This window comes from Sinimarinibacterium flocculans (genome assembly GCF_003201205.1).
Classification (GTDB): Bacteria; Pseudomonadota; Gammaproteobacteria; order Nevskiales; family Nevskiaceae; genus Solimonas; species Solimonas flocculans.
Genome location: NZ_QICN01000006.1, coordinates 1 through 55,881, shown reverse-complemented (window position 1 = coordinate 55,881; position 55,881 = coordinate 1). Strand labels below are relative to the sequence as shown.

The 55,881-nt window shown below is 67.0% G+C and carries 53 protein-coding genes and 2 tRNA genes (1 of these 55 only partly in view); 28 read left to right on the top strand and 27 right to left on the bottom strand.

Annotated elements, in window-relative coordinates; translation table 11 throughout:
- Positions 1 to 1,405 carry the 3' portion of a flavin-containing monooxygenase gene (locus tag C8D93_RS11800; protein ID WP_110265568.1) on the top strand. It extends 146 nt beyond the left edge of the window, so the window shows 1,405 of its 1,551 coding nt (coding positions 147–1,551); the start codon falls outside the window, past its left edge; its stop codon occupies positions 1,403 to 1,405.
- Between the two features lie 18 nt (positions 1,406 to 1,423).
- On the opposite strand, the gene C8D93_RS11795 is transcribed toward C8D93_RS11800, so the two are convergent.
- From C8D93_RS11795 to C8D93_RS11755, 9 genes are all read right to left on the bottom strand, one after another.
- The gene (locus tag C8D93_RS11795) at positions 1,424 to 2,839 is read right to left on the bottom strand and encodes an FAD-binding oxidoreductase (RefSeq protein WP_110265402.1); all 1,416 of its coding nucleotides are present in this window, start codon (positions 2,837 to 2,839) and stop codon (positions 1,424 to 1,426) included.
- Between the two features lie 118 nt (positions 2,840 to 2,957).
- The gene (locus C8D93_RS11790; RefSeq protein ID WP_110265401.1) at positions 2,958 to 3,857 is read right to left on the bottom strand and encodes an AEC family transporter; all 900 of its coding nucleotides are present in this window, start codon (positions 3,855 to 3,857) and stop codon (positions 2,958 to 2,960) included.
- Between the two features lie 66 nt (positions 3,858 to 3,923).
- Positions 3,924 to 4,175, bottom strand: coding sequence for a hypothetical protein (locus C8D93_RS11785; RefSeq protein WP_110265400.1), 252 nt, complete (start codon positions 4,173 to 4,175; stop codon positions 3,924 to 3,926).
- A gap of 157 nt (positions 4,176 to 4,332) precedes the next feature.
- Positions 4,333 to 4,406, bottom strand: a tRNA-Gln gene (locus C8D93_RS11780).
- Positions 4,407 to 4,489: 83 nt separating this feature from the next.
- A complete protein-coding gene (gene rpsI, locus C8D93_RS11775; protein ID WP_110265399.1) occupies positions 4,490 to 4,888 on the bottom strand; it encodes a 30S ribosomal protein S9 in 399 nt (132 codons plus the stop codon).
- A gap of 18 nt (positions 4,889 to 4,906) precedes the next feature.
- On the bottom strand, positions 4,907 to 5,338 hold the full coding sequence (rplM, locus tag C8D93_RS11770) for a 50S ribosomal protein L13 (protein WP_110265398.1): 432 nt from the start codon (positions 5,336 to 5,338) through the stop codon (positions 4,907 to 4,909).
- 179 nt (positions 5,339 to 5,517) lie between these two features.
- On the bottom strand, positions 5,518 to 6,582 hold the full coding sequence (locus C8D93_RS11765; RefSeq protein WP_110265397.1) for a PilT/PilU family type 4a pilus ATPase: 1,065 nt from the start codon (positions 6,580 to 6,582) through the stop codon (positions 5,518 to 5,520).
- A 12-nt stretch (positions 6,583 to 6,594) separates the two neighbouring features.
- Complete coding sequence (locus C8D93_RS11760) at positions 6,595 to 7,761, bottom strand: PilT/PilU family type 4a pilus ATPase (protein ID WP_110265396.1); 1,167 nt, start codon at positions 7,759 to 7,761, stop codon at positions 6,595 to 6,597.
- 19 nt (positions 7,762 to 7,780) lie between these two features.
- The gene (locus C8D93_RS11755; protein ID WP_110265395.1) at positions 7,781 to 8,821 is read right to left on the bottom strand and encodes a type IV pilus twitching motility protein PilT; all 1,041 of its coding nucleotides are present in this window, start codon (positions 8,819 to 8,821) and stop codon (positions 7,781 to 7,783) included.
- Between the two features lie 78 nt (positions 8,822 to 8,899).
- Between C8D93_RS11755 and C8D93_RS11750 the strand changes: the two genes are divergently transcribed.
- Together C8D93_RS11750 and rpiA are read left to right on the top strand one after the other, a co-directional pair.
- Positions 8,900 to 9,583 carry a YggS family pyridoxal phosphate-dependent enzyme gene (locus tag C8D93_RS11750; RefSeq protein ID WP_110265394.1) on the top strand — a complete coding sequence of 228 codons (684 nt, stop codon included), beginning with the start codon at positions 8,900 to 8,902 and terminating at the stop codon, positions 9,581 to 9,583.
- A 112-nt stretch (positions 9,584 to 9,695) separates the two neighbouring features.
- A complete protein-coding gene (gene rpiA, locus C8D93_RS11745) occupies positions 9,696 to 10,364 on the top strand; it encodes a ribose-5-phosphate isomerase RpiA (protein WP_110265393.1) in 669 nt (222 codons plus the stop codon).
- 72 nt (positions 10,365 to 10,436) lie between these two features.
- On the opposite strand, the gene C8D93_RS11740 is transcribed toward rpiA, so the two are convergent.
- The gene (locus tag C8D93_RS11740; RefSeq protein ID WP_110265392.1) at positions 10,437 to 10,709 is read right to left on the bottom strand and encodes an RNA recognition motif domain-containing protein; all 273 of its coding nucleotides are present in this window, start codon (positions 10,707 to 10,709) and stop codon (positions 10,437 to 10,439) included.
- A 21-nt stretch (positions 10,710 to 10,730) separates the two neighbouring features.
- Positions 10,731 to 12,056 (bottom strand): DEAD/DEAH box helicase, encoded by a 1,326-nt coding sequence (locus tag C8D93_RS11735; RefSeq protein WP_110265567.1) that lies wholly within the window; start codon positions 12,054 to 12,056, stop codon positions 10,731 to 10,733.
- 295 nt (positions 12,057 to 12,351) lie between these two features.
- Here C8D93_RS11735 and C8D93_RS11730 point away from each other — a divergent pair, with 295 nt between their 5' ends.
- The 10 genes from C8D93_RS11730 to mgtE all read left to right on the top strand — a co-directional run bounded on the left by C8D93_RS11730 (position 12,352) and on the right by mgtE (position 21,025).
- Positions 12,352 to 12,831, top strand: coding sequence for a DUF4399 domain-containing protein (locus tag C8D93_RS11730; protein ID WP_110265391.1), 480 nt, complete (start codon positions 12,352 to 12,354; stop codon positions 12,829 to 12,831).
- A 103-nt stretch (positions 12,832 to 12,934) separates the two neighbouring features.
- A complete protein-coding gene (locus C8D93_RS11725) occupies positions 12,935 to 14,386 on the top strand; it encodes an RNA polymerase factor sigma-54 (RefSeq protein WP_110265390.1) in 1,452 nt (483 codons plus the stop codon).
- Positions 14,387 to 14,419: 33 nt separating this feature from the next.
- The gene (gene hpf, locus C8D93_RS11720; RefSeq protein WP_110265389.1) at positions 14,420 to 14,752 is read left to right on the top strand and encodes a ribosome hibernation-promoting factor, HPF/YfiA family; all 333 of its coding nucleotides are present in this window, start codon (positions 14,420 to 14,422) and stop codon (positions 14,750 to 14,752) included.
- A 202-nt stretch (positions 14,753 to 14,954) separates the two neighbouring features.
- The gene (locus tag C8D93_RS11715) at positions 14,955 to 15,416 is read left to right on the top strand and encodes a PTS sugar transporter subunit IIA (protein WP_110265388.1); all 462 of its coding nucleotides are present in this window, start codon (positions 14,955 to 14,957) and stop codon (positions 15,414 to 15,416) included.
- A gap of 6 nt (positions 15,417 to 15,422) precedes the next feature.
- Positions 15,423 to 16,001 (top strand): hypothetical protein, encoded by a 579-nt coding sequence (locus C8D93_RS11710; protein ID WP_110265387.1) that lies wholly within the window; start codon positions 15,423 to 15,425, stop codon positions 15,999 to 16,001.
- A gap of 58 nt (positions 16,002 to 16,059) precedes the next feature.
- Positions 16,060 to 16,953: an RNase adapter RapZ gene (gene rapZ / locus C8D93_RS11705; protein WP_110265386.1), complete on the top strand. Its 894-nt coding sequence runs from the start codon at positions 16,060 to 16,062 to the stop codon at positions 16,951 to 16,953.
- A complete protein-coding gene (locus C8D93_RS11700; protein WP_245903895.1) occupies positions 16,943 to 17,389 on the top strand; it encodes a PTS sugar transporter subunit IIA in 447 nt (148 codons plus the stop codon). Before rapZ ends, C8D93_RS11700 begins: the two co-directional genes overlap by 11 nt.
- A gap of 85 nt (positions 17,390 to 17,474) precedes the next feature.
- Complete coding sequence (locus C8D93_RS11695) at positions 17,475 to 17,741, top strand: HPr family phosphocarrier protein (RefSeq protein WP_110265385.1); 267 nt, start codon at positions 17,475 to 17,477, stop codon at positions 17,739 to 17,741.
- A gap of 109 nt (positions 17,742 to 17,850) precedes the next feature.
- A complete protein-coding gene (ptsP, locus tag C8D93_RS11690; RefSeq protein WP_110265384.1) occupies positions 17,851 to 19,584 on the top strand; it encodes a phosphoenolpyruvate--protein phosphotransferase in 1,734 nt (577 codons plus the stop codon).
- Positions 19,585 to 19,675: 91 nt separating this feature from the next.
- Positions 19,676 to 21,025, top strand: coding sequence for a magnesium transporter (gene mgtE / locus C8D93_RS11685; protein WP_110265383.1), 1,350 nt, complete (start codon positions 19,676 to 19,678; stop codon positions 21,023 to 21,025).
- A gap of 3 nt (positions 21,026 to 21,028) precedes the next feature.
- Here the strand turns inward: mgtE and C8D93_RS11680 are convergent, their stop codons facing one another.
- Together C8D93_RS11680 and C8D93_RS11675 are read right to left on the bottom strand one after the other, a co-directional pair.
- Entirely contained in the window at positions 21,029 to 21,490 is a 462-nt protein-coding gene (locus C8D93_RS11680; protein ID WP_110265382.1) for an OsmC family protein, read from the bottom strand.
- A 41-nt stretch (positions 21,491 to 21,531) separates the two neighbouring features.
- A complete protein-coding gene (locus C8D93_RS11675; protein ID WP_110265381.1) occupies positions 21,532 to 23,850 on the bottom strand; it encodes an NADP-dependent malic enzyme in 2,319 nt (772 codons plus the stop codon).
- 196 nt (positions 23,851 to 24,046) lie between these two features.
- Between C8D93_RS11675 and infC the strand changes: the two genes are divergently transcribed.
- From infC to C8D93_RS11635, 8 genes are all read left to right on the top strand, one after another.
- Positions 24,047 to 24,586 (top strand): translation initiation factor IF-3, encoded by a 540-nt coding sequence (gene infC / locus C8D93_RS11670; RefSeq protein WP_380732431.1) that lies wholly within the window; start codon positions 24,047 to 24,049, stop codon positions 24,584 to 24,586.
- Positions 24,587 to 24,864: 278 nt separating this feature from the next.
- Positions 24,865 to 25,062, top strand: a complete 198-nt coding sequence (rpmI, locus tag C8D93_RS11665) for a 50S ribosomal protein L35 (protein ID WP_110265379.1) — start codon at positions 24,865 to 24,867, stop codon at positions 25,060 to 25,062.
- 15 nt (positions 25,063 to 25,077) lie between these two features.
- Entirely contained in the window at positions 25,078 to 25,440 is a 363-nt protein-coding gene (rplT, locus tag C8D93_RS11660) for a 50S ribosomal protein L20 (RefSeq protein WP_110265378.1), read from the top strand.
- Between the two features lie 98 nt (positions 25,441 to 25,538).
- Positions 25,539 to 26,540, top strand: coding sequence for a phenylalanine--tRNA ligase subunit alpha (gene pheS, locus C8D93_RS11655; protein ID WP_110265377.1), 1,002 nt, complete (start codon positions 25,539 to 25,541; stop codon positions 26,538 to 26,540).
- A gap of 86 nt (positions 26,541 to 26,626) precedes the next feature.
- Positions 26,627 to 28,996, top strand: a complete 2,370-nt coding sequence (gene pheT, locus C8D93_RS11650; protein ID WP_110265376.1) for a phenylalanine--tRNA ligase subunit beta — start codon at positions 26,627 to 26,629, stop codon at positions 28,994 to 28,996.
- A 21-nt stretch (positions 28,997 to 29,017) separates the two neighbouring features.
- Positions 29,018 to 29,314 (top strand): integration host factor subunit alpha, encoded by a 297-nt coding sequence (locus C8D93_RS11645; RefSeq protein ID WP_110265375.1) that lies wholly within the window; start codon positions 29,018 to 29,020, stop codon positions 29,312 to 29,314.
- On the top strand, positions 29,298 to 29,705 hold the full coding sequence (locus C8D93_RS11640; protein WP_110265374.1) for a MerR family transcriptional regulator: 408 nt from the start codon (positions 29,298 to 29,300) through the stop codon (positions 29,703 to 29,705). The genes C8D93_RS11645 and C8D93_RS11640 overlap by 17 nt, the downstream gene beginning before the upstream one ends.
- A gap of 65 nt (positions 29,706 to 29,770) precedes the next feature.
- A tRNA-Pro gene (locus C8D93_RS11635) sits at positions 29,771 to 29,847 on the top strand.
- Between the two features lie 56 nt (positions 29,848 to 29,903).
- Here C8D93_RS11635 and C8D93_RS11630 read toward each other — a convergent pair.
- The 3 genes from C8D93_RS11630 to C8D93_RS11620 all read right to left on the bottom strand — a co-directional run bounded on the left by C8D93_RS11630 (position 29,904) and on the right by C8D93_RS11620 (position 34,527).
- The gene (locus C8D93_RS11630) at positions 29,904 to 31,730 is read right to left on the bottom strand and encodes a monovalent cation:proton antiporter-2 (CPA2) family protein (RefSeq protein WP_110265373.1); all 1,827 of its coding nucleotides are present in this window, start codon (positions 31,728 to 31,730) and stop codon (positions 29,904 to 29,906) included.
- A 104-nt stretch (positions 31,731 to 31,834) separates the two neighbouring features.
- Entirely contained in the window at positions 31,835 to 33,454 is a 1,620-nt protein-coding gene (locus C8D93_RS11625) for a phytoene desaturase family protein (protein WP_110265372.1), read from the bottom strand.
- Positions 33,451 to 34,527 (bottom strand): SMP-30/gluconolactonase/LRE family protein, encoded by a 1,077-nt coding sequence (locus C8D93_RS11620; protein ID WP_110265371.1) that lies wholly within the window; start codon positions 34,525 to 34,527, stop codon positions 33,451 to 33,453. Before C8D93_RS11620 ends, C8D93_RS11625 begins: the two co-directional genes overlap by 4 nt.
- A 234-nt stretch (positions 34,528 to 34,761) precedes the next feature.
- Between C8D93_RS11620 and C8D93_RS11615 the strand changes: the two genes are divergently transcribed.
- From C8D93_RS11615 to C8D93_RS11600, 4 genes are all read left to right on the top strand, one after another.
- The gene (locus C8D93_RS11615) at positions 34,762 to 36,423 is read left to right on the top strand and encodes an AMP-binding protein (protein ID WP_110265370.1); all 1,662 of its coding nucleotides are present in this window, start codon (positions 34,762 to 34,764) and stop codon (positions 36,421 to 36,423) included.
- A 612-nt stretch (positions 36,424 to 37,035) separates the two neighbouring features.
- Positions 37,036 to 37,935, top strand: coding sequence for an IS1595 family transposase (locus C8D93_RS11610; RefSeq protein ID WP_110265369.1), 900 nt, complete (start codon positions 37,036 to 37,038; stop codon positions 37,933 to 37,935).
- 95 nt (positions 37,936 to 38,030) lie between these two features.
- Positions 38,031 to 38,711: a hypothetical protein gene (locus C8D93_RS11605; RefSeq protein WP_110265368.1), complete on the top strand. Its 681-nt coding sequence runs from the start codon at positions 38,031 to 38,033 to the stop codon at positions 38,709 to 38,711.
- Positions 38,712 to 38,713: 2 nt separating this feature from the next.
- Positions 38,714 to 39,244, top strand: a complete 531-nt coding sequence (locus C8D93_RS11600; protein ID WP_110265367.1) for a hypothetical protein — start codon at positions 38,714 to 38,716, stop codon at positions 39,242 to 39,244.
- 261 nt (positions 39,245 to 39,505) lie between these two features.
- On the opposite strand, the gene C8D93_RS20710 is transcribed toward C8D93_RS11600, so the two are convergent.
- The 6 genes from C8D93_RS20710 to C8D93_RS11575 form a co-directional block, all read right to left on the bottom strand.
- Positions 39,506 to 39,679 carry a hypothetical protein gene (locus C8D93_RS20710; RefSeq protein WP_170124005.1) on the bottom strand — a complete coding sequence of 58 codons (174 nt, stop codon included), beginning with the start codon at positions 39,677 to 39,679 and terminating at the stop codon, positions 39,506 to 39,508.
- A gap of 173 nt (positions 39,680 to 39,852) precedes the next feature.
- A complete protein-coding gene (purU, locus tag C8D93_RS11595) occupies positions 39,853 to 40,731 on the bottom strand; it encodes a formyltetrahydrofolate deformylase (protein WP_110265366.1) in 879 nt (292 codons plus the stop codon).
- A 72-nt stretch (positions 40,732 to 40,803) separates the two neighbouring features.
- Complete coding sequence (locus C8D93_RS11590) at positions 40,804 to 42,156, bottom strand: thioredoxin family protein (protein ID WP_110265365.1); 1,353 nt, start codon at positions 42,154 to 42,156, stop codon at positions 40,804 to 40,806.
- Positions 42,156 to 42,974 (bottom strand): hypothetical protein, encoded by an 819-nt coding sequence (locus C8D93_RS11585; RefSeq protein WP_146216581.1) that lies wholly within the window; start codon positions 42,972 to 42,974, stop codon positions 42,156 to 42,158. Before C8D93_RS11585 ends, C8D93_RS11590 begins: the two co-directional genes overlap by 1 nt.
- A 41-nt stretch (positions 42,975 to 43,015) precedes the next feature.
- A complete protein-coding gene (locus C8D93_RS11580) occupies positions 43,016 to 44,083 on the bottom strand; it encodes an SAM-dependent methyltransferase (RefSeq protein ID WP_110265363.1) in 1,068 nt (355 codons plus the stop codon).
- A 61-nt stretch (positions 44,084 to 44,144) separates the two neighbouring features.
- Positions 44,145 to 44,924 (bottom strand): DUF1295 domain-containing protein, encoded by a 780-nt coding sequence (locus C8D93_RS11575; RefSeq protein WP_110265565.1) that lies wholly within the window; start codon positions 44,922 to 44,924, stop codon positions 44,145 to 44,147.
- 145 nt (positions 44,925 to 45,069) lie between these two features.
- Between C8D93_RS11575 and C8D93_RS11570 the strand changes: the two genes are divergently transcribed.
- Positions 45,070 to 45,708: a response regulator gene (locus C8D93_RS11570; protein WP_146216580.1), complete on the top strand. Its 639-nt coding sequence runs from the start codon at positions 45,070 to 45,072 to the stop codon at positions 45,706 to 45,708.
- Between the two features lie 48 nt (positions 45,709 to 45,756).
- On the opposite strand, the gene C8D93_RS11565 is transcribed toward C8D93_RS11570, so the two are convergent.
- The 5 genes from C8D93_RS11565 to C8D93_RS11545 all read right to left on the bottom strand — a co-directional run bounded on the left by C8D93_RS11565 (position 45,757) and on the right by C8D93_RS11545 (position 52,267).
- The gene (locus C8D93_RS11565) at positions 45,757 to 46,083 is read right to left on the bottom strand and encodes a (2Fe-2S) ferredoxin domain-containing protein (RefSeq protein WP_110265361.1); all 327 of its coding nucleotides are present in this window, start codon (positions 46,081 to 46,083) and stop codon (positions 45,757 to 45,759) included.
- Positions 46,080 to 46,784, bottom strand: a complete 705-nt coding sequence (locus C8D93_RS11560; RefSeq protein ID WP_110265564.1) for a DUF481 domain-containing protein — start codon at positions 46,782 to 46,784, stop codon at positions 46,080 to 46,082. The genes C8D93_RS11565 and C8D93_RS11560 overlap by 4 nt, the downstream gene beginning before the upstream one ends.
- A 74-nt stretch (positions 46,785 to 46,858) precedes the next feature.
- Positions 46,859 to 47,416 (bottom strand): LPS-assembly lipoprotein LptE, encoded by a 558-nt coding sequence (locus C8D93_RS11555; RefSeq protein WP_110265360.1) that lies wholly within the window; start codon positions 47,414 to 47,416, stop codon positions 46,859 to 46,861.
- Positions 47,417 to 47,427: 11 nt separating this feature from the next.
- Positions 47,428 to 50,025: a leucine--tRNA ligase gene (leuS, locus tag C8D93_RS11550; RefSeq protein WP_110265359.1), complete on the bottom strand. Its 2,598-nt coding sequence runs from the start codon at positions 50,023 to 50,025 to the stop codon at positions 47,428 to 47,430.
- Positions 50,026 to 50,161: 136 nt separating this feature from the next.
- Positions 50,162 to 52,267 carry a phosphocholine-specific phospholipase C gene (locus C8D93_RS11545; protein ID WP_110265358.1) on the bottom strand — a complete coding sequence of 702 codons (2,106 nt, stop codon included), beginning with the start codon at positions 52,265 to 52,267 and terminating at the stop codon, positions 50,162 to 50,164.
- Between the two features lie 798 nt (positions 52,268 to 53,065).
- On the opposite strand from C8D93_RS11545, the gene C8D93_RS11535 reads away from it, so the two are divergent.
- Positions 53,066 to 54,256 carry a ribonucleotide-diphosphate reductase subunit beta gene (locus tag C8D93_RS11535; RefSeq protein ID WP_110265356.1) on the top strand — a complete coding sequence of 397 codons (1,191 nt, stop codon included), beginning with the start codon at positions 53,066 to 53,068 and terminating at the stop codon, positions 54,254 to 54,256.
- 49 nt (positions 54,257 to 54,305) lie between these two features.
- A complete protein-coding gene (locus C8D93_RS11530; protein ID WP_110265355.1) occupies positions 54,306 to 55,616 on the top strand; it encodes an ATP-binding protein in 1,311 nt (436 codons plus the stop codon).
- Positions 55,617 to 55,881: the final 265 nt, after the last annotated feature.

Sequence of the window (55,881 nt, the reverse complement as noted above, 5' to 3'; positions counted from 1 at the left end):
CGGCACCTGGCGCGTGAACCACTACCCGGGCTGCGCCTGCGACGTGCAATCGCACCTGTACTCGTACTCGTTCGAGCCGAATCCGCGCTGGTCGCGGATGTTCGCGCCGCAACCGGAGATCAAGGCCTATCTGGAACACTGCGCGCAGAAGTACGGCGTGCTGCCGCACCTGCGCTTCGACACCGAGATCCGCAGCGCGCGCTGGAGCGAGGACGAGGGCCTGTGGCACATCACCGATGCCGACGGCGTCGAGCACACCGCGAACGTGCTGGTTTCGGGAATGGGCGGCCTGTCGACCCCGGCGTACCCGAACGTACCGGGCATCGAGCGGTTCAAGGGCAGGACCTTCCACTCGCAGCAGTGGGACCACGATTACGACCTCAAGGGCAAGCGCGTTGCCGTGATCGGCACCGGCGCGTCGGCGATCCAGTTCGTGCCGCAGATCCAGAAATCGGTCGCGCACCTGGATCTGTATCAGCGCACGCCACCCTGGGTCGTACCCAAGCCCGACCGCGCGATCACCGACGCCGAGAAGACGCTCTTCGAGAAGCTGCCCTTCGTGCAGACGGCGATGCGCGGCGCGATCTACGGCATGCTCGAAAGCCGCGCGCTGGCCTTCAGCGTCGAGCCGCGGATCATGAAGCTGGCGCAGAAGATGGCCGAAGCGTACATCCGCCGCCAGGTGAAGGACCCCGCGCTGCGCGCGAAGCTGACACCCGATTACACGATGGGCTGCAAGCGCGTGCTCATCGCCGACGACTACTACCCCGCGGTTTCGCAGCCGAACGTGGAACTGGTCACCACCGGTATCCGCGAAGTGCGCGCGCACGGCGTCGTCGATGCCGACGGCGTCGAACGCGAGGTCGACTCGATCATCTTCGGCACCGGCTTCAAGGCGACCGACCCGGTGCCGCGCGGCGTGGTCTACGGCCGCGACGGCCGCGATCTCGTCGACGCCTGGCCGCAGGGCCCCGAGGCGTACAAGGGCGCCGCGATTTCGGGCTTCCCGAACCTGTTCTTCATCGTCGGGCCGAACACCGGGCTCGGTCACAACTCGATGGTCTATATGATCGAGTCGCAGGTCGCCTATGTGACCGATGCGCTGAAGACCATGGACCGGCGGCGACTACGCTCGGTTGAAGTCCAGCCGGCCGCGCAGCAGCGCTTCAACGAGTCGCTACACGCACGGCTGCGCAAGGCCATCTGGACCGTGGGCGGCTGCATGAGCTGGTACGTGCATCCCGACAGCGGTCGCAACGTCACGCTGTGGCCGGGCTTCACCTGGCAATTCCGCCTGTCCACGCGCCGCTTCGATCCGCTGGCCTACACGCTCAAGCCGGCCGGCAGGCCACGTTCGCTGGGCAATGCGCGCCCCGGCGCCGCGCGGCAGGCGGCCACGACGTAGGCCGGTGCCCGCCGCGCCTTACAACAATGCGCCGGGATTGAGAATGCCGTTCGGATCGAGCGCCTGCTTGATGCGTCGCATGGCCTCGACCGCGACGGCCGGCTTGTAGCGCAGCAGCTCGTTGCGCTTGAGCCGGCCGATGCCGTGCTCGGCGGAGAACGATCCACCGAGTTCGGCGACGATGTCGTGGACGATGCGGTTGCAGCGCTCCCACTCGCCGAGAAAGGTCTCGCGATCCGCGCCTTGCGGCTGCGACACGTTGAAATGGATGTTGCCGTCGCCCAGGTGCCCGAACGGGCAGACGCGGGCACCCGGCAGCGCCGATTCGACCGCCGCGCCGGCACGACGCAGGAACTCCGGCACCGCCGACACCGGCACGGAGACGTCGTGCTTGATGCTGCCGCCTTCGTGCTTCTGCGCCTCCGGGATGCTTTCGCGCAGACGCCAGAACGCCTGCGCCTGCGCCTGCGATTCGGCGAGCGCCGCATCGAGCAGCTCGCCGGCCTCCAGGGCTTCGGCCAGTGTCGCCTCGAACAGCGGCCGCAGCTCGTCGACGACGCGTCCGCCGCTCACCTCGACCAGCAGCATCCACGGCGGCAGCGTCGCGAACGGCGCGCGGCAGCCGGCGACGTGTCGCGTTGCGAAGGCGACGCTGCGATCGGACATCAGCTCGCAGGCATTGACGCGACCGTCGCTCGCCTGCTGCAGGCGGTCGAGCACCGCGAGTGCGTCGTCGATATCGCCGACCGCGAGCAGCGCGGTCTGGACGTCGCCCGGCTGCGGGAACAGGCGCAGCGTCGCGGCGGTGATCACGCCGAGCGTGCCTTCGGAGCCGACGAAAAGATCGCGCAGGTCGTAGCCGGTGTTGTCCTTCTTCAACGTGGACAGTCCGTTCCAGACCGTGCCGTCGGCCAGCACCACCTCCAGGCCCAGTGCGAGGTCGCGCGCGACCCCGTAACGCAGCGCATTGGTGCCGCCGGCATTGGTGGCGAGATTGCCGCCGATCTGGCAACTGCCTTCGGCGGCGAGACTCAGGGGAAAGAGCCGGCCCGCCTCCGCCGCCGCCCGCTGCAGCTCGGCGAGGATGCAGCCGGCCTCGGCGGTGAGCGTGCGGTTGCGCGCATCGAGTGCACGGATACGGTTCATGCGACGCAGGCTGAGGATGACCTGGTCGGCACCCGCCACCGCCCCGCCGCACAGTCCGGTGTTGCCGCCCTGCGGGACGACGCCCAGACGCGCGGCATTGCAGTGCGCGAGCACGCGCGACACCTCGTCGGTGGATGCCGGTGCGATCACTGCGACCGCGGCGCCCCGATAGCGCCCGCGCTGCTCCTCGACGTACGGCGCCATCGCCGCCGGATCGTCGATCCATCCGGCCGGCCCGACGACGGCGCGCAGCTCGGCGAGGACGGACTCGAAGCGCTGGTCATTCATGGCTGACGGCATGATCGCACCAACCGCGTCCGCGCGCCGCGCCCTGGCTCGTTTCGCCATCCCTGCGCAATGCTGGCCCATGCACACGGCCTATCCATGACCGGACGCCCGGGATCGCTCACCCCAGCGCCAGACTCCACAGCGGCACCGTGGCCAGCGACAGCAGGATGCCCGCACCGAGCACGCTGTTGGCGAGGGCCGGCTCCAGGTTGTGCTGATCGGCAAGAATCGCGGCGGAAATCATCGGCGCCATCGCCGCCTGCAGCACGCCTATCGTCAGCGTCAGGCCGCCCACGCCCGCAACGACGCCGAGCAGCAGGACCAGCAGCGGCGCCAGCAGCAGCTTCCAGCCCAGACCGAGCACGAGCGGCAGCGCCTGGCCTTCGCCGAGCTGCAGCCGGAAGCGCAGGCCTACCGAGAACAGCGCCAGCGGCACCAGCGTACTGCCGATCCGCTGCAGCACTTCATCGACGAGCGGCGGCCAGCCGCCGAGCCCACCGGCGAGAACGCCGACCAGCAGCGCGAGGAAGGCCGGGAACAGGAGCACGCGCCTGGCGATCGCGGAGGCGTGCGTCCTTGCACCGGAATAGAGCGCGGAGACCCAGGTACCGCCCGTGGCGAGCACGACGAAGCAGCCGAGCTGATCGGCCACCACGCCCAGCGCGAGGCCGTCGCGACCGTGCAGGGCCTCGATCATCGGATAGCCCATGAACGACGTGTTGCCGAGGCCGCAGACCAGCGTCAGTGCACCGATGCGTGCGCGGCTCCAGCCCAGCCGTCCGCCGAGCAGGCGAAATCCGGCGAACGCGCCTGCGAAGACGAGCCACTGAGACACGACCAGAAACCAGAACTGCCAGTCGAACCGCAGTTGCGGAATCAGATCGAGCACCAGCGCCGGCAGGGCCAGATTGATCACCCACCAGTTCAGGCCCTGGGCGAGCCCCAGCGGCGGCCTGGCCAGGCGCGCAACCAGCGCACCGAGCAGCAGACAGGCAATCAGCAGGGTGAAGGCGGCCATCGGGGCGGCATTGTAAGGGGGCGGCCGCTGGCGGGCCCGCCACGTCGTCGCACCCGGGCCCGCGGATCAGGCGCTTTCGTAGCGGCGCTTGCCCGAGTGATGGACGCGGACGGTGGACTGCGTGCCGACGCGCGGCTTGATGCCGAACTGCGGCGCGCGGAAGGACGGGTTGTCGAGCATCGAGCCCGCCTGCGCAGGCTGCCCGGCGAACGAGTCCTCGGTCTCCTCGGCGGCCGTCTCGGCCTGCGGCGCCGTCTCCGGCTCCGCCGGCTTCGGTCGCTTGCGCAGCATCGAGGCAGTGATTCGTGGCTTGGTCATGGTACGTCGCGGCAAATGAAGCGGCTGGATGATAGCCCGCCGTAGAAGGCAAGCACGAATCGATCCAGACCGACGGTACTACAGAGGTCGACACAACAGAAAAGCCCGCGAATCCGCGGGCTTCTCCGAACTGCCGCACCTTGCGGTGCCGGCGTGTTGGCTGGGGGACTAGGATTCGAACCTAGATAGGCAGAGTCAGAGTCTGCAGTCCTACCATTAGACGATCCCCCAATTGATTCGTTGTCGAGTCCTGGGGCACTCGGGTCGGCGAGTATATCGCGCCGACCCGAGTCTGTTCGACCGCGCAGTGCCGATCAGCGCTTCGAGTACTGCGTGCCGCGACGGGCCTTGTGCAGACCGACCTTCTTGCGCTCGACCTCGCGGGCGTCGCGCGTGACCAGACCGGCGGCGCGCAGTCCGGGACGCAGGCTCTCGTCGTAGTCGATCAGCGCGCGGGTGATGCCGTGACGGATCGCACCGGCCTGGCCGTTGGGGCCACCGCCGGCCACCGTCACCTTGATGTCGAAGCGGCCGACCGACTCGGTCACTTCGAGCGGCTGGCGCACCAGCATGCGCGAGGTCTCGCGGCCGAAGTAATCCTCGACGGTCTTGTCGTTGATCGTGATGTCGCCCTTGCCGGGCTTGAGGAACACGCGCGCCGTCGCAGTCTTGCGGCGGCCGGTGCCGTACTTGTAATCGATGGTCTTGGCCATGGCTCGAAAGTCCCGGTCTTAGAGAGTGAGGGTCTTGGGCTGCTGCGCCGTGTGCGGGTGCTCCGCGCCGGCGTAGACCTTCAGCTTGCGATACTGGGCGTAGCCCAGCGGGCCCTTCGGCAGCATGCCCTTGACCGCCTTCTCGATGGCGCGCTCGGGATGCTTGGCCAGCACCTCTTCGAGCGTCTGCGAGCGGATGCCGCCCGGATACTCGGTGTGCCGGTAGTAGGTCTTGTCCTTGAGCTTGTTGCCCGTGGCCTTCACCTTCTCGGCGTTGACGACGACGATGTAATCGCCGGTGTCGACGTTCGGGGTGTACTCGGGCTTGTGCTTGCCGCGCAGGCGGTTCGCGATCTCGGTTGCCAGCCGGCCGAGCGGCTTGTCCGTCGCGTCAATCACGAACCAGTCGCGCTTGACGGTCTCGGACTTGGCGAAGATGGTGGTCTTCATCAGTCCAGTCCTTCAGGCCCCTTGGGGGCGATTTATAGTTCAGTTGCCCCGGAACGCCGGGCAACCTCGAAAAAGGCCGCGGATTGTAGCGGCGACACCTGCCCCGCGCAAGGCACCTGCCGGGTTGGCATCCCCCGGCCACCGATGGCCGGGATCCCGTCCCGGACGCCCCCCTGCCGTCAACTCCCAAAGTTGATCTTGGCTTCCAGGTTGGTACGCGAGTCGGCGTTGGACAGGGCCTCCTCGAGCGTGATCGCACCCGACTTGTACAGGCCGTACAGCGAGGTGTCGAAGGTCAGCATGCCCTTGTCCGAGGACTGGTTCATGGCCTCGCGCAGCTCGTCGATGCGCTTGCTCAGGATCAGCTCCTGCACGTACGGCGTGTTGAGCATGACTTCCATCGCGGCGACGCGCTTGCCGTCCTTGCGGCGCACGAGACGCTGCGAAATGATCGCGCGCAGCGTCAGCGACAGGTCCATGTAGAGCTGTTCGCGCATGGTTTCCGGATACAGGTTCACGATGCGCTGCATCGCCTGATAGGCGTTGTTGGCGTGCAGCGTCGAGATCGCCAGATGACCGGTGTTGGCGAGCTGGATGCAGGCGTCCATGGTCTCGCGCGTACGCACCTCGCCGACGAGGATGACGTCCGGCGCCTCGCGCAGCGAACTCTTGAGAGCCCGCTCGTAACTCACGGTGTCGGTCCCGACTTCGCGCTGGTTGACGATGCTGCGGCGGTTCGGGTGAACGAACTCGATCGGGTCCTCGATCGTCAGGATGTGCCCGGTCTGCGTCTCGTTGCGGTGATTGATCATCGCCGCGAGCGTCGTCGTCTTGCCGGAGCCGGTGGCGCCGACCATCATCACCAGGCCGCGCTTGTGCTGGATCAGGTCCTTGAGCACCGGCGGCATGCCGCCCAGGTCGTCGAGGCGCGGCACCTGCGCGCGGATGTAACGCAGCACCATGCCCAGTGACCCGCGCTGGTTGAAGATGTTGACGCGGAAGCGGCCGAGCCCCCCGGCCTCCGTCGCCAGGTCGATCTCCATGTTCTGCTGCAGGTACTCCTGCTGCTCCTGCGACAGGATCGACAGCGCCAGCTCCTTGATGAACTCGCGGGTGAGCACGTTCTTGCCGATCGGCATCAGCTCGCCTTCGATCTTCACCTGCGCCGGTGCATTGGCCGTGAAGAACAGGTCGGAGCCGTTCTTCTCCACGCACAGCTTGAGGTAAGGCAGGATCTTGAGCATGGAGTCGTTCGCCTAGCGGCGGATCACGTTGGCGGTCTCGTCTTCCTTCATCTGCATCTTGCGCACCATCTCGTCGTCCATCAGGTTCTGGCGCGCACGCTTGGACTCCAGCTTCACGCGCAGCCGCAGTTCGTTCTGCGAGTCGGCATTGCGGATCGCCTCGTCGTAGCTGATCAGCCCGTCCTCGAACAGCTGGAACAGGAACTGGTCGAAGGTGATCATGCCCTGCTCGTTGGAGCGCGCCATGACCTCCTTGATGCCGGCGACCTCGCCCTTGAAGACCATGTCGGCGATCAGCGGCGAGTTGATCATGATCTCCATCGCCGCGACGCGGCCGCCGCCTTCCTTGCGCACGAGGCGCTGCGAGATGATCGCCTTGAGGTTGAGCGACAGGTCCATCAGCAGCTGTTCGCGCTTCTCCTCGGGGAAGAAGTTGATGATGCGATCGAGCGCCTGGTTGGCGCTGTTGGCGTGCAGCGTCGCCAGCACGAGGTGACCGGTCTCCGCGAAGTTGACCGCGTACTCCATGCCCTCGCGGGTGCGGATTTCGCCGATCAGGATCACGTCCGGCGCCTGGCGCAAGGTGTTCTTGAGCGCGTTTTCCCAGGAGTAGGTATCGGTGCCGACCTCGCGCTGCGTGATCAGGCAGCCAATGTGCGGATGCACGTACTCGATCGGGTCCTCGATGGTGATGATGTGCCCGCGCGAGTTGGTGTTGCGGTAGCCGACCATGGCCGCCAGCGAGGTCGACTTGCCCGAGCCGGTGGCGCCGACCATGAGCACGAGGCCGCGCTTCTCCATGACGATCTTCGCGAGCTGCGGCGGCAGCCCGAGCTGCTCGAAGGTCGGAATCTCGGTGTTGATCGTACGCAGCACGCCGCCGACACGGTTCTGCTGCACGAAGGCGTTGACGCGAAAACGCCCGATCCCCGGCGGCGAGATCGCGAAGTTGCACTCGTTGTTGGCTTCGAAATCCTTGATCTGCCGGTCGTTCATCAGCGAGCGGACGATGATGGCCGCGGCTTCCGCGGGCAGCGGCTTGTCCATCACCGGCGTCATCTGGCCGTCGAGCTTGATCGCCGGCGGAAAACCCGAGGTGATGAACAGGTCCGACGCGCCCTTCTGCTTCATCAGCGTCAGCAGCTGCTGTACCAGCTTGACGGCTTGTTCGCGGTCCATGGCGTTCTCGGCAGGGAGGTCAGACGGTGAAGCTGCGCGGGTCCGCGGCACGCATCCGCGCTTCCTCGAGCGAGGTCATGCCCTTGCGCACGAGGTCCTTGAGGCACTGGTCGAGGGTCTGCATCCCTTCCTTCTGACCTGTCTGGATGGAGCTGTACATCTGCGCCACCTTGTTCTCGCGGATCAGGTTACGGATGGCCGGCGTGCCGATCATGATCTCGTGCGCGGCCACGCGGCCGCCGCCCTTCTTCTTCAGCAGCGTCTGCGAGATCACCGCGCGCAGCGACTCGGACAGCATCGCGCGCACCATGTCCTTCTCCGCCGCCGGGAACACGTCGACGATACGGTCGACGGTCTTGGCCGCCGAGGAGGTATGCAGCGTGCCGAACACGAGGTGACCGGTTTCGGCCGCGGTCAGTGCCAGGCGGATGGTTTCGAGGTCGCGCATTTCGCCGACGAGCACCACGTCCGGGTCCTCGCGCAGGGCCGATCGCAGCGCCTCGTTGAAGCCCAGCGTGTCGCGATGCACCTCGCGCTGGTTGATCAGGCAGCGCTTGGACTGGTGCACGAACTCGATTGGGTCCTCGACGGTGAGGATGTGTCCGTACTCGTTCTCGTTGATGTGGTTGACCATCGCCGCCAGCGTGGTCGACTTGCCGGAGCCGGTCGGCCCGGTCACCAGCACGATGCCGCGCGGGAACTCGGAGATGTCCTTGAAGATCGCCGGGCACTTGAGGTCTTCGAGCGTGAGGATCTTCGACGGAATCGTGCGGAACACCGCGCCCGAGCCGCGCGCCTGCGTGAATGCGTTGACGCGGAAGCGCGCGAGGCCGGGAATCTCGAACGAGAAGTCCGTTTCCAGGAACTCGTCCCAGGCCTTGCGCTGCTTGTCGTTCATGATGTCGTACACCATGTCGTGGACCTGCTTGTGGTCCAGCGGCGGCAGGTTGATGCGCTTGACGTCGCCATCGACACGGATCATCGGCTCGACGCCGGCCGACAGATGCAGGTCCGATGCCCCCTGTTTCACGCTGAATGTCAGCAACTGCGCGATGTCCATGCAATACGTCCCTGAACTTATTGTCTAATTGCCCGTCGAGCCGGTCGCACGTTATCGGCAATTCCGGGGCGAGGCAACATGAACCACATCGGCGAAAACCTGGGCCGGGTGCGCTCGCGCATCGACGGCGCCTGCGCTGCCGCCGGCCGTGCGGCGGACGCCGTCACCCTGCTCGCGGTGAGCAAGACCTTCGACGCCGCCGCCGTGCGTGCCGCGGCCGCCGCCGGGCAGCGTGCCTTCGGCGAGAACTACGTGCAGGAAGCGCTGGCCAAGCAGGCCCAGTTGCAGGACCTGGATCTCGCGTGGCACTTCATCGGCCCGCTGCAGAGCAACAAGACGCGGGCGGTGGCGGAGCATTTCGACTGGGTCCACAGCGTGGACCGCCTGAAGATCGCCGAGCGCCTGTCGCAGCAACGCCCGCAGGCGCTTGCGCCGTTGCAGGTCTGCGTACAGGTGAACATTTCCGGCGAGCACAGCAAATCGGGTTGCGCAACGGACGAAGCCGCGGCGTTGTGCCGGGCCGTGGCGCAGCTGCCGCGCCTGCGCCTGCGCGGCCTGATGGCGATTCCGGCACCGACCGCGCCCGGCAGCGACCCGCGGGCGCCCTACCGGGCCCTGCGCGAACTGTTCGCCGGACTGTCCGGCCTCGGACTCGACACGCTGTCGGCCGGCATGTCCGACGATCTCGAAGCCGCGATCGCCGAGGGCGCGACGATGGTGCGCGTCGGCTCGGCCCTCTTCGGCCGCCGGCAGGTTGTCTGAGTCGGGGCGACGGCACGACGCAGCGCGCATCAGGCGGGACCGCGCCGGCCGACACGACACCGACCGGTCTGGGTACGATAGCGCGCCCCGACTGCCACGCTCCGATTCCGCCATGTCCGCCGATACCGCCAAACGCCAGGCCGCCGAGGCCGCCCTCGCCTACATCGAGCCCGGCGAGGTGCTCGGCGTCGGCACCGGCTCGACCGTCAACCACTTCATCGACCTGATCGCCGAGAAGCGCCTGCAGGCCGACATTCCCGGCGCCGTTTCCTCGTCCGAGGCCACCACGCAGCGGCTGCACAAGATCGGCGTGCGCGTGCTCGACCTCAACGACACCGGCACGCTGTCGATCTACGTCGACGGTGCCGACGAGGCCAATGCGCATCTGCAGCTCATCAAGGGCGGCGGCGCGGCGCTGACGCGCGAGAAGATCGTCGCGGCCGCGAGCCGCAAGTTCGTCTGCATCGTCGACGAGTCCAAGCGGGTCGGCGTGCTCGGCAAGTTCCCGCTGCCGGTCGAGGTGATCCCGATGGCGCGCTCCTACGTCGGCCGCCAGCTGACGGCGCTCGGCGGTCACCCCTATCTGCGCGAAGGGGTGACCACCGACAACGGCAACCTGATTCTCGACGTGCGCGGTCTGGACATCGTCGATCCGGTCGCGCTCGAGAGCCGCATCAACGCGATTGCCGGCGTGGTCACCGTGGGGCTGTTCGCACAGCGACCCGCGGACGTGCTCATCGTCGGATCGCCCGGCGGCACGCAGATCATCGACGGCCGCTAGCCCGGCCGCCGCAAACGCAAAGGCTCCGGCCCGCGCCGGGCGGACCGGAGCCCTTGCCTGCAGGGCCGGCGATCAGCGGCGGCGCGCGCCGCCGCGACGGTTGTCGCGCGGCTTCTCCTCGTTGACCTTGAGCGGCTTGCCGCGCAGTTCCTTGCCGTTGAGTCCGGCAATCGCGGCGCGCGCTTCGTGGCCTTCCATCTCGATGAAGCCGAAGCCCTTGCACTGGCCGCTGAACACGTCCTGCGCCAGCTTGATCGAGAATACCTTGCCGAAACCGGCAAACAGTTCGCTGAGCTCGCGCTCGGTGGTGTCGGCGGGCAGGTTGCCGGCGAATACTCGCTTCATGTCGTTCTCCTTGCGGGTGGATCAGGATGCCTGGCGTCCGCCGCGGCGGCGGCGACGACGCTTCGGAGCCGGGTGCTCCGTGCGCGCTTCGCGCGCGACCGGCGCGGCAGCCGGTGCATTTCGGGATGGGCGGGCGCCGCGACCGCCGCGCTCGCGTTCGGCGGCAGGCCGCTCGCGCCGCTGCGGCTCGGCCGCGGTGTCGCTCGCGGGACGGCGCACATAGCCTTCGACCTCGAAGGCCGGAACCGTGCGGCGCAGCAGACGCTCGATGCCGCGCCACTCGGAATACTCCTCGCGGCAGACCAGCGAGATCGCCTCGCCGACCTGTCCGGCACGGCCGGTGCGGCCGATGCGATGCACGTAGTCCTCCGGCACCGCCGGCAGCTCGAAGTTGATGACGTGCGGCAGCTGGTCGATATCGAGGCCGCGGGCGGCGATGTCGGTCGCAACCAGCGCCCGCACCTGCCCGGTCTTGAACCCCTCGAGCGCCTTCAGGCGCGCGTTCTGGCTCTTGTTGCCATGCAGGGCAGCGGCCGTGATGCCGTCCTTGATCAGGCGCTCGGTCAGCCGATTGGCGCCGTGCTTGGTGCGCGTGAACACCAGCACCTGGCGCCAGTTGAAGCGACTGATCATGTAGCCGAGCAGCCCCGCCTTGTCGATCTTGTCGACGAAGATCGCACGCTGCGTCACCGCTTCGGCGGCACTGTTGCGCGGCGCGATGTCGATCGTCGCCGGGTTGTGCAGCAGGCCTTCGGCGAGTTTGCGGATATCCGGCGAAAACGTCGCCGAGAACAGCAGGTTCTGGCGTCGCGACGGCAGCTTCTCGATCACACGGCGGATGTCGCGGATGAAGCCCATGTCGAGCATGCGGTCGGCCTCGTCGAGCACCAGATAACCAACCCGCGACAGATCGACGGTGCGCTGCTGCACGTGATCGAGCAGGCGCCCCGGCGTGGCGACGACGATATCGACGCCGCGACGCAGCGTCTCGATCTGCGGCTTGATGCTGACGCCGCCGAAGATCAGCGCCGCGCGCAGGGCCGGCAGGCCCTGGCCGTAGGTGCGCACACTGTCCTCAACCTGGACTGCGAGCTCGCGCGTCGGCACCAGTACCAGCACGCGCACGTGCCGGTGCGCCGGATCGACGGCCTCGGCGGACAGGCGGTGCAGCAACGGCAGCGTGAAGGCTGCGGTCTTGCCGGTGCCGGTCTGTGCGGCGGCGAGCAGATCGCGGCCGGCGAGAATCTCCGGCACGGCGCGCTGCTGAATCGGGGTAGGCGTGGTATAGCCCTGTTCGGCCACGGCGCGCAGCAAAGGCGGCGCCAAGCCCAGCGAATCGAACGACATCGACATCTCCTGAACATGCGGGCGGCCAATGGCCGCAAAGCCTGCCGGGCAATCACCAAGAATTGCCGGGGCCGGTTCAGGCGAGTCAATCAACGGTTGCGGGGGACGAATCGCCAGCAGGTTTGCGGCATCGCGGCCCCGGACCGGGGCCGCTTTACGACAGCGCAAACCGACAGTGCGCCTCGCAAACGGCGCGCAGTATAGCGGCGACGGCGAAATTCACCTAATCTGCGGCCGTACGGCACGCAAGATATGTGCCGAAAAAATGACCACCCCAGCCAGAAGGACGCCGATCATGAAGCCCCTCATCCTCGCCGCCACCGCGCTGCTCGCCCTACCCGCCCACGCCGACACTTGGAAGGCCCTGAAGGAAACCGCTAAGCAGCAGGCGTCGCAGAAAGCCGAGGAAGAGCTCGGTCTGCCACAGGCGTCCAAGCCTGGCGCCGAGGTCTACCTCATCGAGCCAGCCAACGGCGCCGAAGTCTCCAGCCCGGTGCGCGTCGTTTTCGGCCTGAAAGCCATGGGCGTTGCCCCCGCCGGCGTCAACCAGACCGGCACCGGACATCATCACCTGCTGATCGACAGCCCGCAGATCGACTACACCCAGCCGCTGCCCGCTTCCGAGCAGGTCGTGCACTTCGGCGGCGGTCAGACCGAGACGACAATCGAACTCGCGCCCGGCACCCACACCCTGCAACTGCTGCTCGGCGACTGGAAGCACCAGCCCCACAATCCGCCGGTGCAGTCGGAGAAGATCACGATCACGGTCAAGTGATCACGGCAGTTTCCGGTTCCCGGTTGCCTGCCGCCGGTCAGGGCGGCAGGCCGGGCCTGGCCCTGAAAGCCGGCAACTTTTCACAGGACACTGCTTCTCCGGCATGAAATCCTCTCTCGGCCTGCGGCTCGGCCAGTCGCTGACGATGACCCCCGCGCTGCAGCAGGCTATCCGCCTGCTGCAGTTGTCGAGCCTCGACCTACAGCAGGAAATCGAGCAGGCGCTGGACGCGAACATCCTTCTGGAACGCGACGAGGCGGCGACGGACGACGAGGCCCCTGCTGCCGAGGCAACGGAGACCACCGAGTCCGGCGAGACCGAAACCCTCGAACTGGGGGACGACGGCGCGATCCCGGACGAGATGCCGGTCGACGCCGACTGGGGCGACGTCTTCGACGATCTGCCGGCACAGCCGCGCAGCAGCGACGACGATGAACTGCGCGAGTTCCTCGAAGCCAACCTGCACAAGTCCCTCGGCCTGCGCGAACACCTGCTGGAGCAGGCACGCGTCGCCCCGTTCGATCCGGAGGAGGCGCCGATCGCCAGCTACCTGATCGACGCGATCGACGAGGACGGCTATCTGCGCGACTGGCCCTCGCTGCTCGAAGAGCTGTCGGTGACGCTCGGCGCTTCCGCCGCCGAGGTCGAGGCAGTGCTGGCGAAGCTGCAGGACTTCGACCCGACCGGCGTGGCGGCGCGCGACCTGAGCGAGTGCCTGCGACTGCAGGTCGAGTCGATGCCGGCGCGCACGCCGGGCGCCCAGGCCGCGCTGCTGCTGATCGAACGGCACCTGCCGCTGCTGGCGCGGCGCGACAACGCCGCCGTGGCGCGGGCCAGCGGCCTGGACGGCGCCGAACTCGACGCCGCGCTGGCCCTGCTGCGTTCGCTGCAGCCGCACCCCGGACAGGCCTTCAAGCCGCACGAATCCGACTACATCGCGCCGGATGTCTTTGTTTTCAAAAAGAATGGCCGCTGGACGGTGAGTCTCAACCCGGAACACACGCCGCGCCTGCGGATCAACGGCCACTATCAAGGCCTGATCCGCCGTGCCGATACCTCCCGGGACCAGCAGATGCTCAAGCAGCACCTGCAGGAGGCGCGCTACTTCCTCAACAGCCTGGAGGCCCGCAATGAAACTTTGCTCCGCGTCGCCCAGTCGATAGTTGAAGAGCAGCGCGCTTTTCTGGAATATGGACCCGAAGCGATGCGTCCCCTCGTGCTGCGCGACATCGCCGAACAGCTGGGCATACATGAATCGACCGTTTCACGCGCCACAGCCAACAAGTACATGCTCACGCCACGTGGGCTCTTCGAACTCAAGTATTTCTTCTCCAGCCACGTCCAGACCACGGGCGGCGGCGTCTGCTCGGCCACGGCGATCCAGGCGATGATCAAGCGCCTGATCGGCACCGAGAACCCCGCGCGCCCGTTGTCCGACGCCACCCTTTCCGAACTCTTGCTCAAGGAGGGCATCCAGGTCGCACGTCGTACCGTTGCCAAATACCGCGAAGGCCTGGGGATTCCCCCCTCGCACGAGCGCAAGCCGCTGGCCTGAGGGCCGGCATCCGTATCGCCTAGGAGGTCCACGATGAATCTCAACATCTCCGGTCACCATGTCGAAGTCACGCCGCCGATGCGCGACTACGTCGTCACCAAGCTCAGGAAGCTCGAACGACACTTCGACCATCTGATCAGCGCGGAGGTGGTGCTTTCCGTCGAGAAACAGCGACAGAAGGCGGAGGCGACGGTGCACGCCAGCGGTGCCAACATGCATGCCGAGGCGGTCGACGGCGATCTGTACGCGGCGATCGACCTGATGTCGGACAAGCTCGACCAGCAGACGCGCAAGCACAAGGAGAAGCTGCGCGACCACCATCAGAAGGAAGCGCACAAGCGCATGGCGCAGCCGGGGGTGTCGTGAAGCCAGGCTTCACACCGGCTGGCGGGCGGCGGTGATGCGCCCCGCTGGCGAAACGTGCAGCCGCCGTCCGGTGCGCGGGCGCACATAGGGTTTGCCCCACACGGACGGCGTGAGTGCTGCTGGTAGAATCCACGCACTCGCGAGGGCCCCGGCAGCCTCGTGCCCGGGCCCTCTTTTTTCGCCAGGAAGAAGACACCACACCATGAAGATCGCAGACATCCTGTCGCAGGACCGCGTCAGCCAGGGCCAGACCTTCACCAGCAAGAAGAAGGCGCTCGAAGAGCTGTCGAACCTGCTGGCCCGGGGTGTGCCCGGCGTGCAGGCTGCGGACATCCTGACCAGCCTCGCCGCGCGCGAGAAGCTCGGCAGCACCGGCCTGGGACACGGCGTGGCGATTCCGCACGGCCGCATGGCCGGCGTCAACGAGAGCGTCGGCGCGTTCATGCGCCTCAAACACCCGCTCGACTACGACGCCCACGACGGCCAGCCGGTCGATCTGGTGTTCGGCCTGCTGGTCCCCCAAGGGGCGACCGAGGCCCACCTGAAGCATCTGGCGGCCATCGCCGAGATGTTCTCCGACGGTGCGTTCTGCCAGCAGGCACGCGAGGCCGCCGACGAGGGTGCGCTGTTCAAGCTGCTGAACGCCTACACGCCCGCGAACTGATCCACCATGCCGCGACACGCGCCGGCTGCGTCGACGACGCTGCACGGTGTGCTGATGCGCGTGCACGGCGTCGGCGTGCTGCTCACCGGCGCCAGCGGTGTCGGAAAGAGCGAACTGGCGCTCGAACTGCTCAGCCGCGGCCATCGGCTCGTCGCCGACGATGCCGCCGAATTCACGATGGCGCGCGGCGTCCTGCGCGGTCGCTGTCCGCCGCTGCTGCAGGGCTTCATCGAGGCGCGCAGCCTCGGCATCCTCAACGTGCGTCGCCTCTATGGTTCCCGCAGCGTGCTCGGCACGACACGTCTGGATCTCATCGTTGCGCTCGACACGCCCGGGGCGCTGCCGGAAACCGGTCTCGAACGCCTGAGCGGGCAGCGTTCGACGCGCAAGGTCCTCGGCATCGACGTGCCGGCGGTCTCGATCCCGGTGCGGCTCGGGCATAATCTCGCAGTACTCGTCGAAGCCGCCTGCCGCGACGACCGTCTGCGCCGCCAAGGCTATCGCGCCGACGCCGACCTGACGCGCCGGCAGATGCTCGAGATCAGGAAGCAGGACCCACGTCCGTCACCGGGGAAGCCCAAGTGAAACACCGCCACGAGCGCCGCAACGAACGCGCGCGGCCCTGTGGGGAGCGCCACGGCGAATGAAGCTGGTGATCGTCAGCGGCCTGTCCGGCGCCGGCAAGACCGTCGCGCTCAAGCAGTACGAGGACCTGGGCTACTACTGCATCGACAACCTGCCGCTGGCGCTGGTCGGCCCGATCTCCCGGCGCACGGCGCGCGGCGGCGACGAGCGCTATGCACGCCTGGCGATCGGCGTCGATGCACGCGAGAGCCCGCGCGAGATCGCGCGCTTTCCACGTTACCTCGAACGACTGCGCGCACGCGGCATCGAGACCCGCGTGCTGTTCCTGCGCGCCGAGGAAAGCGTGCTGCTGCGGCGCTACTCGGAAACGCGGCGGCCGCATCCGCTCGCGCGCGGCGATGTGTCCCTGCACGAGGCGATCCGCGCCGAACAGCAGTTGCTGGAACCGATCGCCAACTGTGCCGACGCCACGATCGACACCACCGGCAAGAACCTTCACGAGCTGCGCGAGGAGATCCAGAGCCAGGTCCCGGGCGGCGGCTCCGGCAAGCTGATCGTGCAGCTCGAATCCTTCGGCTTTCGCAACGGCATCCCGGAGAGCGCGGACTTCGTCTTCGACATCCGCTGCCTGCCGAATCCCCACTGGGAGCCGACGCTGCGCAAGCTCAGCGGCCGCGACGCCGCGGTCGCGGCATGGTTCGAGCGGTACCCTGAAGTGCAACGCATGATCCGCGACCTGCGCGGCTTTCTCGAACGCTGGCTGCCCGAGTTCCGCAAGCAGGACCGCGCCTACCTGTCGGTCGCGGTCGGCTGCACCGGCGGCCAGCATCGCAGCGTCTACGTGGTCGAGCGTCTCGCGGAACTGCTGCGCACGCAGTGCGAGCAGCTGTCCGTGCGGCACCGCGAACTGTGGAACGGCAACGAGCGCCGCAAGCCGGACGGTGCGACGTGACGACGCGATCCGCTCCGATGCCGGCGAGCACGAAGGTGTGCGCATGAACCGCATCGGCCTGCTGCTGGTGATGCATGGCAAGCTCGGACATCACCTGCTCGATACGCTGCGCGAGATGATCGGCGAACTGCCGCTGGGCGCCGACGTGCTCGAGGTGCGCCGCGTCTCCGCGCACGAGGTGCTGATCCGCCAGGGACGCAAGATGCTCGACCGCCTCGACGGCGGCGGCGGCGTGCTGATCCTCACCGACGCCTTCGGCTCGACGCCCAGCAACATCGCCAACAAGCTGCGCGACTCGCATCGCTGCGCCGTCGTCGCCGGCGTCAACCTGCCGATGCTGGTGCGCATCTTCAACTACCCGGATCTGCCGCTGGCCGAGATGGCCAGAAGCGCCGTCGAGGGCGGCAGCCGCGGCATTCTCGAGTGCCCGAAATGAAACCCTTTTCCGTCGGCGCCTTGCGGCACCCTGCCTGGGCGCCGGCGCAGCGCGACCTCGGGATGGAAACTGGAAGCTGAGCCACATGGAACGAACCGTCGAAATCGTCAACAAGCTCGGCCTGCACGCGCGGGCCGCCGCCAAGCTGGTCACGCTGGCCAGCAAGTTCGAGTCGGACGTCCGCGTGCGCAAAGACGGCCGTGAAGTCAGCGGCAAGTCGATCATGGGCGTGCTGATGCTGGCCGCCGCGCGTGGCGCGCAGATCACGCTGGTTGCCGACGGCAGCGATGCCGATCAGGCACTCGACGAACTGGCGCAGCTCGTCGCGGACCGGTTCGGCGAAGACGAGTGATGAAGCAGTTTCCCGTCTCCCGTTTCCGGTTTCCAGATCGAAGAGCGGCCGTTGCTGTTACTGGAAACCGGAAACTCCCGACTGGAAACGGTGTGACCGGAGACCGTGCGTGAGCCTCTGGCTCTCCGGCATCGGCGTTTCCCGCGGCATTGCCATCGCGCGCGTGCAGAAGGCGCACGGCGGCGATCTGGACGTGCCGGAGTATCGCCTCGCCGCCGGCGACGTCGAATCCGAAATCGCGCGCTTCGTCGACGCGCACGCCCATGCGAAGACCCAGCTGCGCGAAGTGCGCGCCCGCATCCCGGAGGGCACGCCGGGCGACATCGCGGCGTTCATCGACACGCACATCCTGATGATGGACGACCGCTCCATCACCGAGTCGACGGCGGCGCACATCCGCGACGGGCGCATCAATGCGGAGACCGCGCTGATCCGCACGCGCGACGCGCTGATCTCGGTCTTCGAGCAGATGGACGATGCCTACCTGCGCACGCGTCGCGACGACGTCGAGCACGTGTGCAGCCGCATCCTGCGCATCCTGCTCAGGTCCGAGCGCCAGATCAGCGCACGCAGCGAGCACGGTGAGCCGGCCGTCGTCGTCGCCGACGACGTGACGCCGGCGGACATCATCCTGCTGGCACAGCAGCAGGTGGCCGCCTTCGTCACCGAGTACGGCGGCCCGTTGTCGCACACCGCGATCCTCGCGCGCAGCCTCGGTATCCCGGCGGTGGTCGGCCTGCGCGACGCGCGCCGCCTGCTGCGCGACAACGAGACCGTCATCGTCGATGGCGAGGCGGGTCACGTCCTCGCCGACCCCGATACCCAGGCGCTCGGCTTCTACCGCGACAAGCAGCGCCAGCACGAACGCCATCGCGCGGGTCTGGTCCGGCTCAAGGGTCGCGACGCCGTCTCGCGCGACGGCGTGCCGATCCGCCTGCTGGCGAACATCGAGCTGCCCGAGGATGCGCGCGTCGCCGAGGAATCCGGCGCCCAGGGTGTGGGCCTGTACCGCACCGAATTCCTCTACATGAACCGCAAGGAGCTGCCGAGCGAGGAGGAGCAGTACGACGCGTACGCCCGCATCGTCTCGGCGGTGTCCGGCACGATCACGATCCGCACGCTGGACCTGGGCGCCGACAAGCAGGTCGACAGCGGTCGCAGCCACGGCCCGCTGCCGACCAATCCGGCGCTGGGCCTGCGCGCGATCCGCCTGTGCCTCAAGGAGCCCGAACTGTTCCGCATCCAGGTGCGCGCCCTGCTGCGCGCCTCGGCACACGGACGCGTGCAGATCATGCTGCCGATGATCTCGAATCTGCAGGAGTTCCGGCAGGCGGCGACGCTGATCGAGACGGCGCGCGCCGAGCTGCGCGCCGAAGGCAGGCCGTTTGCCGAGAACGTGCCGATCGGCGCGATGATCGAGGTGCCGGCGGCGGCGATCGCCGCGCCAATGCTGGCGCGCCATGCGCGCTTCTTCTCGATCGGCACCAACGACCTGATCCAGTACACGCTGGCCATCGACCGCGTCGACGACGAGGTCAACTACCTCTACGACCCGCTGCATCCGGCCGTGCTGCACCTGATCCGCCACACGATCGAATCGGGGCGCGGCGCCGGCATCCCGGTGGCGATGTGCGGCGAGATGGCCGGCGATCCGCGCTTCACCCGGCTGCTGCTCGGACTCGGGCTGACCGACTTCTCGATGCATCCGAACAGCATCCTCGAGATCAAGCAGATCGTCGTCGAATCCGACATCGCGCGACTGCGCGCGGCGATGACCGGCGCGCTCGACAGCGGCGATCCGCAGACCCTGCGCGACCGCATCGCCGAACTGGACGCACCGTAGGCATCGGCATCGTCGCAACACTGCCGCTGACGGCCGAGTCCGGCCGCAGTCGCGATGCTATGCTCGGCCCCGGACACGGGGCCGCAGCAGGATGAGCGAACGGGACAGCAACGAGACGGCGGTGCGCCGACTGCGCGAACGGCTGGGCAGCGGCAACATGCTGCCCGTCCGGCGCGCCCTGCATGCGCTCAACCCGGCCGAGATCGCCAGCCTGCTCGCCTCGCTGCCGCCCACCGAGCGCAACCTGGTCTGGGAGATGGTCAGCCCGGAGGACGACGGCGAGGTGCTGCTGCACCTGCCCGAATCGATCCGCACCGGCCTGATCCGGCAGATGGACACGGCGGAGCTGATCAAGGCCGCCGAGGAACTCGAGATCGACGATCTCGCCGACCTGCTCGAGGGCCTGCCCGAGACCGTCACCCGCGAAGTCCTCAGGGCCCTAGACGCCGACGACCGCGCCCGCCTCGAGCAGGTGCTCGCCTACGAGCCGGACACCGCCGGCGGTCTGATGAACACGGACACCGTCACCGTGCGGCCGGACGTCTCGCTCGACGTCGTGCAGCGCTACCTGCGGCTGCGCGGAGAGGTGCCGACGCACACCGACGCGCTGTATGTCGTCGACCGCTACGGCGCCTATCTCGGCGCGCTGCCGCTGGACAAGATCCTGACGCGTGCCGCCGACGATCTGGTGGCCAACGTGATGGAGCGCGAAACCCCGGCGATCCCGGCCGGCGAGAAGGAACACGACGTCGCCCGGCGCTTCGAGTCCGCCGACCTGGTCTCGGCGCCGGTCGTAGACGGCAAGGGCATCCTCGTCGGCCGCATCACGGTGGACGACGTCGTCGACGTCATCCGCGCGGAAGGCGAGCACAACATGATGTCGATGGCCGGTCTCGCCGAGGACGAGGACCTGTTCGCCCCGGTACGCCAGGCGGCGCTGCGCCGCGGCATCTGGCTCGGCATCAACCTGATGACGGCCTTCGCCGCGGCCTGGGTCGTCGGCCGCTTCGAGGCCACCATCGGCGAGGTCGTGGCGCTGGCGGTGCTGATGCCGGTGGTCGCCAGCATGGGCGGCATCGGCGGCAGCCAGACGCTGACGCTGATGATCCGCAGCCTCGCCCTGGGTCAGGCCGGTGTCGGCAACACCCGTCTGCTGCTGCGCAAGGAGCTCTCGGTCGCCGCGGTCAACGGCCTGCTGTGGTCGATCGTCGTCGGTGCGATCGCCGCGTGGTGGTTCTCGAGCCTGTGGCTGGCCCTCGTGATCGCGCTGGCGCTGGTCGTCAACCAGGTCATCGCCGCGGCGTCGGGCGTGCTGATCCCGCTGATTCTCAAGCGCATGGGGGTCGACCCCGCACTCGCCGGCTCGGTGGTGCTGACGACGGTCACCGACGTCGTCGGCTTCTTCGCGCTGCTCGGTCTGGGGACCGTGATCCTGCTCTGAGGCTCAGTCCGCCAGACGGCTGACGATGCGGATTTCCGAGGTCAGCGTGCGGTGCACCGGGCACTTGTTGGCGATCTCGAGCAGCCGCGCCCGCTGCTCGTCGGACAACGGTCCCTCGAGCGTGATCTCGCGCTCGATCTGGTCGACCTTGCCCTCGCGCGTCTCGCATTCCGCGCAGTCCTGCGCGTGGATCTTGCTGTGCACGAGCCGCACCGCCACGCGCTCCAGCGGCAGCTTCTTCATCTCCGCGTACATGCGCAACGTCATGCTGGTGCAGGTGCCGAGCGCCGCCAGCAGGAACTCGTAGGGGTTCGGACCGCGGTTCTGGCCGCCCACGTCCTCGGGTTCGTCCGCATCGGCCAGGTGCACGCCCATGCGCACGTGCTGGACGTATCGGCCGGTGCCGGCCTCGTGGACCACCACGGTGCCGTGCGGTTGCTGCGGCGGGATTTCGGTCAGGCTCATGACGGCTCCTTGTGGCGGGAATCGGCGTGGCGGAAGTTGGCTCAGGCGCTGCGGGCGGCCTGCGCGTCGGCGACCGTCAGCGCGGTGACGTTGACGATGCGCCGCACCGTCGCCGACGGCGTGAGGATGTGTACCGGCCGCGCGCAGCCGAGCAGCACCGGTCCGATCGCGACGTTGTGACCGGCGGCGGTCTTGAGCAGGTTGTAGGCGATGTTGGCGGCATCGAGGTCAGGCATCACCAGCAGGTTGGCGCTGCCGTGCAGCGTGCTGTCGCCGAGGATGCCGCGGCGGGTGGTTTCGTCGAGCGCGCAGTCGCCGTGCATCTCGCCGTCGACCTCGAGCTCCGGTGCGCGCACCCGCAGCAGTTCCAGCACCTCGCGCATCTTCTGCGCCGACGGCGCGTTCGAACTGCCGAAGTTCGAGTGCGACAGCAGCGCCACCTTGGGTTCGAAACCGAAGCGGCGCATCTCGTCCGCGGCCATGCGCGTGATCTCGGCGAGCTGCTCGGCGCTCGGATCGACGTTGACGTGGGTGTCGACGATGAACAGCTGGCGCCCGGGCAGGATCAGCCCGTTCATCGCGCCGTAGACGCTGGCGCCGGGCTTCCTGCCCAGCACCTCGTCGATGTAGCGCAGATGGCGCGCGGTGTTCGACACCAGGCCGCAGATCATGCCGTCGGCCTCGTTCTTGGCGAGCAGCATGGCCGCGATCAGTGTCGTGCGCCGGCGCATCTCCAGCCGCGCGTACTGCTCGGTGACGCCGCGCCGCTTCATCAGCGCGTGGTAATCCTGCCAGTACTCGCGATAACGCGGATCGAATTCCGGGTTGACGACGCCGTAGTGCTCGTCCTCGCGCAACCGCAGGCCGTAGCGCTGGATGCGGCTGGCGATCACCTGCGGCCGGCCGACCAGCAGCGGCCGGGCGATGCGCTCGTCGACCAGGACCTGGACCGCGCGCAGCACGCGCTCCTCCTCGCCCTCGGCGAAGACGATGCGCTTGTGCGTCTCCGGTACGCGGCGCGCGATGTCGATGATCGGCTTCATCATCGTGCCGCTGTGGTGCACGAACTGCTGCAGCTTCTGCTCGTAGGCGTCGAAGTCCGCGATCGGCCGCGTCGCCGCGCCGGATTCCATCGCCGCGCGCGCGACCGCCGGTGCGATCTTGACGATCAGGCGCGGATCGAACGGCTTGGGGATGAGGTACTCGGGGCCGAACTGCAGATCGTCGATGCCGTAGGCGCTGGCCACCACGTCATGCTGTTCGCGGCGCGCCAGATCGGCGATCGCGCGCACCGCGGCCACCTCCATCTCGCGCGTGATCGTCGTCGCGCCCACGTCGAGCGCGCCGCGGAAGATGAACGGAAAGCACAGGACGTTGTTGACCTGGTTCGGGTAGTCGGTGCGGCCGGTGGCGATGATGGCGTCGTCGCGCACCGCCCTGACCTGCTCCGGCAGGATCTCCGGGGTCGGGTTGGCCAGCGCGAAGATCAGCGGCTTCGGCGCCATGCGCGCCACCATCTCCGGCTTGAGCACACCGCCTGCGGACAGCCCCAGGAACATGTCCGCGCCGTCGATGACCTCGGCGAGCGTGCGTGCATCGGTCTTCTGCGCATACTGCGCCTTGAGATCGTCCATCAGCTCGGTGCGGCCCTCGTGGACCACGCCGGCGATATCGGTGAGCCAGACGTTCTGCCTGCGCACGCCGAGCTCGACCAGCATGCCGACGCAGGCCAGCGCCGCCGCGCCGGCGCCGCTGACCACCAGCTTGATGTCCTCGATGGGCTTGCCGACCACGGCCAGGCCGTTGAGCGCGGCGGCACCGACGATGATCGCGGTGCCGTGCTGGTCGTCGTGGAACACCGGAATCTTCATCCGCGCGCGCAGCTGCCGCTCGACGTAGAAGCACTCCGGCGCCTTGATGTCCTCGAGATTGATGCCGCCGAAAGTCGGCTCCAGCGCCGCGACGACCTCCACCAGCTTGTCGGGGTCGGCCTGGTCGACCTCGATGTCGAAGACGTCGATGCCGGCGAACTTCTTGAACAGCACCGCCTTGCCTTCCATCACCGGCTTGGCCGCCAGCGGGCCGATGTTGCCCAGTCCCAGCACCGCCGTGCCGTTGGTGATCACCGCCACGAGGTTGCCGCGCGCCGTGTAGCGCACGGCGGTGGTCGGGTCGGCGGCGATCTCCTCGCAGGCCGCCGCGACGCCGGGGGAGTACGCCAGCGCGAGATCGCGCTGATTGGTGAGCTGCTTGGTCGGCGTCACCGACAGCTTCCCGGGCACCGGGTACTCGTGGTAGGCCAGCGCCGCTTGGCGCAGGATCTCGCGGGCGTCCGCGGGGATGGAACTGTCCTGACTCATGCGCGGCGAAGCTCTCCGGAGCCGGAAAAGCCGTATCGTCGCATGCCCGCGGGGCGCCTGCGTGACCGACGTCCGCCAGGTGATGACTCCGCTTGTGAAGGCCTTGACGCGCCCGTACAATCCGCGCCTTGATCCCCCCTTCCCGACGTGCGCGAAGCCTGTCGCGGCGAGGCGGACGCTATAGACTGATCCAGGCCTGACCCTAAGGAGACCTCGCATCGCACTGGAACGTGAAGACCGGCGCAACCACCAGATCCTCGCGCCGCGTGTACGTGTTATCGCAGACGACGGCGCCCAGCTCGGCATCCTGCCGACGCGAGAGGCGCTGCAGAAGGCCGAAGACGCCGGACTCGACCTCGTCGAAGTCTCGCCGAACGCCGATCCGCCGGTCTGCAAGATCATGGATTACGGCAAGTACCTTTACCAGAAGGACAAGGCCCTGCAGGCTGCGAAGAAGAAGCAGAAGCAGATCCAGGTCAAGGAAATCAAGTTCCGCCCCACCACCGAGGAAGGCGACTACCAGACCAAGTTCCGCTCGATCTCGCGCTTCATCGAGGAAGGCGACAAGGTCAAGATCGTCGTGCGTTTCCGCGGCCGCGAAATGGCGCACCAGGAACTCGGCATGCAGGTCATGAACCGCCTGCGCGAGGAGCTGGGCGAGCTGGTGCAGATCGAGCAGTTCCCGAAGATGGAAGGCCGCCAGTCGGTCATGGTCATCTCGCCCAAGCGCAAATAGACGGCCCGCCGCCGTCGTTTGCGGCGTCGTGCGCATCCAGGAACGGTTTAAGCCGCGATTCGTGACGGGCACACGGCGATGCGCCGTCGTGCCCGTCGGCGTTCCTGCAGCCCGCAGGCGCCCAGCGCCTTGAAACCGGGCGAAAAACCCTTCAGAATCGCGCCCCTTCTGCGCCCGTCGCAGATCAGGAAGTCCTTTCCCGCAGGGAAAGGCCCGGCCAGCGCCCTTCAAGGCAGGGTTGCGACACCGGCAACGACCCAAACAGGAGTCACCGAAAAATGCCGAAGATGAAGACCGTGAAGAGCGCGGCCAAGCGTTTTGCCAAGACCGGCAAAGGCGGGTTCAAGCGTTCGCACTCCCACAAGCGCCACATCCTGACCAAGAAGTCGGGCAAGCGTATCCGTCAGCTCCGCGGCGAAGCGCAGATCCATCCGTCGGATCATCGCGAAGTCCGCATCATGCTGCCCTACGCGTAACCGGGAGAACGAACGATGGCACGTGTCAAAAGGGGCGTCACCGCCCGCGCCAAGCACAAGAAGGTCCTGAAGAAGGCCAAGGGTTACTACGGCGCCAAGTCGCGCCAGTTCCGCTCGGCCAAGCAGCAGGTCATCAAGTCCGGCCAGTACGCCTACCGCGACCGCCGCGTGAAGAAGCGCGAGTTCCGCGCGCTGTGGATCATCCGCATCGGCGCCGCGACCAAGGAACTGGGTCTGTCGTACAGCCGATTTATCAACGGGCTCGCCAAGGCCGGCGTCGCCCTCGACCGCAAGGTCCTCGCGGATCTCGCGGTGCACGACAAGGCGGCGTTCGGCGCTCTGGTGGCCCAGGCGAAAGCCCAGCTCGGCGCAGCCTGATCCCCGACTGAAGTCAGCGTAGTACGCGAACAAGGGGAACGGCACTCGCCGTTCCCCTTTTTTGTTTTCCGGCCGTCTCACTTCACTTCTGCCCGCCCATGACCCATCCACACGACGAACTGCTGGACAAGGCCAAGGCCGACATCGCCGCCGCCGGCGATCTGCGCAGCCTCGAGGCGCTGCGTGTCGAACTGCTCGGCAAGAAAGGCCGCGTCACCGAGCTGCTCAAGCAGCTGTCGACGCTCGAGGGCTATGAGCGCAAGGCCTTCGGCGAGCGCGTCAACAAGCTCAAGTCGGCCGTCGCCGACGCCATCGATGCCCGCAGCTCGGCACTGCAGGAGCACGAGCTGCAGCAGCGTCTGTCGGCCGAGGCGATTGACGTGTCGCTGCCCGGACGCGGCGAGGACACCGGTGGCATCCATCCGATCACGCGCACGATCGATCGCATCTGCACGCTGTTCGGCGAACTCGGTTTCGAAACCGTCGAGGGCCCGGAGATCGAGGACGATTTCCACAACTTCAACGCGCTGAACATTCCCGAGGCCCATCCGGCGCGCGCGATGCAGGACACGTTCTACGTGATGAACGGCGCCCGCCTGCTGCGCACGCATACCAGCCCGGTGCAGATCCGCACGATGCAGTCGCGCCAGCCGCCGATCCGCATCATCTGCCCCGGCCGCGTCTACCGCTGCGACTCCGATCGTACGCACAGTCCGATGTTCCACCAGGTCGAGGGCCTGTACGTCGCCGAGAAGGTGACCTTCGCGGACCTGAAGTACGACCTGCAGAGCTTCCTGTCGCGCTTCTTCGAGCGCGACGTCGAGGCGCTGTTCCGGCCGTCCTACTTCCCGTTCGTCGAACCCGGCGCCGATGTGCACATGCGCTGGACGCAGGCCGACGGCAGCCAGCGCTGGCTGGAGCTACTGGGCTGCGGCATGGTCCATCCGAAAGTCTTCGAAGCCGTGGGCATCGATCCCGAGCGCTACACCGGCTACGCCTTCGGCATGGGTGTCGAGCGCATGGCCATGCTGCGCTACGGCGTGGACGACCTGCGCCTGTTCTTCGACAACGACCTGCGCTTCCTGGAGCAGTTCCGGTAGGAGCGGCTTCGGCCGCGACGCTTTCCCCGGTGCAGTGACCGCCCCTGGAGGCGCTCCTGCATGATGTGCGGTGAGGAACCATTGAAATGAAACTCAGCGAAACCTGGCTGCGCGAGTGGGTGAACCCGCAGGCCACCATCGAAGAGATCGCCCAGCGCCTGGTGATGGGTGGACTGGAGCTGGAAGTCGAGCCGGCGGTCGACACGCTGCCGCAGGGCGTCGTCGTCGGTCGCATCGTCGCGGCGGAGAAGCACCCGCAGGCGGATCGCCTGCAGGTCTGCCGCGTCGACGTCGGCGCCGGCGAACCCCTGCAGATCGTCTGCGGGGCGCCGAATGCGCGGGTCGGCCTGAACGCCCCGTGCGCGACGGTCGGCTCGCGCCTGCCGGGCGGCATGGAGATCACCCAGGCCAAGCTGCGCGGCGTCGACAGCTCCGGCATGCTCTGTTCGGCCAAGGAGCTGGCGCTGTCCGACAAGTCCGACGGTCTGCTCGAACTCGACGCCACCGCCCGGCCGGGCCAGCCGATCGGCGACTACCTGCGGCTCGACGATCACATCCTCAACCTCGAGATCACGCCCAACCGCGGCGACTGCCTGTCGGTGCTGGGCCTAGCGCGCGACGTCGCCGCGCTGTTCGGCGTGAACATGAAGCGCCCCAACCTGCCGCCGGCCGTCGTCGTCGGCGATCGCACGATCAAGGTCGAGATCGAGGACGCCGAGACCTGTCCGACCTATACCGGCCGCATCATCTCCAAGCTCAACGCCAAGGCGCGCACGCCGGACTGGATGCGGGAGCGGCTGCGGCGCAGTGGCCTGCGCTGCATCCATCCGCTGGTCGACGTGACCAACTACGTGATGCTGGAACTCGGCCAGCCGCTGCACGCCTTCGACCGCGAAAAGCTCTCCGGCACGATCCGCGTGCGCCGCGCCAAGCCGGGCGAGCAGCTGAAGATGCTCACCGGCGAGAGCGTCGTGACCGAGCACGGCGAGCTGCTGATCGCCGACGACAACGGACCGCTTGCACTGGCCGGCGTGATGGGCGGCCTCGAATCGGGTGTCACCGACGCCACCACCTCGATCTTCCTCGAATCCGCCTGCTTCGCGCCGGAAGCCGTGGCCGGCACCGCCCGCCGCCACAAGCTGGTCTCGGACGCCTCGTACCGCTTCGAGCGTGGCGTCGATCCGGGCCTGCAGCGCATTGCGCTGGACCGCGCCTCGCAGCTGATCACCGAGATCTGCGGCGGCGAGGTGCATCCGGTGAGCCAGGCCGGGCGCAGCCAGCCGGAACCGGTGAACGTGCGCCTGCGTCATGCGCGCATGACGCAGCTGCTCGGACACGAGATCGCCAGCCGCGAGGTCGAGCAGCTGCTCGGACGCCTGGGCATCACCACGCGCAACGAGATCGGCGACACCTGGCTGTGCCGCATTCCGAGCCATCGCTACGACCTGCGCCTCGAAGTCGACCTGGTCGAGGAGGCCGCGCGCCTGCACGGCTACGACAGGATTCCGGCACGGCCCTACCTCGCGGCGCTGGCGCCGTCGCAGCCGGCCGAGGGGCGCCGGCCGCTGGCCGCAGCGCGTAGCACGCTGGTGTCGCGCGGCTGGCAGGAGATCGTCTCCCTGGCCTTCGTCGATCCGCGCGTACAGGCGGCGCTCGACCCGGACGCCGCATCGATCGCGGTCGACAATCCCATCGCCGAAACCCAGTCGGTCATGCGCACGCGGCTGTGGCCGGGCCTGGTCGCCGCCTGGCTGCACAACCGCCAGCGCCAGTTGCCACGCGCGCGTCTCTTCGAGACCGGCGTCTGCTTCGCGCTGCGCGACGGCGCCGTGGTCGAGACGCCCCGCATCGCCGGGCTCGCGGCCGGCGACGCCTTTGCCGAGCAGTGGGGCAAGAAGAACCGGCCCGTGGACTTCTACGATCTGAAGGCGGATGTCGCCGCGCTGCTCGGCGCGCCGGCCGACGACTATCGCTTCGAGGCGGCGCCCGACGCGGCGCTGCACCCGGGGCGCAGCGCGCGCATCCTGCGCGGCGACCGCGCGATCGGCTGGATCGGCGAACTGCACCCCTCGGCCGTCAGGACGCTCGACCTTCCCGAAGCGCCGCTGGTGTTCGAAGTGGACTGGCCGGCGATCCGCGATGCGGCGGTGCCGCGCGCGCAGGCGCTGTCGGAATTCCCCTCGTCGCGTCGCGACCTGGCCGTCGTCGTCGCCGAGACGACACCGGTGCAGGCCCTGGTCGATTGCGTACGCAAGGCCGGTGGCAATTTGTTGCAGAAAGTTTTCGTGTTCGATATCTACCGCGGCGAAGCTGTCGGAAATGCTTGTAAAAGCGTGGCTTTGGGCTTGATTTTCAATGACTATTCGCGCACGCTAACGATCGATGACATCGACGCAGCCACACAGGCGGTCACCCAGGCGTTGAGCCAGGAGCTGGCAGCGACGATCCGACACTGAGCACGGGGACAGGGAGCGCGTGTGGCGCTGACGAAGGCTGAGCTTGCGGATGCCTTGTTCGACGAGTTGGGCTTGAACAAGCGCGAGGCGAAAGAGTTCGTGGACCTCTTCTTCGAGGAGATTCGCGGCCGGCTCGAATCCGGGGAAGAGGTCAAGCTCTCGGGCTTCGGCAATTTCGAACTGCGCTCCAAGAACCAGCGTCCCGGCCGCAACCCCAAGACCGGCGAGGAGATCCCCATCTCCGCACGTCGCGTCGTCACCTTCCGCCCCGGCCAGAAGCTGCGGCTGAGAGTCGAAGCCGATGTCACCCGCCGATAGCCGCGTGCTCACGGCCGAGCTGCCGGCCATCCCGCGCAAGCGCTACTTCGCGATCGGCGAGGTCAGCGAACTGTGCGACGTCAAGCCGCACGTGCTGCGCTACTGGGAACAGGAATTCCCGCAGCTCAAGCCGGTCAAGCGCCGCGGCAACCGTCGTTACTACCAGCAGGACGACGTGATGATGGTGCGCCGCATCCGCAGCCTGCTGTACGAACAGGGCTTCACCATCGGCGGCGCACGCCAGCGCCTGAAGGAGATGGCCCGCGGCGGCGCCGTCAATGACGCCATGATCGCCACGCCCGCGCTGCCGGCCTCGGCGAACCGCCGCAGCGAGGAGATCAAGGAACTGCGCGACGAACTGGAATCGCTGCTGCGCCTGTTTCCCGAGTAGCGACCGGCTTTCGCTTTCCTTGCCCGGGGCCCTTCGCTACACTGCCGGCCCCTCAAGCCTTACCACGGGGCGTAGCGCAGCCTGGTAGCGCACTTCCTTGGGGTGGAAGTGGTCGGAGGTTCAAATCCTCTCGCCCCGACCAAGCAGCGACCAAGGGGCCGGAAACGGCCCCTTTTTCGTGTCCGGCCGAAACGCGCGTCAGGCGCCGCCGGTCTGCGTCACCTCGGCCGTTTCCGCGCTCAGGGCCTGGCCCGGATGCTGGGGAGCGGTCAGCGGCTGCGGCTTGAGGCGGTTGCTGTGCATGAGGTCGCGACCGGCCTTGATGCCGCCGGTAAACTGCAGCTCCAGCCGTTCGAGGTCGCGCCGACGCACGTCGGCAGCAAGCTGTGCGGCCTCCTCCTCGCCGACGCCGAGCAGCCGCAGCGCCCGTTCGCCGAAGTGGCTGGCCGACTCGAAGGTCTCGCGCACGAAGTAGTCGACGTTCGCCTCCATCAGCTTGAGCGCGTGCTCGCGATCGTAGGCGCGCACCAGCAGCCGCGCCTGCGGGAACTCGTGCCGGACCAGCTCGACGATGCGCGAGGCGGCGCCACGATCGTCGACGCAGACGAGAATCGCCTGCGCCGTGCGCGCACCGGACGCCTGCAGCACGTCGAGCCGGGTGCCGTCGCCGTAGTACACCTTGAACCCGAAATCCGCGGCGCTGCGGATCATCTCGGTGTCCGAGTCGATGATCGCCACCTCGATGCCGCGGGCCAGCAGGGCCTGGCTCGCCACCTGGCCGAACCGACCGAAACCGATCATCAACGCGGTGCCGGTCAGGCCGTCGGCCTGGTCGATACCGTCCATGCTCACGGCCTCGCGCGGTCCGAAGCGCTTGAGCGCGGTGACCGCCAGCGGCGTCAGCGCCATGGACAGCACGACGATCGCCGTCAGGTTCGCGTTGACGTCCGCGTCGATGACCTCGCCCGCGTGGGCCGCGGCGAACAGCACGAAGGCGAACTCGCCGCCCTGCGCCATCAGCACGGCGCGGTCCAGCGCCTCGGCATGCGTGGAGCGCAGCAGGCGTGCCACCGCGTAGATCGTCACCGCCTTGACGCTCATCAGGGCGAGCACGCCGGCCACGATCAGCGTCGCATTGCGCGCGACCACCGCGAGGTCCAGCGCCATGCCGACGCTGAGAAAGAATAGGCCCAGCAGGATGCCGCGGAACGGCTCGATGTCGGCTTCGAGCTGATGCCGGAACGTCGATTCCGACAGCAGGACCCCGGCGAGAAACGCGCCCATCGCCATCGACAGGCCGCCGACCTCCATCAGCAGCGCCGCCCCCAGCACGACCAGCAGCGCCGCCGCGGTCATGACCTCGCGGGCGCGGGCTTCGGCGAGCATGCGGAACATCGGGTTGAGCAGCCACAGGCCAGCCGCGACGAGGCCGGCGAGCGAGGCCACGGCGATGCCGATGCTGGCCCAGTGGATGCCGCCGCCTTCCGCAGCCGCATGCTGCGGCGACATGAACGCCACGAGGGCCAGCAGCGGCACGACGAGCAGGTCCTCGAACAGCAGCACCGACACGATCTTCTGCCCGCGGGGCAACGCCAGGTCGCCACGCTCACCGAGCAACTGCATGACGATCGCCGTGGAGGTGAGCATGAAGCCGGCGGCGCCGATGAACGAGACCGGCAGCGGAAAGCCGAAGGCCAGGCCGACCGCGGTCAGCGTCGCGGTGCACGCGCCGATCTGCAGCGTGCCGAGACCGAAGATCTGGCGTCGCAGGCTCCACAGGTGCGTCGGCCGCATCTCCAGGCCGATGACGAACAGGAACATCACCACGCCCAGCTCGGCAACGTGCAGGATCGCCTGCGGATCGGCAAACAGCTTCAGGCCGAACGGGCCGATCGCCAGGCCCGCAGCCAGGTAGCCGAGCACCGAACCCAGGCCCAGCCGCTTGAAGACCGGCACCGCGACGACGCCGGCCGCGAGCAACGCGACCACGCGCACCAGTTCATGCGATTGTGCTTCGGCTGCCATTGCGCTCCCCGCGTCGTCGGATCGCCGCTGCGCCGGAATGGCCGCAGGGCCGCGGCGGCAATGTAGCAGCTTGCCCGACGCCGCCGCGGCGCAGGGGCGGTCGCTCAGTCGCCGAGCATCACGCGCGCGGCGTTGCGCCCCGGCGCGCCGCTGACGCCACCGCCCGGATGGGCGCCGGCCCCGCACAGGTAGAGTCCGCGCACCGGCGTGCGATGGTCGCTCCAGCCGGGCACCGGTCGAAAGCCGAACAACTGGTGCAGCGGCATGGCGCCGTGGAAGATGTTGCCGCCGGTCAGTCCGAAGCGACGCTCCAGCTCCAGCGGCGTGAGCACCTGCCGGTGCAGCACGGACGCGGCGAAGTTCGGCGCGTAGGCGGTCACCGTGTCGATGCAGCGCTGCGCATAGTCCTCGCCGATGGCGTCCCAGTGCGCGTCGGCCAGCCGGTACGGCGCGTACTGCACGAACATCTGCACGATGTGATGCCCCTCGGGCGCGAGCGTGCGGTCCACCGAGCTGGGGATCGTCAGCTCGACCACCGGCGCGCGCGAGGGCAGTCCGCGGCGGGCGTCCTCGTACGCGTCTTCCAGGTAGTCCATCGACGGACTGATGTGGATCGTGCCGCGATGCTGCGGCCCGAGCGCGGTGCCCGGCAGGCAGGCAAAGTCCGGCAGTTCCGATACCGCGAGGTTGATCTTCATCGTCGCGCTCGAATAGTCGATGCGCGCAACCGCCTCGCGAAACGCCGGCGGCAGGCGGTCCTGCTCGAGCAGCTTGCGGAACGTGACCTCCGGCGTCGCATTGGAGGCGACGTGGCGCGCGGCGATGAACTCGCCCGAAGTCAGGCGCACGCCGTTCGTCGCACCGTCGCTCACCTCGATCCGCGCCACCTCGGCACCGACGCGCACCTCGACCCCGGCGCTCTCGGCCGAGCGGCGCAGGGCCTCGCTCAAGGCGCCCATGCCGCCCTCCACGTAGCCCCAGACGCCGCGCGCGCCGCCGGCGGTGCCCATCACGTGATGCAGCAACACATAGCCCGTCCCCGGCGCCGACGGCGGCGCGAAAGCACCGATGATCGCGTCCGTGGCCAGCGTGACCTTGAGCGCCTCGGATTCGAACCAGCGGTCGAGGATCGGTCGTGCCGGCCCCGCCAGCAGTTCCAGCGCGGCCGGCAGATCGTCGCCGAGCGCCTTCAGCCGCCGATGGAAGCGCAGCGCACGAACGGCGTTGGCGATGCGCTCGCGCAGGCCGCGACGCCGGTACGTCGCCGGTAGCGGCAACAGATCGGGCGGGATGTCTTCGAGCGCCGGCTCGAGCGCCTCGGCCACGCGCGTGAGCCATGACTCGTAACGCGGATAGACCTCGGCGTCGCGCGCGGAGAACTTCGCGATCTCGCGCCGGTTGAGCGCGGCATCCGGCCCCATCAGCAGTGAGCGACCATCCGGCAGCGGCGTGAACGACGAGGGGTTGCGCGCGAGCACGCGGTAGCCATGCGCCTTGAGATCGAGTTCGCGCTCGACCTGCGGCAGCAGCAACGAGATCAGGTACGAGGCCGTCGATGCGCGGTAACCCGGCGCAATCTCCTCGCTGACCGCCGCACCGCCGACGATGCCGCGCCGCTCGAGCACCAGCACCTTGCGACCGGCACGCGCGAGGTAGGCCGCGCAGACCAGCCCGTTGTGGCCGGCGCCGACGACGATGCAGTCGTAGGCCGGCGCTGCCGTCACGGCGCGCCCGTGAGTGCGCTCAGCGGCAACCGGCCGATCGCCGTGTCGCTCAGGCTGCCGAGATAGAGCGTGTCGCCGGCCTGCTCGACGCTGGTCACCGGCCCGAAGGCGCCGTCCCCGGCGTACTGCAGGTCGGCGACCACGTTGCCGTCGAGATCGAGCCCCAACACCCAGCCGTGCAGCTTGGGCTTGGGATGCAGCGCATGCGGCAGCCGGAAGATCACCCGCCGCAGGTACGGCCGCGGCAGCAGGGCGTCGAGTGCCGAGGTACGCGGTGCGTACAAGGCGAGCCAGAAGCGGTCGCTGCCGTTGAAACTGATGTTGTCGGGGAAACCGGGCAGGTTGTCGATGAACACTTCCGACGTCCCTGCCCGCTCGCCCTTGAGCCAGTAGCGCGTCACGCGGTAGCGGGTCGTTTCCGTGACCAGCACGTAGGCTTCGTCCGGGCCCACGGCGACGCCGTTGGCGAAGTACAGGTCCGACAGCAGCACGCGGGTCTGCCGCGTGCCGAAGTCGTACTCGAGCAGGCGGCCATGCGGGCGGTGCTCGAAGACCTCGGCCATCAGATCGGGCAATGGGTACTTCGACGAGGCATCGCTGAAGTACGCCTTGTCGCTGCCCTGCGCGCGATCGACGTCGTCGGCCAGCTTGAACGGCACCCCGTCGGCCGCGTCGGCCAGGGTCGTCAGGCCGCCGTCGGCACCGACCTGCAGCAGACCGTGCGTCGCATCGGCCACGAGCACGCTGCCGTCGGGCGCGAAGCCCAGACCCAGTGGCCGACCACCGGTCTCCGCGAGCAGCGTGGGCGCCGAGCCGTCGGCATTCATGCGCACGACGCGACCGTCGATGAAACCGGCATACAGGCGCCCCTGGTCGTCGACCGCGATGCCTTCCGGCCCGACACCCTGCCCTTCGCCGATGCGCTCCACCGCGCGCAGCGCCTCGTTGTACGGGTGGCGCGGCCCCGGCAGCGGTGGCGGCTCCCACATCTGCGGCTCGATCGGCACCGGCCAGAACAGCAGATAGGCGGCGACTACCGCCAGCGGCAGCACCAGGTAGCTCAGCAAGCGCATGGTTCCTTCTCCCCTTGCCCGTCGGCGATGCCGGACCGCCCGGCCGAGACGCCGAACCGGCACGCCCCGTGGCCGGCCCGGCGGATGTTTGCCCCTATAATGCCCCGCCGGGCGCCGCGATGCCCGCCATTTCACCGGCTCGCGCCACGATCTCCGCAAGGGCGGCCTCAAGATCAGCCGCGGAGCCGCGCGCCGGCGCAGATTTCTCGTTGCTCAAGATCCGGGGGAAGATTCATGTCGCTGAAAAATCCGGTGGAGACCCTGCTGCAGTGGGCTAAGGACAAGCCCAACCAGCCCTGGCTCTACCAGCCTGTGAACGATGTCTGGAAGAAGTACACCTGGGCCGAGGCCGAGGCGCAGGTGCGCTCGATGGCGACGGCGCTGCGCTCGCTGGGCCTGCCGCCGGGCAGCGCGATCGCCATCTCCGGACGCAACACCGCGCACTGGGTGCTCGCCGATCTCGCGGTCGCCATGGCCGGCTACATCAGCGTCGGGCTGTATCCGAAGCAGGCGCCGGAAGCGGTCACGTACATCCTCAACCATTGCGAGGCCAAGGCCGTCTTCATCGGCCCGATGCCGGACGTCGACGAATTCCTGGGCGCCCTGCCGGCCGGCATCAAGACCATCGCGTTCCCGTACGCCGACGTGCCGCCCTGCGACCACAACTGGGACGACCTCGTGCGCGCCCACGAGCCCTTCGCCGGCTATCAGCCGCCGGATCCCAAGGCGCTCGCGTCTCTGGTCTACACCTCCGGCACGACCGGCAACCCCAAGGGCGTGATGATCACCAGCGAGAACCTGGTGTTCGCCACCGGCGGCCTGCTCAAGACCATGCCGGCACAGGGCCAGGAGCGCTTCTTCTCCTACCTGCCGCTCGCGCACGCCTTCGAGCGTGGCGCCGTCGAGATGGCCTCGATCTACCTCGGCGCCGAGGTCTGGTTCCTCGAGAACCTCGACAAGCTGGCCGATCAGCTCAAGCACGTCGCGCCGACGCGCTTCTTCGGCGTGCCGCTGGTCTACGGCCGCATCCAGGCCGGCGTGCTGCGCAAGATGCCGCAGGAAAAGCTCGACCGGCTGATGAAGATTCCGCTGCTGTCGACGCTGGTCAAGAAGAAGATCAAGAAAGGCATCGGCCTGCAGAACGCGCGCTACCTGTTCGTCGGTGCGGCACCGATGCCGATTCCGCTGATGCAGTGGTTCGAGAAGATGGGCATCACCGTGCTGCAGGGCTACGGCATGACCGAGAACAACATCTACGCCACCGCCAACCTGCCCGGGGCCAACCGCATCGGTTCGGTCGGCCGCGCGATGCCCGGCGCCGACATGCGCATCTACGAGCCGGACGAGAAGGGCGAAGGCGAGATCCAGTACAAGCATGCAGGCGTCACGCCGGGCTATTACAAGGACCCCGAGAAGACCGCCGAACTGTTCACCGCCGACGGCTGGCTGCGCACCGGCGACCGCGGCCGCATCGACGCCGACGGCTACCTGTTCATCACCGGCCGCGTGAAGGACATCTTCAAGACGCTCAAGGGCAAGTACGTGGCCCCGGCACCGATCGAGGGCGCCCTGTCGCGCAACACCGACATCGACCAGCTCTGCTTCGTCGGCGCCGGGCTCAAGCAACCGATCATGGTGATCACGCTGGTGCAGCCCAACGAGAAGTCGCGCGAAGAGATCGAGCAGGGCCTGATTGCCGACATGGAAGCCGTCAACGCCAAGCTCGAGGCGCACGAGCAGATCGCGAAGATCGTCGTCGCCAAGGAAGCGTGGACGATCGACAACAACATCATGACGCCGACGATGAAGGTCAAGCGCAACGTCGTCGAACAGCGCTACATGCCGCTGCTCGAGAAGACCGCGGGTGACTACAAGACGAAGGTGGTTTGGGAGTAGCGCAACCGCGGTTTCGGACGGTCCCTGGTAGAAGCGGTTTCGGACGGTCCCTGGTAGAAGCGGTTTCGGACGGTCCCTGGTAGAAGCGGTTTCGGCCCTGCCGGGCCGAGTCACCTTTCTTTGCTTGTGCAAAGAAACGTGACCCAAAGAAAGCACACCCCGTGTCGGCGCCGGCTGCGCCGGTGCCCTCTCTACGCGCCGTGCTCGGCCGGCGGACCGACGGCACATCCCTGTGCCGGCGGTCCTTGCGCGGCATCCGTGCCGCGCACAGCCTGCGCGCGGCGCTCCGCTCGGCGCCTCCAAGGGGCCCCAAACGTCAACAGCATGGCGGCTTTGCCGCCGCCAAGCGCTGCCGCAGGCAGCGTGCTGTTGCCGTTCCGGGTGCCCTTCGGCCGCACCGAGCAGCGCAGCGTGCACAGTGGGTCAGCCGGCCAGGGACGGCCGGCTGAGCGCTGCCGCGACAGGATGTCGCGTCAGCGCGACCCCGAGCACGTGAGCAGCGCAGGGCACCCGCGCAGCGGGGGTGGACGCAGGGTGTGCTTTCTTTTCGGACTTATATACTTGACAAACCCAAGTGGTTTGGGGAGAATGGCGCCATTGGAGTAGAGCGCCATGACCGACCTGACCGCACCGCATTTCACCGACGCTGACAAGGCCCGCGAATACCTTGAAGCCCTGCGCTGGCCGAACGGTGTCACTTGCCCGCACTGCGGCGCAGTCGGCGAGCACTACCAGCTCCAGGGCAAGGCCCATCGTCCGGGTCTGTGGAAGTGCAAGGACTGCCGCGAACAGTTCAGCGTCACGGTTGGCACTGTGTTTGAAAGCTCCAAGGTCGCGCTGAACAAGTGGCTGCTGGCCGTGCATCTGATGTGCGCGAGCAAGAAAGGCATCAGCGCGCATCAGGTTCATCGCATGCTCGGCGTGACCTACAAGACCGCTTGGTTCATGTGCCATCGCATCCGCGAGGCGATGAAGGATGAGAACGGCGGCCTGCTCGGTGGCAACGGCGGTGCTGTCGAAGTGGACGAGACCTATTGGGGCACGTCCAAGCCGAAGGGCAAAACCGCTCGCGGCTACGAGCACAAGATGAAGATCGTTTCGCTGGTCGAGCGCGACGGCAAGAAGCGCACCTATCGCGTTGCCAGCGTGAATGAGAAGACCTTGCGCCCGATCCTCAAGGCGCAGCTTTCCGAGAAGGCCCGCCTGATGACGGACGAGGCTCGCGTCTATCACAAAGTCGGCAAGGAATTCGCCGAGCACGGCATCGTCAATCACGCTGCGAAGGAGTACGCGCGCGGCGACGTGACGACGAACACCGTTGAATCCAGCTTCGCGCTGCTCAAGCGCGGCCTCGTGGGTACTTTCCACAAGGTCAGCGAGGCGCATTTGCAGCGCTACGCCACGGAGTTCGATTTCCGCTGGAATCAGCGTAAAGTCACGGACGCAGAACGTGCGGGGGCGCTTCTCGGCCAGATTGGCGGGAAGCGACTGATGTACCGGGACTCTGTTTAGGAAGTGGATCGAAGGGAGCCACCACAGCGGGCGGTCTCACGGCTATGGACGAATATCGATTTGAGATTGGTGCATATTCGCCAGAGACGATCCCCATGGGACGCCTCGCCGAATACATGCGCCTACTTGCAGGCCTATTCGGGCAAGAGCACGCCGTTCATTTTGCTAATCTTGAGTCGGGCAGCACGGTCGTGGTGTCGCGCATTGACTATGAGGCCAGGCCGAAGGTCCTTGAACGAGTCCAGCGAGCCCGCAGTGCCGATATCAGCGATGACGGGGAACTCGGGAAGATTGTTGTCGAGATCAATAGGTATCTGCGCGCAGACAACGCCGAAGGCAAGCTTTATTGGGGGCAGGCCCAGATACTCGAGTTTCCCGGGAAGAAGGCGCCGATTCCGCAAGAAGTCGGACCGTTCAACAAGCATACGATTCTGCATGGAATCCTGATGCGGATTGGCGGCGAAGACGATACGTCGCATGGCCTGTTGAAGGACTTTGAGGGACGTACTTGGAAGTGCCAGATGACCCGGGACATGGCGATTCAGATAGCCAAGTACCTATATACGACCCCGCTAAAGTTGAGCGGCGAAGGGCGCTGGTTTCGAAGCGAAGATGCTAACTGGGCCCTAAAAGTTCTCAAAGCAAATGAATACGAGACGCTGCCCGAGATAAGTCTTACGGATTCGGTTGCTCAGCTCCGTGCGATCACGGCAGATTCAGATCGGCACCCTTTGAGAGATGTTTCCTCGCTTCTCTCAGAGAGGAAAGACCACTGATCGTGGTTACGTTCGACGCGACATTTTTGCTTTACCTGGTTGACGGATCAGCGGCCCCTCCAATCGACCCAGCTACCGGCTTGCCGGTAGAAAAGCATGTTGAGAGGGTTGAGTACCTGATAGAGCGGCTGTCGGAGGCCCGGGAGAGGATACTGATTCCGATGCCTGCGTTGAGCGAAATTCTTGTATGTGATCCAGAGTCGATCCCCGCATACATGAACCAGTTCGGAAACGGGAAACTATATGTTTTGGGGGAGTTCGACGCGCTGGCTGCCGTAGAGGTGGGCTACATGACCTTCCAAGACGGGTGTATTCGTTCCATGCGGTTGAGCAACGAAACCAAGGCAAAGCTGAAGTACGACCGCCAGATTCTTGCCATCTCGAAAGTAGCGGGCGTCAGCGCCATTTACTCAGACGACGGAAAGCTCTGCAGGAAGGCGGCTCAAAATGGCATCAAGGCATTCGGCGTCCACGAACTGCCCCCGCGCCCACCGGAGAAACAAGGAGCCCTTGATCTCCGGGTTTCGGATTAGCTTCATGGTTAAGAATTCTGATCACGCATCACGCACAGATGACGTTCTCCGCCGCATGCTGAGCACGCCGCCCGACCCGAAGAAGGGAAAGGCCAAGAAGCCCGCAAAGAAGAAGCCCGCCAAATAGGCGGGCTTTCTCGTTATTCGAGGAAACGAACATGGACAGCACCGATTTACGCGAGCGAGCTTTGGCCCATGCGGCGGCTACAGTTCAGGGAACGCCTGACGAGATTGTTGCCGCCGCCGAGAAGTACTTTCGCTTTATCGCTGCCTCAGAGCTGAGTTCGCAATCGACTGGTTGCTCTTCTGAATCTCCGACAGCGCCTTAGCGATGTGCTGCAAGTTGGCCAGTATCGCTGACGAGTTTCTTGCGATTTCCTCAAGCGCGGCGGCTTGCCGCTGTTCTGGTGAGTCGTTGACCTTCGCTGTGAACATCTAGTCGTCTCCTTTTCGCGCGGCGGCTCAGCCTGCGCGCGGCAGCATACTCCCGACTGACGGGTTTGTCAGGTATATAACTCCGTTTCTTTTGGCTACTTTTCTTTGCACAAGCAAAGAAAAGTAGCTCGCCCGGCAGGGGAAGCGAAAACCCGCAAAGAAGAACCGCGTCCTCAGGCAAACACGATCGTCTTGTTGCCGTTGACGATGATCCGATCCTCCACATGCCAGCGCACCGCCCGCGCCAATACCTGGCGCTCGAGATCGCGCCCCAGATCGCGCAGGTCCGGCACCTCGTGCCGATGCGAGACCCGGGCCGTGTCCTGCTCGATGATCGGCCCCTGATCGAGATCGGCAGTGACGTAGTGCGCCGTCGCACCGATCAGCTTCACCCCGCGGTCCGAGGCCTGCTGGTACGGATCGGCGCCGGCGAAGGCCGGCAGGAAGCTGTGATGGATGTTGATGATGCGGCGTGGCCACCGGGCCACGAAGTCCGCCGACAGGATGCGCATGTAGCGCGCCAGTACGAGGACGTCGGCTTGCCCGTGCAGCAGGGCCTGCATGCGTGCTTCGGCGTCGGCATGGGTGGCCGCATCGATCGGCACGTGCTCGAAGCGCACGCCGAAGCGCTCCACAGCCTCGCGCAGATCGGGGTGATTGGAAATCACCACAGGCACTTCCACCCGCAGCTCGCCGCGCTGCCAGCGCCACAGCAGTTCCATCAGGGCGTGGTCGTGCCTGGACACGAGGATCGCCATGCGCGGCCGGTCGGCGGCGTAACTGATGTGCCACTGCATGTCGAAACGCCGGCCGACGACGTCGCCGAAGGCCTGCTGCAGCGTCGCGCGCGACACGTCGAGATTCGGTGTCTGGAACTCCAGGCGCATGAAGAAGCGACCGCCTTCGGGGTCGGTCGAGTGCTGGTCGAGCTCGGTGACGTTGACGCCGTGGTGATACAGGAACGTCGTCACGGCCGAAACGATGCCGGGACGGTCCGGGCAGTCGATCAGCAGGCGGGCGGTGGTATCGGCTTGCGTGCTCACGGAAGGCATCCAGGCCGCGACGGTGCGGGGGCGCTGTTATAGCGGCCGGCGCCGCGATTGGCGAGCGTCCCCGCCGAACCGCTAGGTCTTCAGCAAGGCCTTGAGCGCCGCCGCCTGCTCGGGAAACCAGGGGCCATTCGCCTTGAGCGTGGCGCCCACGACACGACGTGCCTCGTCTTCGCGATCCAGCGCCAGCAGGGCACGCACGCGCTGTTCGGCTACCTGCAGGCGGTTGACGCCGTAGGCATGCTGCGCCGCCTGCTCGAGAAACGGCAGCGCCGCAGCGGGCTCGCCGCGCGCCAGCAGGCTGCGACCGTGCCGGAAGGCGTAGACGTAGTCCTGCGGCCAGGCGTCGATCAGCGCCGGCATCAGCGCGTCGAGCGCGGTGTAGTTGTCCGTGAGCCGCGCCAGTTGCTCGACGTAGACGCGCAGGTTGTCGGCCAGGTTGCGGTCGCGGTCGAGCGCGCCGCCAAGCCGGCGTTCGACGTCGGCGGTCGCCCGCTGCAGCAGTGCGGCCTGCGCCTCGGTGTCGCCGAGTGCGGACTGCAGCTGTGTCATCGTCAGCACCACCGAGCGCTCGTCCGCGCAGCGCGCTTCGCCGAAAGCCCCCTGCTCCACCAGCTGCGCCATCGCTTCGCGCTGGACGAGCAGGCGTTCGCGGGACGGCGCTTGCCGCTCGGCGCAGCCGAGATAGCGACCCAGTTCGTAGGCGCGGGCGCAGCCCAGATCGCCGGTCAGCGCCGCCTCGCCGGCCTGCAGGCAGGCCTCGGCGTCACCCCCCTGGGCAGCCGCGAGAAAGCGCAGCCGCGCGAGCCATCCGGCCGCGGCCGGATCGGCGTCCAGTGCGGCGCGCACGTCGTCGTCGCGGCTCGCATGCCAGGCGAGCGCGTCGGCAGCGTCGTAGCGCGCGTGCCAGGACGCCAGCAGCTGGCGCGCCGCAGCCACGGCCGCCGCGTCCGCCCCGTCTGCGGCCTGCGCCAGCGCGTCGAGGTCCGAGCCACGTGCCAGCATCTCGTCGAGTGCCGCGTAGAACGCCTCGCGCGTCTGCTCGCCGAGGATGCGACCGATCTCGTCACCCTCGGCATCGAGCACGAGATAGCTCGGCAACGCGCGGATGCCGTAGCGCGCCTTGAGCGCCGCGCCCTGCGTCGCATCGGCATCCACTTCGACCACGACCGCGCGATCATGCACGGCGGTCCACTGCGGACCGGTCATGACGTGGGTCGCCATGTAGTAGCAGGAGTAGCACCAGGGCGCGTGGAATTCGACCAGCAGCGGCTGGCGACGCTCGCGCGCCAGCTCGCCGGCCTCTTCGAACGACAGCTTCTGCGTCGCGACGGCCGCGGCCGGCTCGACCGCTGCCGCCGGCGGCGGTGACGGCGTCCTGTCGCAGGCGGCGAGCGAGAGCACCGCGCAGAGCATCAGGCGACGCATCAGGGCGCCTCCGCGGCCTCGTCGGCTGCCTCGTCCGCCATCCCGGTGTCACCCATCGTTGCCTTTGCGTCGGACGGTTCCAGCGGCGGCAGCGTGCCCGCCTGCTTCGGCGGCGTGCTGTAGTAGGCGATGCGCGCCACGTAGGGCTTGCCGGTATCCGGATTCGGAATGTTCGACAGCCCGCGGTACTCGAGCAGCTTGCGGGTTTCCGGGTCGTAGCTCAGTTCGAGAGGATCGACCAGGAAGCGCAGCAGCGAATCGGGCTCGACCAGGAAACGCGCAGTCGGCCGACCCTCGAAGCTGCCGTCGTCGATGCGTCGCGCGCGGAACTTGAACTGGTCGAGACTGCCGGCGGCCACCAGCCGCAGCTGGACGCGCTCGCGCTGCATCAGCGTGTCGAAGTTGTCGACGAGCACGTTGTGGAAGCCGGAGTCCGCGCAGGTCAGGCCGTTGCGATCGATGCGTCTGGTTTCCGGTTCGGCGCCAGCCTTGTCGCGGCGGGTGACGACGATCGGATCGCCATTGTCGGTGATGCCCTCGGCGTAGCCGCTGCCGTCGATCGTCAGCTCGAACAGCGGCACGTACGGATCTGCGCTGAAATCCAGCGGCTTGAAACCGATGCGGCTGCCGTCCGGACGGTAGTAGGCGATGCTGCCGCGCACCCACTTGCCGTCCTCGATCACCTGCTCGTGCACCTCGGTGTAGAGGTAGGCATCGCTCTTCAGGTCGAAGGCGTAGCCGTAGAAGCGGTTGGTCGTCGTTTCCGCCGCTGCAGGCAGCACGAGCAGCATTGCGATCACTCCCATCAGACGCGTCATGACAGCTCTCCTTGCGCGAGGCACCCGGTGCCCTGTTTAGCTCAGCGGCGCGCGAAACGGTAGTGCGCCACGCCCCATTCGTTGCCGCCGGAATAGCCGAACAGCTCGGCGACGGCCATGTAGAACATCCGCCAGCGCTGGAACCAGATCGCCGCCTGATCGGCCCCGTAGGCGTCGCGGAAAACAGCCATGATCCGCTCCCGGTTCGCATCCATGCCGGCGAGCCAGTGGTTCGAGGTGCGCTCGTAGTGCGTGCCGGACACCCACCACTGCTGCTCGATGCGCACGTCGTCCTGGAAGTTCAGCAGCAGATTCTCGCTGGGCATGGTGCCGCCGGTGAAGAAGTACTGGCTCATCCAGTCGGTCTGGTTGGCCACCTGGAAATGATAGGCCAGCAGCTTGTGCGCGAAGATGTGCACGAACAGCTTCGCCTCGGGCCGCATCCAGCGCGCGATCTTCGCGAGCAGCAGGCCGTAGTTCTTCATGTGCTCGAACATCTCGATCGACAGCACGCGGTCGAAGCCTGTCCCGAGCGCCGTCGAGGGGCCCGGCTCGATGCCGTCCGCCGGGAACTCGAAGTCGACGATGTTGCCGGTGACGATGCGCAGGTTCTTCAGCCCGCGCTCGGCGGCGCGCGCGAGGATGAACTGGCGCTGGCCGTGCGAGTTCGACAGGCCGACGACCTCGGACTTCGGAAAGCGTTCCGCCAGCCACAGCGACAGCGAGCCCCAGCCGCAGCCGACGTCGAGCATGCGCTGACCGTCGACCAGCTCGGCACGTTCGGCGTAGAGGTCCAGCATCCGCTCCTCGGCCTCGGCGAGCGTCTCGCTGCCGGTCGGATACAGCGCGCAGGAGTACTTCAGCCGCGGCCCGAGGTGCAGGTGAAAGAACTCGGCCGGGACCTCGTAGTGCTGCTCGTTGGCGGCCGACGTCTCGATCGCGATCGGGCTCGCGCGCAGTTCGGCGAGAAACCGGTTGAAGCGTTGCGACCGGATTTCGCCCTCCTGGTTGGCCTCGTCGACGAGGCGGCGCTTCATCAGCTGGCGCATGCCGATGCGCGCCAGAGCGTCCGGGACATAGCCGCGCTCGCACCAATCGATCACATTCATTCACATCGTCCTTGCAACGGGCAGCGGGCCGCGCACGGCCCGCCGATGATGACGGCCGGGTTCAGGCCTTCGGCGGCCAGGGAATCAGTGCGCTGGTCGAGCGCACGTAGGCGTCGTAGCCGGGCTTACGACGGCTCATCTCGGCCTCGAGCATCGGCACGCCGGACAGCTTGAGCAGCAGAAACGCCATGATCGCCGGCGCCGCCAGCGACACCCAGCCCCAGGGCGCACCGAGCGCGAGCGGCACGTAGGCCGCCCAGTGCACGCACTCGAAGAAGTAGTTCGGATGGCGCGAGTAGCGCCACAGACCGTCGCGGCAGACCGTGCCCTTGTTCGCGGGATTGGCGCGGAAGCGCTCCATCTGCCGGTCGGCGATGCCCTCGCCCGCGATCGACCCGAACCACAGCAGCACGGCCAGTCCGATGGCCCAGGCCGGCGGCATCGTGTCGCGATACGCCACCGGCGCGAAGGCACTGGCCGCGAGCATCAGCGTGAACACGTTCTGGAACTGGAAGAACCAGAACATCTTGCTGTCCGCGCCGGCGCCCCACTCCTTGCGCAGCTGGGCATAGCGCCAGTCCTCGGCCTTGCCGTGGTTGCGCACCCACAGGTGCCAGCCCAGGCGCAGGCCCCAGGCACCGCCCATCACCGCCACCAGCAGCCGCAGCACGGCCGGGGCGTCGCCGCACAGCGCGTACAGGCCGGCGAGTCCGCCGAGCGTCCACGCCCAGATCGCGTCGACCATGCCGGCATTGCGCGTGCGCAACTGCCACAGCCAGGCGCCGGTCTTGGCGGCGACGGCGACGAGGACACTCAAGGCGAAGGCGGCTGTCAGGCTCATGTCGGCAGGCAGCATGCAGGGGGAACGGGACGAAGAGTACGTGGTGTGAACGATACGTGCGCGAACCCGGACCGGATGAGCACTGCGTCAAGATCGACTACAGTGCGTGGCTGTGCGGCCCGGAAACGGGCCACTGGGAGAAGCCTTGAAGATTCTGCTGGTCGACGATCACGAGCTGTTTCGTGAAGGGATCAAGCTGCTGCTCGCGAACCTCGCCGAGTCCTGCGAGTTCGCCGAAGCGGCCGAACTGGCCAGTGCCCTGCAGCTGGCGACGCAGCAGCGCTTCGACATCGTGCTGCTCGATTTCCGCCTGCCCGGCCCCAGCGGCTTCGAGGCATTGGCCGCCCTGAGGCTGGCAGCGGAGGCGGCGAGCATCGTCGTGCTCTCGGGCGAGGACGACCCGGCCCTGATCCGCCGCGTGATCGACGAAGGCGCCGCGGGCTTCATCCCCAAGGCCTCCAGCCACGCGATGATGATGGCCGCGCTGCGGCTGATCATCGCCGGCGGCACCTACCTGCCGCCGCACGTCCTGAGCATCGACGCCCGCCCGGAGAACGACGGCGGCAACAACAGCGAGGCCCCGACCACGGCCCACCTCACCGAGCGCCAGCGCGAAACGCTGCGGCTGACGATGCAGGGCAAGTCCAACAAGGTGATCGCGCGCGAGATGGACGTCTCCGAGGCGACGGTCAAGGCACATCTCGCCGCCGCGTTCCGCGCGTTGGGCGTGCACAACCGCACCGAGGCCGTCTACGTGGCGGCGCGCCTGGGAATCTCCGGCTAGGGGCGTCCGGGCGCGCTTGTCGCCATCCCGCCTTTGCCCTGCAGGGCCTCAGCGGATACGCAGCCGCTCGACGATACGGCCGTTGACGAGGTGTTCGTCGACGATCTCGTCGATGTCCTCCTCGTCGATGTAGGTGTACCAGACCGCCTCGGGGTAGACCACGACGCAGGGGCCCAGCTCGCAGCGGTCCAGGCAGCCGGCCTGGTTGATGCGCACCTGTCCCGGCCCGGCGAGTCCGGCCTTCTTGACCCGCTTCTTGGCGTAGTCGCGCAGCTCGCTCGCGCCCTTGTCGTTGCAGCAGACGCGCTCGCCCGGCGGCCGCTGGTTGCAGCAGAAGAAGACGTGATGCCGGTAGAAGCTCGCCGGTTCGCTCATTGCGCGCCGAAGGTGTAGGACAGGTTGATCGCGGTGAAGGTATCGGTCTCGTCGGTGCCGTCGGGCACGTCGGAGTTGTAGCGCACCGTGTACGAGATCGACGCGAACAGGTTGCCGACGATCGACAGCTTGAGCTCGGCGAGCGACTCGACGAAGGTGTTCGATTCGCCTGACTCGAGCTTCACGCCCTCGCTGAATTCGCTGGTCTCGGACAGCTTCCACGTATACAGCGCCGAGCCGCGGTAGATCAGGTCGTCGTCGCGCAACCCGGTGACATTCTCCTCGGACTGCCGCGCACCGGCACCGATCTCGGCCTCGAGAAAATGCGTCGGCCCGACCAGCACCTTGCGACCGTAGCCCACCGTCTCCGAGGTGCGCTCGCGGATACCGCCGAACAGGTCCTTTTCCCAGTCCAGCGACGCGAACACGTAGTTGCGCTCGCTGAAGTTCCAGTCGAGCTTGTCCGAGGCGGCATAGCGCTCCGCGGTGGTCTCGTCCTGGTCGGTGCTGTAGGTGCTCAGCGCCTTGAAGCTGTTCTTCCAGCTCGCCGCGGTGTAGTCCAGCGCCAGCTTGCCGTTGAGCGATTCCGTGCTCGTGTTGCCGGAAGTTCCGAGATACCCCAGGCCCACTTCGCCGGACCACTGGGCGGATGCGGGGGCGGCGGCGAGAACGGCGATCAGGCAGGCACAGCGACGGAACATCATGACTCCGGTTTCAAGTGGATACGCCAGGGCGCGCGCCATTATAGGCGGCGCGACCCGCACGACCGGCGTGTCTAGGGTGCAGATGCCGGTGCGGGGGTGGACACGGCTGCGAGCTTGCCCAGCTGCGACTCCAGCCGCAGCAGCATCAGCTCCGCCATCTCCGTCTGGATGAACGCCCGCAGCCGCGCCTCCTCGGCCTCCTTGGCCAGCACCTGCTCGGGCTGGAAGCTGTAGTCGCGGGTCAGCCGCAGCGAATCCGGACCGGCGAGCATGCGGCCGTCGCGAAACACCTGGTACTGCACGCTGGTCACCAGCCGGAACTCCAGCGCCTTGCCGTCGATGCCCACCGAGAGCACCTCGCGCGTCTCCTCCAGCTCGGACAGGCGAATCACGGCGGTTCCCGGCGCGGTCTCGCCGCGCACGTCGGCGCCGCGTCGCTGCAGGATCGCGCGCAGCGCCGTTTCCAGCGGCGGCTGCACGACCTGGTAGGGCGCAATGACGTTGATGTAGACGCGCTGCAGCGGCTCCGGCAGCGGTCGCGTGCCCGCCAAGTGGAAGCCGCAGGCGGACAGCAACGACAAGCTGCCGAGCAGCAAGACCATCGAAGCGGAAAGGTGCAGACGCGTCATCGAGCGTCAGCCTACACCACGAAGTTCACGAGCTTGCCGGGAACCACGATCTGCTTCCTGATCGCCTGTCCGTCGATGAAGCGCTGCACGTTCTCGTCGGCCAGCGCCACCGCAAGAATCTCGTCCTTGCCCGCCGAGGCCGGCACGCGGATGTTGGCGCGCAGCTTGCCGTTGACCTGGACGACGATCGCCAGCTCGTCCTTCTGCAGCGCGGATTCGTCTACCGTCGGCCACCGCTGCGCGAGCAGATCGTCGGTGCCGCGCAGCGCCTGCCACAGGGCGTGGCACACGTGCGGCACGATGGGCTGCAGCATCAGCGTCACCGCCTCCCAGACTTCCTGCAATACGGCACGCGACTGCGCGCCATCGTCCGGCAGACGCGCGGCCTCGTTGATCAGTTCCATCACCGCGGCGATCGCCGTGTTGAAGGTCTTGCGCCGGCCGTAGTCGTCGCCGACCTTGGCAAGGGTCTCGTGCAGCTTGCGCCGCAGCGCCTTCTGCTCCGCATTCAGCGCGTTCTTGTCGAGCGTCGGCGCCGCACTGGCGCTGACATGCTGGTGCACGCCGCGCCACAGCCGGCGCAGGAAGCGCGATGCGCCTTCGACGCCGTCGTCACGCCACTCCAGCGACGCGTCCGGCGGCGCCGCGAACATCGCGAACAGGCGCACGGTGTCGGCGCCGTAGGCGTCGATCAGCGATTGCGGATCGACACCGTTGTTCTTGGACTTGGACATCTTCTCGACGCCGCCGATGATCACCGGCGCGCCGTCGGCCTTCAGCTTCGCGGCGAGCGGCTGGCCCTTGGCATCGAGTTCCAGTTCCACGTCGGCCGGATTGATCCACAGCTTCTTGCCGCCATCCTCGCGGTAGTAGGTCTCCTTGACCACCATGCCCTGCGTCAGCAGGTTCGCGAACGGCTCACCCGACGCGAGCATGCCCTCGTCGCGCATCAGCTTGTGGAAGAAGCGGGCATACAGCAGGTGCAGGATCGCGTGCTCGATGCCGCCGATGTACTGGTCCACCGGCAGCCAGTAGTTGGCGCGCTGGTCGAGCATCTGCTCGTCGTTGTCCGGGCAGGCATAGCGCGCGTAGTACCAGCTCGACTCCATGAAGGTGTCGAAGGTGTCGGTCTCGCGCTCGGCCGGGCCACCGCAGCTCGGGCACGTCGTCTTGCGCCAGTCGGGATCGGCCTTGATCGGCGACTGCACCCCGGTGAAGGCCACATCCTCGGGCAGCACGACCGGCAACTGGTCCTCCGGCACCGGCACCGCGTCGCACTTGGCGCAGTAGATCACCGGGATCGGGCAGCCCCAGTAGCGCTGGCGCGACACGCCCCAGTCGCGCAGGCGGAAATTCACGCGGCGCTGCCCCTGCCCCGTGCTTTCGAAGTGCCGCGCCATCGCCTCGAAGGCCTGGGTGTAGTCCAGCCCGTCGAATTGCCCGGAGTTGATCACGCGCATCCCGGGATGCGTCTTGTCGGCGTACCAGTCCTGCCAGCGCGTGGCGTCGTAAGACTCGTCGCCGACGGCGATGACCTGCCTGATCGGCAGTCCGTACTTGAGCGCGAAGGCGAAGTCGCGCTCGTCGTGCCCGGGCACCGCCATGACCGCGCCGGTGCCGTAGCCCATCAGCACGAAGTTGGCGACCCACACGGGCACCTGCTCGCCGGAGATCGGGTGCACGGCGCTGATGCCCAGCGGCATGCCCTTCTTCTCCATCGTCTCCATGTCGGCTTCGGCGACACCGGAGCGCGAGGCGTCCTGGATGAAGGCCGCCAGCGCCGGGTTGTTCGCCGCCGCCTTCAGTGCCAGCGGATGCTCCGCCGCAACGGCGACATAGGTCACGCCCATCAGCGTGTCCGGGCGCGTCGTGTACACCGTCAATGGCTCGGCCTCACCCTCGATCGCGAACTGCAGCTCCAGGCCTTCCGAGCGGCCGATCCAGTTGCGCTGCATGGTCTTGACCGCGTCCGGCCAGCCGTCGAGCGTGTCGAGATCGTCGAGCAGCTCCTGCGCGTAGGCGGTGATCTTCAGGAACCACTGCGGGATTTCCTTGCGCTCGACCACCGCGCCGGAGCGCCAGCCGCGCCCGTCGACCACCTGCTCGTTGGCGAGCACGGTCTGGTCCACCGGGTCCCAGTTCACCACCGCGTTCCGGCGGTAGACCAGGCCCTTCTTCATCAAGCGCGTGAACAGCAGCTGTTCCCAGCGGTAGTAGTTCGGCCGGCAGGTGTCGACGCGCCGCGACCAGTCGTAGGCGAAGCCCAGCCGCTGCAGCTGGTTCACCATGTAGTCCATGTTGGCGTAGGTCCACTTCGCCGGCTGGGTGTCGTTGGCAATGGCCGCGTTCTCGGCCGGCAGGCCGAAGGCATCGAAACCCATCGGCTGCAGCACGTTCTTGCCGAGCATGCGCTGGTAGCGGCTGATCACGTCGCCGATCGTGTAGTTGCGCACGTGCCCCATGTGCAGCTTTCCGCTGGGGTACGGGAACATCGACAGGCAGTAGAACTTCTCGCGCGTCGGGTCCTCGCTGACCTCGAAGGCGCGTGTTCGCGCCCAGGCGGCCTGGACCGATTCTTCGACGTCAGCGGGGGAATACTGCTCTTGCATGGGCGGGTCGCGGCGGGAACGAAAAAAGGCGGCAAGTTTACCAGCCGGCGGCCTGTGGGCCCTTGGGCGAAGTGGGCCGGCGCCCCGGAAGTTCGTCTCCCACAGCCCCTCTCCCGCCCGGGGGAGAGGAAACCGCTCAGCTCAAGCCCATCGCCGGATCGCTGACCGAGTCGCGGCCGGTCTCGACGCGCCCGGCATAGCGGCGCAGGAAGTCCGGGGCCTCGTCGACGGTGACGCTGAAGTCGTACCAGGCGCCGCTGCTGGCCAGCGACCACAGGTGCTCGACCGTCTCGCCGGGCGCGACGGTGGACTGCCAAGGGCCGTCGTCGCGGTAGGCATTGGCCACGACGGTGAACGTGCAGGCGGTGTCGCCGTCGTTGCGCAGCTTGAGCTGCAGGTCGCCATTGGCGATGTCGTAGCAGGCCTGCACCTCGGGCGCCGCACCGCCCACCGTGAGCGCGGGATGACGGACGTGCCGGTGAAAGCCGTTGGGGCCGAGCACCCACAGGTCATGCGCGCCGAACGCGCGTATCCACGTGTGGCGCAGCGTCTTTCCCGGCTCGACCGCATAGCGGTGCGGCACGCCGTCCGGATCGTTGCGATCGTAGACGTGGAAGACCGCGCCGGCGCCGCCGGTATTGCCGAACACCAGTTCCAGCCCGTTCAGGCCGTCGCTGCGCGAGGTCACGAACAGCTCGTACGGCAGGGCGCGCGACGGTCGCACGCCAGGTTCCTGCTGCGGTCGCGTGCCGGCGTCGCCGACCGGTGCCGGGATCTGCGCCAGCGCTTCCTGTGCGGCGCGCAACGCGTCGGCCTCGTCGCGGCTCAGCGCCGGCAACGCCGGGAAGGCCTCGTCGTTCGGGTTGCGGAAGTTGAAGCAGGACGTGAGGTCGCCCATGAACGCGCGCCGGTACGGCGTGATGTTGGGCTCGGCGACACCGAAGCGCGCTTCCAGGAAGCGGATGATCGAGGTGTGGTCGAAGGTCTGCGAGTTGACCCAGCCGCCGCGGCTCCACGGCGAGATGACATACATCGGCACGCGCGGGCCGGGGCCGAAGCAGCTGCCGACGAAGGTTGGATCGTTGGCGTACGGACCGAGCTGGTAGCGCTCGCTACGGTCGTCCACCGTAGCCGCGCCGGCAAGCGCGCCCGTGAGCAGCGCGCCGCTGTCGTAGGACGGGGCGCAGGGCGGCGGCAGGTGATCGAAGAAGCCGTCGTTCTCGTCGAACATCACCAGCAGCACCGTGCGCGCCCAGACCTCCGGGTTGGCGATCAGCGCCCCGATGGTCTCCTGCAGGTACCAGCCGCCCTGTACCGGGCTCGACGGCCCGGTGTGCTCCGAGTACGCCGCCGGACCGACGATGTACGACACCTGCGGCAACCGGTCGGCGAGCACGTCGTCGCGCAGGGCGTCGAAGCTGCCGGCGCGCATCGTCGTGCTCACACCCTTGAGCAGCGGATGGCCCGGCTCGCTCTCGCGCCGGTCCCAGGCGAGGCGGAAGTTGCGGAAGCCTTCGAGCGAGTTGTCGGTGAAGTTGTCGTCCATGTCCTGGTAGACCTTCCAGGACACACCGGCGGCTTCCAGGCGCTCGGCGTAGGTCGTCCAGGTGAAACCCTCTTCCGGCGGGCCGAGATTGTCGTTGTCGTTGTACAGGCGCGGGCCGCCGCCGGTGCCGAAGGGATCGTTCCAGCCGGTGAACATGAACAGCCGGTTGGGATTGGTGTTGCCGTGGAACGAGCAGTGATAGGCGTCGCACACCGTGAACGCATCCGCCAGCGCGAACTGGAACGGCAGTTCCGCGCGCCGGTAGTAGCCCATCGACTGGTCTTCCTTGAACGTGGGCCAGCGCCCGAAGCGCCCCTTGTTCCAGGCAGGCACCGAATCGGCCCAGCCGTGCGGCGTGCCTTCCACGCGCTGCGCATTGCCCGTGCTGCCGTCGAGGTGGTACGGGCGGATGATCTCGCCGCGCAGGTTGCGCTGTTCCCAGACCGTACGACCGCCGCTCTGCGGCACGGTGAAGCGGTCGCCGAAGCCGCGCACGCCGCGCATCGTGCCGAAGTAGTGATCGAAGCTGCGGTTCTCCTGCATCAGGATCACCACGTGCTCCACGTCCATGATCGTGCCGCTGCGCGTGGCGGCCGGAATCGCCAGCGCCTCGCGCAGCACCTGCGGCAACAGCGACGCGGCGGCGGCCGAGGTGCCGGCCAGCTTCAGGAAACGGCGACGGTCCATCGTGCTCATGAACGCACCCCCTCGCCGGTCGTCCGCGATGCGGGCGCGCAGTCCGACGAAGCGATATCCACATCCGCGCCCGGCGCGCAGCGCATCACCGGCGTCACCGGACCGGCGTCCGGGCCCGGTGCGGGGGTCGGGCCGGGGTTCGGACCGGCAAGCGGATCGGAGCCACCGCAGGCCGCCAGCCCGGCGAGCAAGACCGCGGCGCCTACCGCCGCGGCTGCCCTTCTCCCTTTCGCCGGCACATGGCCGGCGCTCCCCGCCCCCAGCTTCCCCTGCATGCCCCCGCTCTCCGTGCTGCATCGGCGCGGCAGCCGCGCCATGAAGGCGGCGAGCATAGGCAGCGGAAACGACAAGTCCATGACGGCGCGGCACTTTGCGCCGCCTGTGCACAAGGCTGTGCGCAAGCCTCTGGACAGCCCCCCGCAGAAGCGGTGAATCGGCCCCCTGAATACCTGTGCGCAAACACGGGACAGGCTGTGCCAATCACTATATGTAGCGGCTCGTTTAGACGAATATCACTACAGGTAGTGCAGACCTCTTGACGCGCTACGCCCACAGGCGCACTCTTGCCCCATGCGCTGTCGCCGTCACGGGACAGCCGTCCGCGGCGCTCCGCGAGACCGCCACGGCCGTCAACGCTGGGGAGAACGAGCGCCCGAACACCACCCGATCGGACCGTATGGCAGAAGCCGTGACCGGCAATGGCCAGGGCGATCCTTTCGGTTTTGCGCAGCCGCCGCGACGCCAATACACCGACCGGACAGCGACGTCCGGACGCACACGAACGAAGGAGTTACACCGATGCTGAGCTGGGACGACACGCCGGGCACCACCACCCCCGAACCGATGACGGCCACCGCGCCCGCGCACAAGCCGGCGACCAAACCCGCGCCGCATCCCGCCGTGATCCAGCAGGCCGTGAGCGACAGCCCCGCCGCCGGCGCCACCGGCCTTGAGAACCTGGAGATGGGCGCACGCCGCATCCAGGTGGACGACAAGAAGATCATCAACTGCCGCGCCGACCTCAACCAGCTCGTCCCGTTCAAGTACAAGTGGGCCTGGGACAAGTACCTGAGCGCCTGCAACAACCACTGGATGCCGCAGGAAATCAACATGTCCGCGGACATCGCCCTGTGGCAGGACCCCAACGGCCTGACCGAGGACGAGCGCACCATCATCAAGCGCTCGCTCGGCTTCTTCTCCACCGCCGACTCGCTGGTGGCGAACAACCTCGTGCTCGCCGTCTACCGCCACCTGACCAACCCCGAGTGCCGCCAGTACCTGCTGCGCCAGGCCTTCGAGGAGGCGATCCACACCCACGCCTACCAGTACTGCATCGAGAGCCTGGGCCTGGACGAGGCCGAGGTGTTCAACATGTACCGCGAGATCCCGTCCATCCACGACAAGGCCGCGTGGAGCCTGCCGTACACGCAGAGCCTCGCCGACCAGGACTTCCACACCGGCACGCCCGAGGCCGACCAGCGCCTGCTGCGCGACCTCATCGCCTTCTACGTCGTCTTCGAAGGCATCTTCTTCTACGTGGGCTTCGTGCAGCTGCTCAGCTTCGGCCGCCGCAACAAGATGGTCGGCACCTCCGAGCAGATCCAGTACATCATGCGCGATGAATCCATGCACATGAACTTCGGCATCGACGTGATCAACCAGATCAAGGTCGAAAACCCGCACCTGTGGACCGCCGAATTCCAGAAGGAAGTGGGCGCGATGATCCGCGAAGCCACCGAACTCGAAATCCGCTACGCCCACGACACCATGCCCCGCGGCGTGCTCGGCCTCAACGCCAGCATGTTCAACGAGTACATGAAGTACATCGCCAACCGCCGTTGCGCCCAGATCGGCATCCCCGCCCTCTACCCCGCCGCGGAAAACCCGTTCCCGTGGATGAGCGAAGTGATGGACCTCAAGAAGGAGAAGAACTTCTTCGAGACGCGGGTGACGGAGTATCAGACGGGTGGGGCGTTGAGCTGGGATTGATTGAGTACGTGCGCGCAGCATCAGCAGTGGTCATTGGGATAACTGCGCGATGAGCGGCGAACAGCATCTCCCCGGCGAGCAGTTCGAGGACGAGTTTTACAAAAAGCTCGATCGATTCCTGTCGCCATCACAGCCGATTCAAAGCATTGAGCATTTGAAAGGCCGCGATACGGAGTTGAGGCGAGTCCAGGAGGCTCTAAAAACGCCGGGGAGACACGTTTTCATTTTCGGTGCAGCCGGCGTCGGCAAGACCTCGCTCGCGTCGACCGCAGCTTTCCTTGCTCATCCCACAGACACCGATCCGCCGATCGTAAGCTGCGATCCAAACACCTCTGCAATGGAGTTTTTCGAGCTCGCTGCGAGAAAACTCGGCAACATATCTCTTCGACTACAACGCAGCACAGGTTCCTTCGGGGGAGCTTTAGGTCTCGGCGGTTTTCGCCTGAAATCCGAACAGAGCGATGAGGTTGTGCCCACTCGTTTACCTCGTTCTATTGATGAAGCGGTATCGCAAATTCAAGAGATCGTCGGCAGCCGGGCCGATGATTTAGTCCTAATCGTCGATGAGTTTGATCGACCAAACGACACTGCCTTTCGCACACTGTTCGGAGACTTCATCAAGCAACTCTCAGATCGGCGTGTGCCGGTTCGCCTGATCGTATGCGGCGTCGCCACATCGCTTGAACAGTTACTTTCTGGTCACACATCTGCATTTCGCTATGTCCGCGATGTCGAACTCGACCGCCTCAGCTTCCAAGCCAGAATCGACATCATTGAGTCAGCGGCAGCAGCTGTTGGGTTCGAGCTGGATAGAGGTTTCGTCTACAGAATCTGCCATCTAAGTGATGGTTTTGCGCATTTCGTACATTTAGTTACACGGCAGCTTTTCCTGAAGATGCGAGATGCTGAAACCAAAGTCGCGAGAGTCCAGGAATTCAACGCTGCCGTACGGTGCGCAATTCAAGAGGTGAACGTCACCCTCAGAATTGCATACCAGAAGGCAACTGAGAAGTACTCCACAAAAGACGAATACGAAGCAGTGTTGTGGGGTTTAGCTGACTCTCCGGAGCTTAAGCGTCGATCAACAGATATCTTTGAATCCGCGAACAGAATTCGCGTGAAGCTCCTTCGCGATGAGATTGCCCGAAGGACATTCAATACTCGACTGAACAGTCTGAAGAAAGACTCTCATGGAGAAATAGTAGTCGGCTCGAGAGCTGGCGGGTACGAGTTCCGACAGACCATGATGCGAGGCTATTGCCGCCTCCGGGCTGAGCAGAACGATGTGGTACTCGACGCCGACACCTTTAATGAGCATGGAGAAAAAGCTGGGGCATTTGGGAGCAGGCCGCAGTTCTGAGCCATCCAGCATCTGCGAACTATTCGGGGACAGACCGCAACTTCGTCATGTCGATCAACTCACTGAGTTTTCAGGAGTTCCAATCGCGGTACGAAGCTGCGTTTCCCGACAGCGATCCGCCTGCAGGCCAGTGGGAACGATACGGCCTCTACGCAGCGCTGTTGGGCATTCGACGTTACCCCGTCATTGAGTAGCACGGTGATTTAGAGTCCGACCCAAGACTAGGAGGTCGGACGTGAAGAAGCGGTACAGCGAAGAGCAGATC

Bases quoted from the DNA above. Each gene is read 5' to 3' on its own strand.
- C8D93_RS11795 (WP_110265402.1), bottom strand. From the start codon at position 2,839: ATGAATGACCAGCGCTTCGAGTCCGTCCTCGCCGAGCTGCGCGCCGTC.
- C8D93_RS11790 (WP_110265401.1), bottom strand. From the start codon at position 3,857: ATGGCCGCCTTCACCCTGCTGATTGCCTGTCTGCTGCTCGGTGCGCTG.
- C8D93_RS11785 (WP_110265400.1), bottom strand. From the start codon at position 4,175: ATGACCAAGCCACGAATCACTGCCTCGATGCTGCGCAAGCGACCGAAG.
- rpsI (WP_110265399.1), bottom strand. From the start codon at position 4,888: ATGGCCAAGACCATCGATTACAAGTACGGCACCGGCCGCCGCAAGACT.
- rplM (WP_110265398.1), bottom strand. From the start codon at position 5,338: ATGAAGACCACCATCTTCGCCAAGTCCGAGACCGTCAAGCGCGACTGG.
- C8D93_RS11765 (WP_110265397.1), bottom strand. From the start codon at position 6,582: ATGCTCAAGATCCTGCCTTACCTCAAGCTGTGCGTGGAGAAGAACGGC.
- C8D93_RS11760 (WP_110265396.1), bottom strand. From the start codon at position 7,761: ATGGACCGCGAACAAGCCGTCAAGCTGGTACAGCAGCTGCTGACGCTG.
- C8D93_RS11755 (WP_110265395.1), bottom strand. From the start codon at position 8,821: ATGGACATCGCGCAGTTGCTGACATTCAGCGTGAAACAGGGGGCATCG.
- C8D93_RS11750 (WP_110265394.1), top strand. From the start codon at position 8,900: ATGAACCACATCGGCGAAAACCTGGGCCGGGTGCGCTCGCGCATCGAC.
- rpiA (WP_110265393.1), top strand. From the start codon at position 9,696: ATGTCCGCCGATACCGCCAAACGCCAGGCCGCCGAGGCCGCCCTCGCC.
- C8D93_RS11740 (WP_110265392.1), bottom strand. From the start codon at position 10,709: ATGAAGCGAGTATTCGCCGGCAACCTGCCCGCCGACACCACCGAGCGC.
- C8D93_RS11735 (WP_110265567.1), bottom strand. From the start codon at position 12,056: ATGTCGTTCGATTCGCTGGGCTTGGCGCCGCCTTTGCTGCGCGCCGTG.
- C8D93_RS11730 (WP_110265391.1), top strand. From the start codon at position 12,352: ATGAAGCCCCTCATCCTCGCCGCCACCGCGCTGCTCGCCCTACCCGCC.
- C8D93_RS11725 (WP_110265390.1), top strand. From the start codon at position 12,935: ATGAAATCCTCTCTCGGCCTGCGGCTCGGCCAGTCGCTGACGATGACC.
- hpf (WP_110265389.1), top strand. From the start codon at position 14,420: ATGAATCTCAACATCTCCGGTCACCATGTCGAAGTCACGCCGCCGATG.
- C8D93_RS11715 (WP_110265388.1), top strand. From the start codon at position 14,955: ATGAAGATCGCAGACATCCTGTCGCAGGACCGCGTCAGCCAGGGCCAG.
- C8D93_RS11710 (WP_110265387.1), top strand. From the start codon at position 15,423: ATGCCGCGACACGCGCCGGCTGCGTCGACGACGCTGCACGGTGTGCTG.
- rapZ (WP_110265386.1), top strand. From the start codon at position 16,060: ATGAAGCTGGTGATCGTCAGCGGCCTGTCCGGCGCCGGCAAGACCGTC.
- C8D93_RS11695 (WP_110265385.1), top strand. From the start codon at position 17,475: ATGGAACGAACCGTCGAAATCGTCAACAAGCTCGGCCTGCACGCGCGG.
- mgtE (WP_110265383.1), top strand. From the start codon at position 19,676: ATGAGCGAACGGGACAGCAACGAGACGGCGGTGCGCCGACTGCGCGAA.
- C8D93_RS11680 (WP_110265382.1), bottom strand. From the start codon at position 21,490: ATGAGCCTGACCGAAATCCCGCCGCAGCAACCGCACGGCACCGTGGTG.
- C8D93_RS11675 (WP_110265381.1), bottom strand. From the start codon at position 23,850: ATGAGTCAGGACAGTTCCATCCCCGCGGACGCCCGCGAGATCCTGCGC.
- rpmI (WP_110265379.1), top strand. From the start codon at position 24,865: ATGCCGAAGATGAAGACCGTGAAGAGCGCGGCCAAGCGTTTTGCCAAG.
- rplT (WP_110265378.1), top strand. From the start codon at position 25,078: ATGGCACGTGTCAAAAGGGGCGTCACCGCCCGCGCCAAGCACAAGAAG.
- pheS (WP_110265377.1), top strand. From the start codon at position 25,539: ATGACCCATCCACACGACGAACTGCTGGACAAGGCCAAGGCCGACATC.
- pheT (WP_110265376.1), top strand. From the start codon at position 26,627: ATGAAACTCAGCGAAACCTGGCTGCGCGAGTGGGTGAACCCGCAGGCC.
- C8D93_RS11640 (WP_110265374.1), top strand. From the start codon at position 29,298: ATGTCACCCGCCGATAGCCGCGTGCTCACGGCCGAGCTGCCGGCCATC.
- C8D93_RS11630 (WP_110265373.1), bottom strand. From the start codon at position 31,730: ATGGCAGCCGAAGCACAATCGCATGAACTGGTGCGCGTGGTCGCGTTG.
- C8D93_RS11620 (WP_110265371.1), bottom strand. From the start codon at position 34,527: ATGCGCTTGCTGAGCTACCTGGTGCTGCCGCTGGCGGTAGTCGCCGCC.
- C8D93_RS11615 (WP_110265370.1), top strand. From the start codon at position 34,762: ATGTCGCTGAAAAATCCGGTGGAGACCCTGCTGCAGTGGGCTAAGGAC.
- C8D93_RS11610 (WP_110265369.1), top strand. From the start codon at position 37,036: ATGACCGACCTGACCGCACCGCATTTCACCGACGCTGACAAGGCCCGC.
- C8D93_RS11605 (WP_110265368.1), top strand. From the start codon at position 38,031: ATGGGACGCCTCGCCGAATACATGCGCCTACTTGCAGGCCTATTCGGG.
- C8D93_RS20710 (WP_170124005.1), bottom strand. From the start codon at position 39,679: ATGTTCACAGCGAAGGTCAACGACTCACCAGAACAGCGGCAAGCCGCC.
- purU (WP_110265366.1), bottom strand. From the start codon at position 40,731: ATGCCTTCCGTGAGCACGCAAGCCGATACCACCGCCCGCCTGCTGATC.
- C8D93_RS11590 (WP_110265365.1), bottom strand. From the start codon at position 42,156: ATGCGTCGCCTGATGCTCTGCGCGGTGCTCTCGCTCGCCGCCTGCGAC.
- C8D93_RS11585 (WP_146216581.1), bottom strand. From the start codon at position 42,974: ATGACGCGTCTGATGGGAGTGATCGCAATGCTGCTCGTGCTGCCTGCA.
- C8D93_RS11580 (WP_110265363.1), bottom strand. From the start codon at position 44,083: ATGAATGTGATCGATTGGTGCGAGCGCGGCTATGTCCCGGACGCTCTG.
- C8D93_RS11575 (WP_110265565.1), bottom strand. From the start codon at position 44,924: ATGAGCCTGACAGCCGCCTTCGCCTTGAGTGTCCTCGTCGCCGTCGCC.
- C8D93_RS11565 (WP_110265361.1), bottom strand. From the start codon at position 46,083: ATGAGCGAACCGGCGAGCTTCTACCGGCATCACGTCTTCTTCTGCTGC.
- C8D93_RS11560 (WP_110265564.1), bottom strand. From the start codon at position 46,784: ATGTTCCGTCGCTGTGCCTGCCTGATCGCCGTTCTCGCCGCCGCCCCC.
- C8D93_RS11555 (WP_110265360.1), bottom strand. From the start codon at position 47,416: ATGACGCGTCTGCACCTTTCCGCTTCGATGGTCTTGCTGCTCGGCAGC.
- leuS (WP_110265359.1), bottom strand. From the start codon at position 50,025: ATGCAAGAGCAGTATTCCCCCGCTGACGTCGAAGAATCGGTCCAGGCC.
- C8D93_RS11545 (WP_110265358.1), bottom strand. From the start codon at position 52,267: ATGAGCACGATGGACCGTCGCCGTTTCCTGAAGCTGGCCGGCACCTCG.
- C8D93_RS11535 (WP_110265356.1), top strand. From the start codon at position 53,066: ATGCTGAGCTGGGACGACACGCCGGGCACCACCACCCCCGAACCGATG.
- C8D93_RS11530 (WP_110265355.1), top strand. From the start codon at position 54,306: ATGAGCGGCGAACAGCATCTCCCCGGCGAGCAGTTCGAGGACGAGTTT.